Source organism: Paenibacillus mobilis, assembly GCF_058267595.1.
This window is the reverse complement of sequence record NZ_JBZCMS010000005.1, coordinates 287,463-345,133: the sequence shown is the minus strand read 5'-3', so window position 1 is coordinate 345,133 and position 57,671 is coordinate 287,463. Positions and strand designations below refer to the sequence as shown.

At 51.1% G+C, this 57,671-nt stretch carries 49 protein-coding genes and 1 CRISPR repeat array (2 of these 50 cut by a window edge); of the genes, 40 read left to right on the top strand and 9 right to left on the bottom strand.

The features are described 5' to 3' along the window. From AC3ZPD_RS12380 to AC3ZPD_RS12360, 5 genes are all read left to right on the top strand, one after another. Positions 1–208 carry the 3' end of a LacI family DNA-binding transcriptional regulator gene (locus AC3ZPD_RS12380; protein WP_490984601.1) on the top strand. Its footprint begins 803 nt before the window's first position, so 208 of the gene's 1,011 nt are visible here — the last part of the coding sequence; the start codon falls outside the window, past its left edge; its stop codon occupies positions 206–208. Between the two features lie 152 nt (positions 209–360). Beyond that, positions 361–1,341, top strand: a complete 981-nt coding sequence (locus AC3ZPD_RS12375; protein WP_490984600.1) for an ABC transporter permease — start codon at positions 361–363, stop codon at positions 1,339–1,341. A 14-nt stretch (positions 1,342–1,355) separates the two neighbouring features. Beyond that, positions 1,356–2,240 (top strand): carbohydrate ABC transporter permease, encoded by an 885-nt coding sequence (locus AC3ZPD_RS12370; protein WP_490984599.1) that lies wholly within the window; start codon positions 1,356–1,358, stop codon positions 2,238–2,240. Positions 2,241–2,317: 77 nt separating this feature from the next. Then, on the top strand, positions 2,318–3,958 hold the full coding sequence (locus AC3ZPD_RS12365; protein WP_490984598.1) for a type 2 periplasmic-binding domain-containing protein: 1,641 nt from the start codon (positions 2,318–2,320) through the stop codon (positions 3,956–3,958). Positions 3,959–4,026: 68 nt separating this feature from the next. Continuing rightward, a complete protein-coding gene (locus AC3ZPD_RS12360) occupies positions 4,027–5,382 on the top strand; it encodes a glycoside hydrolase family 30 protein (RefSeq protein ID WP_490984597.1) in 1,356 nt (451 codons plus the stop codon). A 102-nt stretch (positions 5,383–5,484) separates the two neighbouring features. On the opposite strand, the gene AC3ZPD_RS12355 is transcribed toward AC3ZPD_RS12360, so the two are convergent. Both AC3ZPD_RS12355 and AC3ZPD_RS12350 read right to left on the bottom strand, forming a co-directional pair. Continuing rightward, complete coding sequence (locus AC3ZPD_RS12355) at positions 5,485–7,056, bottom strand: hypothetical protein (RefSeq protein WP_490984596.1); 1,572 nt, start codon at positions 7,054–7,056, stop codon at positions 5,485–5,487. A 340-nt stretch (positions 7,057–7,396) separates the two neighbouring features. Continuing rightward, positions 7,397–7,960 (bottom strand): GbsR/MarR family transcriptional regulator, encoded by a 564-nt coding sequence (locus AC3ZPD_RS12350; RefSeq protein WP_490984617.1) that lies wholly within the window; start codon positions 7,958–7,960, stop codon positions 7,397–7,399. A 220-nt stretch (positions 7,961–8,180) separates the two neighbouring features. Between AC3ZPD_RS12350 and AC3ZPD_RS12345 the strand changes: the two genes are divergently transcribed. The 6 genes from AC3ZPD_RS12345 to AC3ZPD_RS12320 all read left to right on the top strand — a co-directional run bounded on the left by AC3ZPD_RS12345 (position 8,181) and on the right by AC3ZPD_RS12320 (position 13,469). Next, positions 8,181–9,062 carry a carbohydrate ABC transporter permease gene (locus AC3ZPD_RS12345; RefSeq protein ID WP_490984595.1) on the top strand — a complete coding sequence of 294 codons (882 nt, stop codon included), beginning with the start codon at positions 8,181–8,183 and terminating at the stop codon, positions 9,060–9,062. 27 nt (positions 9,063–9,089) lie between these two features. After that, positions 9,090–9,932, top strand: a complete 843-nt coding sequence (locus AC3ZPD_RS12340) for a carbohydrate ABC transporter permease (protein ID WP_490984594.1) — start codon at positions 9,090–9,092, stop codon at positions 9,930–9,932. Positions 9,933–10,036: 104 nt separating this feature from the next. Beyond that, complete coding sequence (locus tag AC3ZPD_RS12335) at positions 10,037–11,419, top strand: ABC transporter substrate-binding protein (RefSeq protein WP_490984593.1); 1,383 nt, start codon at positions 10,037–10,039, stop codon at positions 11,417–11,419. A gap of 28 nt (positions 11,420–11,447) precedes the next feature. Further along, the gene (locus AC3ZPD_RS12330; RefSeq protein WP_490984592.1) at positions 11,448–12,242 is read left to right on the top strand and encodes an HAD family hydrolase; all 795 of its coding nucleotides are present in this window, start codon (positions 11,448–11,450) and stop codon (positions 12,240–12,242) included. A 21-nt stretch (positions 12,243–12,263) separates the two neighbouring features. Further along, positions 12,264–12,587, top strand: a complete 324-nt coding sequence (locus AC3ZPD_RS12325) for a DMT family transporter (protein ID WP_490984591.1) — start codon at positions 12,264–12,266, stop codon at positions 12,585–12,587. Between the two features lie 6 nt (positions 12,588–12,593). Continuing rightward, positions 12,594–13,469, top strand: a complete 876-nt coding sequence (locus AC3ZPD_RS12320) for a metallophosphoesterase family protein (RefSeq protein ID WP_490984590.1) — start codon at positions 12,594–12,596, stop codon at positions 13,467–13,469. Positions 13,470–13,555: 86 nt separating this feature from the next. Here the strand turns inward: AC3ZPD_RS12320 and AC3ZPD_RS12315 are convergent, their stop codons facing one another. The 4 genes from AC3ZPD_RS12315 to AC3ZPD_RS12300 all read right to left on the bottom strand — a co-directional run bounded on the left by AC3ZPD_RS12315 (position 13,556) and on the right by AC3ZPD_RS12300 (position 16,241). Further along, positions 13,556–13,927, bottom strand: coding sequence for a hypothetical protein (locus tag AC3ZPD_RS12315; RefSeq protein WP_490984589.1), 372 nt, complete (start codon positions 13,925–13,927; stop codon positions 13,556–13,558). A gap of 85 nt (positions 13,928–14,012) precedes the next feature. Continuing rightward, entirely contained in the window at positions 14,013–15,251 is a 1,239-nt protein-coding gene (locus AC3ZPD_RS12310) for a cation:proton antiporter (RefSeq protein WP_490984588.1), read from the bottom strand. 1 nt (position 15,252) lies between these two features. Next, positions 15,253–15,747 carry a cation:proton antiporter regulatory subunit gene (locus tag AC3ZPD_RS12305; RefSeq protein WP_490984587.1) on the bottom strand — a complete coding sequence of 165 codons (495 nt, stop codon included), beginning with the start codon at positions 15,745–15,747 and terminating at the stop codon, positions 15,253–15,255. Positions 15,748–15,854: 107 nt separating this feature from the next. Further along, positions 15,855–16,241 carry a hypothetical protein gene (locus AC3ZPD_RS12300; RefSeq protein WP_490984586.1) on the bottom strand — a complete coding sequence of 129 codons (387 nt, stop codon included), beginning with the start codon at positions 16,239–16,241 and terminating at the stop codon, positions 15,855–15,857. Between the two features lie 128 nt (positions 16,242–16,369). Between AC3ZPD_RS12300 and AC3ZPD_RS12295 the strand changes: the two genes are divergently transcribed. Beyond that, positions 16,370–16,663: a MurR/RpiR family transcriptional regulator gene (locus tag AC3ZPD_RS12295; RefSeq protein ID WP_490984585.1), complete on the top strand. Its 294-nt coding sequence runs from the start codon at positions 16,370–16,372 to the stop codon at positions 16,661–16,663. Positions 16,664–16,784: 121 nt separating this feature from the next. Here the strand turns inward: AC3ZPD_RS12295 and AC3ZPD_RS12290 are convergent, their stop codons facing one another. Next, positions 16,785–18,062 (bottom strand): ArsB/NhaD family transporter, encoded by a 1,278-nt coding sequence (locus tag AC3ZPD_RS12290; RefSeq protein ID WP_490984584.1) that lies wholly within the window; start codon positions 18,060–18,062, stop codon positions 16,785–16,787. Positions 18,063–18,440: 378 nt separating this feature from the next. On the opposite strand from AC3ZPD_RS12290, the gene AC3ZPD_RS12285 reads away from it, so the two are divergent. From AC3ZPD_RS12285 to AC3ZPD_RS12195, 19 genes are all read left to right on the top strand, one after another. After that, positions 18,441–18,752: a hypothetical protein gene (locus AC3ZPD_RS12285; RefSeq protein WP_490984583.1), complete on the top strand. Its 312-nt coding sequence runs from the start codon at positions 18,441–18,443 to the stop codon at positions 18,750–18,752. A gap of 74 nt (positions 18,753–18,826) precedes the next feature. Then, a complete protein-coding gene (locus tag AC3ZPD_RS12280) occupies positions 18,827–19,501 on the top strand; it encodes a PspA/IM30 family protein (RefSeq protein WP_490984582.1) in 675 nt (224 codons plus the stop codon). A gap of 4 nt (positions 19,502–19,505) precedes the next feature. Next, a complete protein-coding gene (locus AC3ZPD_RS12275; RefSeq protein WP_490984581.1) occupies positions 19,506–20,060 on the top strand; it encodes a PspC domain-containing protein in 555 nt (184 codons plus the stop codon). A gap of 2 nt (positions 20,061–20,062) precedes the next feature. Then, entirely contained in the window at positions 20,063–20,776 is a 714-nt protein-coding gene (locus AC3ZPD_RS12270; protein WP_490984580.1) for a PspA/IM30 family protein, read from the top strand. A 174-nt stretch (positions 20,777–20,950) separates the two neighbouring features. Beyond that, a complete protein-coding gene (gene liaF / locus AC3ZPD_RS12265; protein WP_490984579.1) occupies positions 20,951–21,604 on the top strand; it encodes a cell wall-active antibiotics response protein LiaF in 654 nt (217 codons plus the stop codon). A 17-nt stretch (positions 21,605–21,621) separates the two neighbouring features. Next, a complete protein-coding gene (locus AC3ZPD_RS12260) occupies positions 21,622–22,695 on the top strand; it encodes a sensor histidine kinase (RefSeq protein WP_490984578.1) in 1,074 nt (357 codons plus the stop codon). Continuing rightward, on the top strand, positions 22,685–23,335 hold the full coding sequence (locus tag AC3ZPD_RS12255) for a response regulator (protein ID WP_490984577.1): 651 nt from the start codon (positions 22,685–22,687) through the stop codon (positions 23,333–23,335). The genes AC3ZPD_RS12260 and AC3ZPD_RS12255 overlap by 11 nt, the downstream gene beginning before the upstream one ends. 264 nt (positions 23,336–23,599) lie before the next feature. After that, a complete protein-coding gene (locus tag AC3ZPD_RS12250; protein ID WP_490984576.1) occupies positions 23,600–24,934 on the top strand; it encodes an ABC transporter substrate-binding protein in 1,335 nt (444 codons plus the stop codon). Between the two features lie 64 nt (positions 24,935–24,998). Next, complete coding sequence (locus AC3ZPD_RS12245) at positions 24,999–25,802, top strand: Nif3-like dinuclear metal center hexameric protein (protein WP_490984575.1); 804 nt, start codon at positions 24,999–25,001, stop codon at positions 25,800–25,802. Between the two features lie 28 nt (positions 25,803–25,830). Beyond that, positions 25,831–28,011: an alpha-glucuronidase family glycosyl hydrolase gene (locus AC3ZPD_RS12240; RefSeq protein WP_490984574.1), complete on the top strand. Its 2,181-nt coding sequence runs from the start codon at positions 25,831–25,833 to the stop codon at positions 28,009–28,011. Positions 28,012–28,168: 157 nt separating this feature from the next. Further along, positions 28,169–29,131 (top strand): carbohydrate ABC transporter permease, encoded by a 963-nt coding sequence (locus AC3ZPD_RS12235; RefSeq protein WP_490984573.1) that lies wholly within the window; start codon positions 28,169–28,171, stop codon positions 29,129–29,131. After that, the gene (locus AC3ZPD_RS12230; protein ID WP_490984572.1) at positions 29,128–29,970 is read left to right on the top strand and encodes a carbohydrate ABC transporter permease; all 843 of its coding nucleotides are present in this window, start codon (positions 29,128–29,130) and stop codon (positions 29,968–29,970) included. Before AC3ZPD_RS12235 ends, AC3ZPD_RS12230 begins: the two co-directional genes overlap by 4 nt. A 97-nt stretch (positions 29,971–30,067) precedes the next feature. Continuing rightward, entirely contained in the window at positions 30,068–31,840 is a 1,773-nt protein-coding gene (locus tag AC3ZPD_RS12225; RefSeq protein ID WP_490984571.1) for a cache domain-containing sensor histidine kinase, read from the top strand. Positions 31,841–31,953: 113 nt separating this feature from the next. After that, complete coding sequence (locus AC3ZPD_RS12220; RefSeq protein ID WP_490984570.1) at positions 31,954–33,582, top strand: response regulator transcription factor; 1,629 nt, start codon at positions 31,954–31,956, stop codon at positions 33,580–33,582. A gap of 23 nt (positions 33,583–33,605) precedes the next feature. Further along, on the top strand, positions 33,606–34,760 hold the full coding sequence (locus AC3ZPD_RS12215) for a Gfo/Idh/MocA family protein (RefSeq protein WP_490984569.1): 1,155 nt from the start codon (positions 33,606–33,608) through the stop codon (positions 34,758–34,760). A gap of 3 nt (positions 34,761–34,763) precedes the next feature. Continuing rightward, the gene (locus tag AC3ZPD_RS12210; protein ID WP_490984568.1) at positions 34,764–35,894 is read left to right on the top strand and encodes a Gfo/Idh/MocA family protein; all 1,131 of its coding nucleotides are present in this window, start codon (positions 34,764–34,766) and stop codon (positions 35,892–35,894) included. 160 nt (positions 35,895–36,054) lie between these two features. Next, complete coding sequence (locus AC3ZPD_RS12205; protein ID WP_490984567.1) at positions 36,055–36,909, top strand: hypothetical protein; 855 nt, start codon at positions 36,055–36,057, stop codon at positions 36,907–36,909. A 184-nt stretch (positions 36,910–37,093) separates the two neighbouring features. Then, entirely contained in the window at positions 37,094–38,644 is a 1,551-nt protein-coding gene (gene zwf / locus AC3ZPD_RS12200; RefSeq protein ID WP_490984566.1) for a glucose-6-phosphate dehydrogenase, read from the top strand. Positions 38,645–39,007: 363 nt separating this feature from the next. After that, positions 39,008–40,588, top strand: a complete 1,581-nt coding sequence (locus AC3ZPD_RS12195; protein WP_490984565.1) for a peptide chain release factor 3 — start codon at positions 39,008–39,010, stop codon at positions 40,586–40,588. A 56-nt stretch (positions 40,589–40,644) separates the two neighbouring features. Here the strand turns inward: AC3ZPD_RS12195 and sspI are convergent, their stop codons facing one another. Continuing rightward, complete coding sequence (gene sspI / locus AC3ZPD_RS12190; RefSeq protein WP_490984564.1) at positions 40,645–40,872, bottom strand: small acid-soluble spore protein SspI; 228 nt, start codon at positions 40,870–40,872, stop codon at positions 40,645–40,647. Between the two features lie 253 nt (positions 40,873–41,125). Between sspI and AC3ZPD_RS12185 the strand changes: the two genes are divergently transcribed. Both AC3ZPD_RS12185 and AC3ZPD_RS12180 read left to right on the top strand, forming a co-directional pair. After that, positions 41,126–41,800, top strand: coding sequence for a potassium channel family protein (locus tag AC3ZPD_RS12185; RefSeq protein ID WP_490984563.1), 675 nt, complete (start codon positions 41,126–41,128; stop codon positions 41,798–41,800). Positions 41,801–41,954: 154 nt separating this feature from the next. Beyond that, positions 41,955–42,758: a TrmH family RNA methyltransferase gene (locus tag AC3ZPD_RS12180; RefSeq protein WP_490984562.1), complete on the top strand. Its 804-nt coding sequence runs from the start codon at positions 41,955–41,957 to the stop codon at positions 42,756–42,758. A gap of 433 nt (positions 42,759–43,191) precedes the next feature. On the opposite strand, the gene AC3ZPD_RS12175 is transcribed toward AC3ZPD_RS12180, so the two are convergent. Then, complete coding sequence (locus AC3ZPD_RS12175; RefSeq protein ID WP_490984561.1) at positions 43,192–44,400, bottom strand: MFS transporter; 1,209 nt, start codon at positions 44,398–44,400, stop codon at positions 43,192–43,194. Between the two features lie 197 nt (positions 44,401–44,597). Here AC3ZPD_RS12175 and AC3ZPD_RS12170 point away from each other — a divergent pair, with 197 nt between their 5' ends. From AC3ZPD_RS12170 to cas4, 7 genes are all read left to right on the top strand, one after another. Then, positions 44,598–45,182 carry a TetR/AcrR family transcriptional regulator gene (locus AC3ZPD_RS12170; protein ID WP_490984560.1) on the top strand — a complete coding sequence of 195 codons (585 nt, stop codon included), beginning with the start codon at positions 44,598–44,600 and terminating at the stop codon, positions 45,180–45,182. 558 nt (positions 45,183–45,740) lie between these two features. Further along, positions 45,741–46,274, top strand: a complete 534-nt coding sequence (locus tag AC3ZPD_RS12165) for a GNAT family N-acetyltransferase (protein WP_490984559.1) — start codon at positions 45,741–45,743, stop codon at positions 46,272–46,274. 470 nt (positions 46,275–46,744) lie between these two features. Continuing rightward, a CRISPR array of direct repeats spans positions 46,745–50,372; the repeat unit is 32 nt; unit sequence GTCGCACTCCGTGTGAGTGCGTGGATTGAAAT. Positions 50,373–50,910: 538 nt separating this feature from the next. After that, positions 50,911–53,328, top strand: a complete 2,418-nt coding sequence (cas3, locus tag AC3ZPD_RS12160; RefSeq protein WP_490984558.1) for a CRISPR-associated helicase Cas3' — start codon at positions 50,911–50,913, stop codon at positions 53,326–53,328. Between the two features lie 408 nt (positions 53,329–53,736). Continuing rightward, positions 53,737–54,450, top strand: coding sequence for a type I-C CRISPR-associated protein Cas5c (cas5c, locus tag AC3ZPD_RS12155; RefSeq protein WP_490984557.1), 714 nt, complete (start codon positions 53,737–53,739; stop codon positions 54,448–54,450). 1 nt (position 54,451) lies between these two features. Next, entirely contained in the window at positions 54,452–56,335 is a 1,884-nt protein-coding gene (gene cas8c / locus AC3ZPD_RS12150) for a type I-C CRISPR-associated protein Cas8c/Csd1 (RefSeq protein ID WP_490984556.1), read from the top strand. Further along, positions 56,332–57,183, top strand: a complete 852-nt coding sequence (gene cas7c, locus AC3ZPD_RS12145) for a type I-C CRISPR-associated protein Cas7/Csd2 (RefSeq protein WP_490984555.1) — start codon at positions 56,332–56,334, stop codon at positions 57,181–57,183. Before cas8c ends, cas7c begins: the two co-directional genes overlap by 4 nt. Next, a protein-coding gene (gene cas4 / locus AC3ZPD_RS12140) for a CRISPR-associated protein Cas4 (protein WP_490984554.1) crosses the window boundary here: on the top strand, positions 57,173–57,671 show its 5' portion. The gene runs 161 nt beyond the window's last position; the window shows 499 of its 660 coding nt (coding positions 1–499); it begins with the start codon at positions 57,173–57,175; its stop codon lies off the right edge, out of view. Before cas7c ends, cas4 begins: the two co-directional genes overlap by 11 nt.

Below are 57,671 nucleotides of genomic sequence, written 5' to 3'. Positions count from 1 at the left end.
CAGCGTAGTGGGTTTTGACGATATTGATATAGCTCCTTATTTTTCGCCGCCCCTGACAACTGTGAGGAATCAGATTGCAAGGCAGGGGATTCTGGCGATTGAACACCTGATCCGAATGATCGAGAAAAAGGAGCAGGGGCAGAGTCAAAGGTTAAAAGGCGAACTTGTCGTCAGAGGAACAAGTCAGGTTAAGCTGGAGAAGAAATAAACGGCCGGGGATTCGTTAGAACCGGTTGGATTTGGCCGGATTCGGGTAGGGGGAGGGAGCTTAGGGGGTTTTTATGCTTTTTTATAAAAACGTTTTTATTAGCAAGCGAATTTCACTAATAACCTGGTGAGAGGCCGGAGGGGAGAAGAGATATGGCCAAATTGGCGGTAACGCAGCCGGTCAGCGGCAAATTGCCTGAGAAAAGGACTTTCGGGCAGAAAATCAAGGATTTTGCCGTTGATTTCTGGAGACAACGGGAATTGCAGTCCATGATCATTCCGGGCATTATTTTTATGATTATTTTTTGTTACATCCCTATCTATGGCCTTACGATCGCCTTTAAAAGCTACACGGTCATCGATACGCTGGATTCAGCCCCATGGGTGGGCTTGGATAATTTCAAAATTATTATGTCGGACCGGTATTTTTGGGACGCGGTAGTTAACACCTTGGGTATCAGCTTTTTGAAATTGGGGATCGGGTTTGTTATCCCTATTCTCCTGGCGATTATGATCTACGAACTAAGCTACACACGTTTGAAAAAAATGGTTCAGACAATCTCTTATTTGCCGCACTTTCTGTCCTGGATCGTGTTAGGCGGTATGATGATCAACTGGTTTTCGACGACAGGACTCTTTAATGAGATACTGCTTGACCTCGGCATCATCTCAAAGGGACAAAACATTTTGCTGGATCCGGGCAAATACTGGTGGATCGCTACTTTATCGGACATTTGGAAAGAAGCCGGCTGGGGAACGATTCTGTATCTGGCCATCATGGCTAAAATCGACCCGACTTATTATGAAGCCGCAAAGATCGATGGCGCAAGCCGACTGCGGCAAATCTGGAATATTACGCTCCCTAACATGAGATCGATCATCAGCTTAAATCTGATCTTAACTGTAAGCGGTTTATTGGGCTCCAATCTGGATCAAACCCTTGTGCTGATGAACTCGCAGAACCGGGAAAAAGCGGAGGTCATCAACTCTTACGTATACCGTATGGGTTTGACGCAAGGGGATTTCTCCTACGCAACCGCAGTAGGTTTGGGCGTTTCCATTGTTTCCGTCATTCTGCTTGTTACCGCCAATAAAGTGACCAGCAAGCTGAACGATAATCAATCCGTGCTCTAAGAGGAGGCATTTTCATGAATCGAAAGGCGATTAGGGAGGACTTAAACAGCCGCATCTTTAATGCCTTCAACACTACGCTGCTTATTATCATTACTCTGGTTATCATCATTCCTTTGTGGAATGTCATCATTTCCTCATTAAGTTCGGGGCGAGCATTGGCAGAAGGCGGTTTTATATTCTGGAGCCCCGAGTTTTCTATCGAAAACTATCGTGCCGTATTCCAGGACGACAGTATTTGGCAGGCGTTTTTTATTTCGATATCCAAGACCGTGCTTGGGGTAGTTACACACGTCTTTTTCTGTGCGATGATCGGTTACGCCCTCAGCAAAAAAAATCTGCGTGGACGCAGGCTGTACGTGGCCATGGGCGTCATTACGATGTTTTTCTCGGGCGGCATGATTCCGATCTACCTCCTGATTAAGTCCCTGGGACTGTTAAACACCTTCTGGGTGTACATTATTCCGGCTCTTTTCAGTTATTACGATGTGGTAATCCTGATGAATTTCTTCCGGAATGTGCCGGATGCGCTTGAGGAGTCGGCCAAAATCGACGGTGCAGGCGAATGGCGCATTTTCCTGAAGATTTTTATACCTCTTTCCATGCCGGCTATGGCAACAATCGCCTTATTTAACGGCGTCGGGCAGTGGAACGATTTCTTGACTACCAAGCTGTATATTACCGATCAGGCCTTATACCCGCTTCAGATGAAGCTGTATGAGATCATTGTGCAGTCCCAGACGCAGTCCATGCAAAATGCGAGCTCGGCCGTGATCGAAACTACCACCAAAGGGGTTCAGCTTGCGACAATCGTGATTACCACTCTGCCGATTGTTGTGATTTATCCATTGCTTCAAAGATACTTTATCTCTGGCATTATGATGGGGGCGGTGAAGGAATAGAAGCAAGCTGCACGCCAAAAAGAAACGAAAGCTCAAGCCAAATGGTAAGCGCTTTAAAAAAAGGGAGGTAAACAAGTATGATCAAAATGAGCAAATTGAGAAAAAAAGGAATTTCGATGGGAGCCGTCCTGCTGGCCGTTATGCTGACTATTACGGCCTGCGGATCCGGGGGCGGATCGTCTAAAAGCAGCGCACTCCCCGAGTTAGACGGACGTTATACGCCGGATCCATCGACGCCGGCCTGGAAGCTGGATACGAAAAAGGAAACGACTGATTTAACCTGGTACGTGAATGCGGATTGGTGGAATACAGACTTCGGCAAAGATACGGTCACCAAAAAAATTAAAGAAGATTTGAACATCAACATTAAATTCATTACCGGGGACGATACGAAGCTGAATACATTTTTTGCCGGCGGCGATATGCCTGACATAATTACGATCTTTGATTCCAACTCGCCGGTTGCGCAGAAAGCTTCCACCTGGGCGCTGCCGCTTAATGATCTGGCCGAAAAATATGATCCGTATTTCGACAAGGTAGCGGCCAAGGACACCATGAACTGGTTCCAGCAGAAAGACGGCAAAACTTATGGTTATCCGGACTACTCCAATACGCAAGCCGATTATGACAGCGGTACCATTCCGGCTAAAACCGCGTTTGTGATCCGCCAGGACGTGTATGACGCGATCGGCAAACCTAGCATGAAAACGCCGGAAGAGTTTGTCAGCGCGATGGAGAAAATCAAAAGCCAGTTCCCACAGCTGATTCCGTTTGGTTTCAACTCGATCGGAACAGGCACGGGTTCGCTGGGAGATGTGCTCCAGGATTACCTGGGCGTGCCGCTGGAAGACAAAGACGGCAAATTCTATAACCGCAACCTGGATCAGGATTACCTGACATGGCTCAAAACCTTAAATACGGTTTATCGCAACGGCGATATCAGCGATGACAGCTTTGCGGATGACGGAACGGGCTTTGAGGAAAAAGTTAAATCCGGCAAATATGCGACGATGCTTCTTGACGGTGTGCCGCAGCAGGGCGGAAACCTGCAGACATTTATGACCAACAATCCCGGCGATCAATACGTCGCTGTCGACGGACCGCAAAGCACGGTGGGCAATCAGCCGACGCTTAACCAATCGGGGATTACAGGCTGGATGATCAACTACATTACGAAAAAAGCCAAAGATCCGGCGAAAGCCATTCAAGTGTTTACTTATCTGCTGAGCGACGAAGGCCAGGCGTTGGTCAACTTCGGTATCGAAGGTGAAACGTACAAGAAAAATGCAGACGGAACAGTAGAATTCCTGCCGGAAGTGAAACAACTCCAATTGACCAACTCCGATAAGTTCAAAAAGGACTACCGGATGGGCGAGTTCATTTTCTTCGGACACGACCGTTATAAAGCGCTTAACAAAGACTCCTCCCCGGATGCGATCAAACAGATGCAGGATTGGGGCAAAGGCAAGCTGAAACCGCATTTCATCCTGGAAAATATCAATCCGGATCAAGGCACGCCGGAAGCCCGCGCGTTGTCCGCGATCGATACGAACTGGAATACTACGCTGGTTAGTCTGATCCGGGCCAAAACAGATGCTGATTTCGATAAAACCTTGGATGCCTACAAAAAGTTTCTGGATGAGAACAGCTGGAGCAAAATCGTAGATATTCGCAGTGAAAAAATGCAGAGCAACAGAGAGAAACTGGGAATCAAGTAATGAACAACGAAGAAGAGCCTTGAAAAGGGCTCTTCTTCCCCCTAATTTGTACATCAGGAGGCGACTCAATGTCCGAGCTTTTGATTTACCAGTCCAAAGGAGAGGGAGAACTGTTTATCCGGAAGTCCCCGGAGCAGCTGGCGAGCAGCACAAAGCCAGAAGGAGAGAACGTTATTGTAACGCTGGACGAGAAAGAAACCTTCCAGGAGATCGATGGATTCGGGGCCTCTTTTACGGATTCGGCCGCTTATTTGATCCACCAGATTCTCGATTCGGAGCAGCAGGCAGAGGTCATGACCCGGTTGTTCGATCCGGCGGAAGGCATTGGTTTGTCCGTGTTAAGAAATCCAATGGGGGCTTCGGACTACGCCAGATCCATTTACAGCTATAACGATCTGCCTGATGGCGAGACTGATCCGGGGCTGGAGCGGTTCTCCATTGCGCATGATGAAGAGGACATTATTCCTCTGGTGCAAAAGGCCAGGGAGCTGAACCCCGAAGTGAAGCTATTTGCCTCGCCGTGGAGCGCGCCCGGCTGGATGAAAACAAGCGGTTCAATGAAAACGGGGGAGCTGAAGAAAGAATATTACCCGGCTTTTGCCGAATATTTTGTACGGTATATTCAAGCTTACCAGGACCAGGGACTTGATATTTACGCGGTGACGCCGCAAAATGAACCGCTTTATGAGCCAAGCCATTATCCAAGCATGAAAATGCTGCCTGAAGCGCAGACGGAATTTGTTAAGGATTATTTGAAACCGGCATTCCTCAGCCATGGACTCCATACCAAAATTCTTTGTTACGATCATAACTGGGATCGTCCCGATTATCCGTCGTCCGTCTTGGAGCAGGCGAATGAACAGGTGGACGGCGTAGCCTGGCATTGGTATGGAGGGAAACCGTCGGCGCAAAGTGAAGTGTTTGAGAAATTCCCGGGCAAGGAAGTACATTTCACGGAAGGCTCCGGCGGGGAATGGATTCCGCCTTTCGAACAGGCTTTCAGCAACGTCATGCGGACGGGGATCGAAATTTTGCGTCATCACAGCAAATCCTTTATTTTGTGGAATATGGCGCTGGATGAATATAACGGGCCGACGGTGCCGGGTTTTGGTACCAGCACGTGCCGGGGGATTGTCCAAATCAACCAGCAGACGCGGGAGCTTGTGTATACTTTGGACTATTACGCTTTGGCCCATTTCAGCAAAATGATCCGTCCGGGCGCTTTGCGGATCGCCTCCGAATCGAGCGCGGAAGCGATTCATTCCGTTGCTTTTGTCAACAAGGATTCTTCTAAGGCGGTTGTCCTCTTCAATGACAGCGAGCAAGAGGAAACGGTCAGCTTAACACTTCAGGGATCCGACATCCTCACTTTCCCTATGCCGGCCAAAAGCGCTTTGTCCATTCAGATTCCGGGCAGTTACTGACGGATAGGCTGTTGAGGAGGACAGACTGCGGCCCCTATGAATAAAGAAGGCTGCATGGAACTTTAGGGTTCTATGCAGCCTTCTTTTTTGATAATCAGCTCCCTATTTATGGGCAATCACAACCGTATAACCGCCAAACCGTTTGAATGTGAGGCCCGGGTTTTCTTCGGGAAGGGGTTCGCCTTTGGCAAAGATATAGGCGGCCCGCTTGTCAGGAAGAAGGAAAGGAAGGCCAAACCGGTATCTGCCGAAAGAAGAGACTTGCTGAAAGTCTTCGCCGGGATTGGCGTAAACCACACTGTTCAAAAAGTCGCGTGGTTGGGTTTGTTCGTAAAACAACACGTAGATATAAGGCATGTTAATTCGGCCGCTCACATAAACCGTACCCGGGGTCGAGGCGGAGGCGTATTCGATGGCTTCGCCTAAATGATCGGCAAAGAGTGTGTCCAGTTCCTTTGGATAGTCCCCGAAATAGTCGGCTGCAAAAAAGGAAAAGTAAATGGCAAATGCCGCGACGGCAAGGACGCCCAACCCTTTTTTTAATCGGTAAAAATACAACACGCCTCCGCAGATCCAAAAAATAATCGGATAAAATAGAACATTAACCCGATTAATATTGACGTCCAAAATGAACACCATCAGGAGGGAAGCGCCCAGCCAGAGAAGCATAATGGCTTGAAGAGGCTCTTTCTTGCTGCGCAAAGCCCAAATGGAGGCGAATAGGCCAAGCACGGCAAACGGAAGCCCTATCGGGTAGGCGTATCCAAACCCGGGGATCGAGTTCCAGGGCAGGCCGTCGCTGCCGGTGAGCAAAAGGGAAATAAAGCTGTGAAAATGATCCTTCAGCGAAGTCCAAAAAGGTCCATCCCATAAATTGGTAACGGTTTCAACGCGAGGCACGGTCAACCTCGGAATGGAGAACAGCGGCGTGTTTATAGCGGGCAGCTTCAGCCAGTTGATCAGCAGGAATAAGAAGATAGGCAAGCCAAGCACCAAAAACCATAAAAAATTCAGCACCAGCAGGCGCCAGGTGATCCTTTTTCGTTGTAACAGCATGAGGGCCGTCAGAATTAGGAACACAGGGACAAAAAAATAGGCAGTTCCATACGCATACAATGAAACGGCCATAACCGCGGTAAAGGCATAAAACCAACGAGGCGATTGGAGTGCTTTGACCAGGCAATAAACGGCAAACAAAATAAGCGTAGGAAACAAATTGGACTCAAGCGCCCATCTGGACATCATGAATTGCCACGGATTGACGGCAATGAGCAGCATCGCGACAGGAGGAGCCGCTTTGGAACGGAAAATATGTTTGGCAAGCAAACAGAATACGGGCATGGCGGCAATGCCGGCCAAGGCGCCCAGCAGCCTTACCGAAAGCGGGGTGAGCCCCATTACGGCGATAAAAGGCATGGATAAATAAGCGTATAAAGCGTTCTGGCCGCTTCCCCACGCAATCAAATGAACGGGCAGATGCACGCCGTTGCGGTCGATGCCGTAATGAAGGATGGAAAAAGCGTCATATCCGATTGAAGCTTCATCCTGATTCAGCCCCGGAGGAACCGAACCTAACTGCAGCAGCCGCAGAAGGGCTCCAAGGGCAAACAACAAAAGCGTTAAGCGATATTTTTGGCAAAAAACGTAGGCTTGAGATAATCCGGACATCCTCATCTTCTGTCATCCCCCAATTGCAGCAGCCCTATGCAAGCACGATTTTATTTATTGTTTAGAGTATACAATTTACGAAACGTACAGTAAACAAAAATATAAAAACCCGGATTATTGGGGGTTGATTAGGAAAGATTCCATATTTTTATAGAAATGAGGTTAAAAAGAAATCGTTTCAAAGCCTATGCTCGGGGAATCTCTAATAATAATCATTCACTTTGTTTAGTAAACAAAAGCGGCACAACAAAAGCCTTCAAAACCGCGAACAGGCGATCTTGAAGGCTTTTGGTTTTTTGCCGCCGAGGGAGAAGAGGGGGCTCAGGAGATGGAACGGGCCCTGGGATTAAGAATCTTTTTGAGAATCGCCGGAGGCGTTTTGTTTTCTTAAATCCTCAAAATAGTTTCCGTTCTGCAGGCCGTCGACGAATTGCTGGAGCCATTCGTAGTAGTTGGCGGCGTGACGCAGCTTGTGCAGATCTTTTAAACCGTTTTGCCGCTCGGCTTCCGGCGTATCGATATCCAAAATGATCTCTGACAATTTCGGGGAGACCTCGGAAATGACATTTCGCATGACATCGATTTCCCGCTGCAGCTTGGTTGTAAAAAAGGACTGGAAAGCTTTGAAAAAGTCCGTCTCTGCCACATACAAATCTTTTCTTTCTTCTTTCTCGCCCAGCTTGGACACCATTTTCGATTCCATCAGGGAGCGAACCGCATAGCTCATGCTGCTTTTGCTCATGTTCATATACTCTTGCATTTCTTCGAGGGTCATAGGTCTGTCTTCAAAAAACATGATGGCATAAAGCTGGCCATAAGAATAGTTGGCGCCATACAAGTCCATCGTTTGGGCAATGGCGTCTATGACTTTTAATCGGAGCTCTTCAGAAGGACTGGAGGGCTCTTTCATTTTTCCGGAAAGATCTTTCTTCACAATTCCACCGCCTTGGGTAAAATGCAGTCGCCTGCTGTCATAAAATTTTACAAAAAACTGAAAGAACTTTCACGCTCGGATAACCCTTCTCCTTTAAATCGAACGTACAATATTTATTGAATGAATGAGTTTTTTAGGGGGAAAATGTCTTATTTGAGTTAAACATTCAAAAAATAATGAACAAAAAGGAGGAGAAATGAAAACAATTCGATGGGTAGAGGAGCTGAAGGCCCTGCTCTTTACCTTGCCGGCCATGATTCCTTTAGCGTTGTTCTGGTTTTTTCCTCTCGGGTACATTTTGTACCTAAGTTTTATGGAATGGGATTTCATGAGTCCTGTCAAGACTTTCGTTGGTCTCGATAATTTCAGGAGCCTGTTTACGGATCCGGCTTTTTACCAGTCGCTAAGGGTCACCTTGTTGTTCTGCGCAGGCAGCGTGGTGCCGATTGTCGTGCTGGGCTTGGCGCTGGCCCTTCTGCTGAACCGGAACCTCAAAGGCGGAGCATTTTACCGGGTGCTGCTGTTCTCCCCCTGGGTGACGCCGACGGTGGCGGTTTCGATTGTCTGGTCCTGGATTTTTGAACCGGATGTCGGGCTGGCCAATACGCTGCTTAAAGCGTTGGGTTTCTCGGGAGTCCGCTGGCTGGAAGACCCAACCTGGGCTTTGGTCGGCATTCTTTTGGTCACGGTATGGAAATCGGCCGGCTGGGCTATGGTTTTCTACCTTGTGGCCCTCCGCAATGTCCCTAAAGACCTGCTTGAAGCAGCCGAGCTCGATGGGGCAAACAGCGTGCGCAGATTTTTTAGCGTGACTCTGCCGCTAATTTCCCCGATTACGTTTTTCCTGGTAGTCATGCAGCTGATCCAATCCATTCAAGCTTATGACCAGATTAATGTGCTTACTCAAGGCGGCCCAGCAGGTTCTACCCGGACTTTGCTGTACCTCTATTATCAGGCTGCTTTTGAATCTTTTCAAATCGGACAGGCTTCCGCCGTGGCGATCACGTTGGTGTTCGGCTGCGTGGTGCTGTCGCTGCTTTCCTTCGGGGTGGGGCGCCGGACGGTCCATTATTCCTAAATCTGCAGAAAGGAGAGAAAACCAACTATGCCGGGATACAAATTCGTGGGAAAATCCCTTAATCATCTGCTGCTGGCCATTGCTTCGGCAGTTATGGCTTTCCCGTTTTACTGGATGGCTACCAGCGCGTTAAAAAACAACGATGAAATCTGGCAGTTTCCCCCGACGCTGTGGCCGCATCAGGCAAAGTGGGGACAGTTTGCCGAAGCCTGGAATGCAGCCGCTTTTGACCGGTATATCCTGAACAGCTTATTTGTGGCCGTCTCCATCGTGGTCCTTCAGGTCATCAATTCCGGGATGATGGCGTATGCGCTGACCCATATGAAGTTTAGACTGAAGGGATTTTTTACGGCCGTCGTGCTGCTCGGGTACATGGTGCCGAGTACGGCAGTCTACTTGCCGGGATACATTGTGCTGGGCAAGCTGGGGCTGCTTGATTCTTACGCCGGATTAATCCTGTCCAACTGCGTCAGCGTCTTTTCGATCTTTCTGATCCGGCAGGCCTTTCTGCAGGTATCGCATGAACTGATCGAAGCCGGTCAGGTGGACGGGGCTTCCCATTTCCGGATTTTGTGGATGATTTTATTCCCGCTCACGCGCGCCTCCTTTGCCGTGCTTGGGCTGATTACTTTCATAGAGCAGTACAATAACTATTTCTGGCCGATGCTGATCACCAAAAGCCAAAATCTTCAGCTGGTTTCCGCCGGCCTGCGCAGCTTTTTTGTGGAGGGGGGTGCTTACGGATTGAAGTGGCCGCTGATCATGGCCGCAAGCGCCTTTACGATTGTTCCTTTATTGCTGTTGTTTATCTTCACGCAGAACACCATCATGCGGAGCGTTAACCTCTCTGCCGGTGCAACGAAAGGATAAAGGGTTGTACACCCCTTCGTCCTTGAAACGAATGGATAAAGTCAGGGGTTCAATTCCAAATCGAATACGTCGTAATCAAACCTAATTTATGGAGGGAAATAAAAATGAAGTTGAAAAAGTCACTGCTCAGCTTGATGCTGCTGCTTTCGGTGTTCTCCCTGGCAGCCTGCGGTTCAAATTCGGGGGCGAGTGCAGGACAAGCAGGCGAAGCGAATGCGGCCACCAGTTCTGCGGATAGCTCTTCAGACAGTTCTGCAAACGGAGGAACTTCGACGGAGCCGGCGAAAGAGCCGGTTACGATCGAATTCTGGTATGGACTTGGCGGCAAGCTGGGTGACAACATGCAGACCTTAATCAACAAATTTAATGCTTCCCAGAAGGAAGTTATCGTAAAACCTGTAGTTCAGGCGGATTATGATGAAACGGAGAAAAAACTTCAGGCCGCGATTGCCTCGGGCAATGTTCCGGCTGCCGTTTTATCCTCCAACGTGGATTGGGCGCGCAAAGGATATTACGCTCCGCTGGACGATCTGCTGGCTGCCCAGCCTGACTTTAATGCAGATGATGTCGTGCAGACGTTCCTGCAGCAAGGCAAAGTGGACGGCAAACAATATTTCCTGCCGATGTACGGCACCACGCAGGTGATGTACTTCCGGAAGGATGCTTTGGAGAAAAACGGCATCAAACCGGAAGATCTGACAACTTGGGAGAAGCTGGGCGAAGCCGCGGCAAAAATGACTGTGAAAGAAGGGGGCAAAACGACCTTCTACGGCTGGGAACCGATGTGGGGCGCCGACAACCTGATTGATGCCGTATACAGCAAAGGCGGGAAAATTCTAAGCGACGACGGCAAAACGGTGCTGATCGACTCTCCGGAGTGGATCCAAACCTGGGATATGTTCCGCAAGTGGATTTTTGACGATAAAATCATGCGCATTCACTCCGGCGGCCAAGGCTGGGAATATTGGTACAAAACGATCGATGACGTGATGAAAGGCCAAGCTGCCGGATATACCGGTTCGAGCGGCGACCAAGGCGATCTTGACTTTAACCTCGTTTCGGCGATGGAGCAGCCTGGCTTTGAAGGAGTAGGAGCAGGCAAACCGGTAGCGCAGGCGATCTTAGCGGGGATTCCGGCCAAAGCCAGTCCGGAGCAGCAGCAGGCGGCGGTTAAGTGGTTTACGTTCTTTATGAGCGCTGAAAATACGGCTTTCTGGTCCATGAATACCGGATACATTGCCGTGCGCCAATCCGCGCTGGATAACCCGGATTTCGTCGCTTACAGCCAAAAAAATCCGCAGGCAACTATTCCGCTGAAACAAGCTACACACGCTTCCGAACCGTTCCAGGATCCAACCGGAGGAAAAATTACGGATGCCTTGAAGGTAGCGGCGGACAAAGTGGAAATCAGCAACGTGCCGGCCGAAAAAGCGCTCAAGGAAGCCAAAGAAACGGCACAGCGCGCGCTTGACGCAATGAACAAATAAACGGCTCCATCCATGAAAGGACGAATCCATGCCTAGATTAAGGATTGCCGGACAGGATTATGAGCTGCAGGCTGTTTTGCTCGATAAGGACGGCACCATACTTGATTTTGTTTATACCTGGGGACGCTGGGGCGAGCTTTTGCTCGCCCGTTTCTCCGAAGAGCTGGAAGCAAGACGGTTGGAGCCCTTGGAGGGCGGCATGCTGGCCCGATGGGGAATTCTCTATGACCCGCAAGGTTCCATCACCGGTTATGACCGCAACGGCCCGCTTTCCATGGGTACCCTTGAGGAGCTGCTGACGCTGCTGGCGTGGGAAGGTTTTCGGCGGGGATTGTCCTGGGCCGAAGCCAAAAAGCTGGCCGTTCAATGCAGGCTGGATGCGGATTTTGCGCTTGAACAGGAAAAAGCCGTCCGGCTGCTGCCGGGGGCGCTAGCCTTTCTGGAGTCCTGCCGGGAAGCCGGAGTTCCAGTCGGGCTGGTTACTTCCGATGAAACGGCTGCTGCCGTGAAACATCTGGAATGGCTGGGCGCCGAATCTTATTTCTCCGTTTGCTTAGGCGCGGACCAGGTATCCAAAAGCAAGCCGTTTCCGGATATGGTAGAGGAGGCCTGCCGCAGATTGGGAATTTCCCCCCGGGAGGCTGCCGTGATCGGGGATACAAACGGCGACATGATGATGGCCAAGGCGGCGGGGGCTTTGGCGGTTGGACTTGATATACGGAACGACGGCGCCATGGATGTAACGGAAGACGGTTTTCCGGAAGCGGACCGGGTAATCCGATCTTATTTGGAATTGGGATGGATGAAAGAAGAAGCCAGATAATGCTGGAAGGTGGAAAAAGGTATGGGGTGGTTATTCTTACTTTTGGCTATCGTGCTGGAGTTCTCCGGCACGTTATCCATGAAGCTGTCGAATGGCTTTGCCCGGTGGGTTCCTTCCATGCTGATGTTTATTTTCTATGGAGCGAGTTTTACGTTTTTGAATTATGCGCTGAAATACATGAAGATCAGCATCGTATACGCAACATGGTCGGGCATCGGAATTGTTTTGATCTCCATTGCGGGAGGTTTGGTGTTTCAAGAAAAATTGCCGCTATCCGCGATGTTATGGATGGTGATCATCGTCGTTGGGGTAGTGGGTTTAAATATGAGCATTAAAGGAGGCTGATCCGGCATGGCGGAGAATGAAACGGCGAACAATGATTTGTTATTATCCTTTCAGGTGATCACGGATACCCATGTTACGGAAGATCCGGAACATACCTATAATAAAAATTTGGAACGGGCGCTGCTGGATATCGCCGCGAATGCGCCGGACACGGACGGCATTTTGCATGTCGGTGACGTGACCGATCATGGTTTTTCCCGTGAATACGAGGAATGGCGGCGCCTTTGGAGCGGTCATGCCGGGACGCTGCCTCTGCCGATAGCTGCAACGGGCAACCATGATGTGGGGCTGGGCTTGGGTGTTTGGCCGGACCGTCTGGAGAAGTTTCTCGCCGCGACGGACATGCCGGGGGCTTACCATGATCACTGGATCAAGGGGTATCATTTTATTTTTCTGGGGACGGAAAAAGGTTTGACAGCCTTTTGTTCTTTATCGGGCGCACAGCTTGAATGGCTGGACCGGAAGCTGGGCGAGAACGTCGATGAGGGGAAACCGGTATTCGTATTTCTGCATCAGCCGCTGTTGAATACCGTTTCGGGTTCCTATGAAGCGCAGGAGTGGTACGGGGTGACCGAAGACGCAGAATTGAAGGCCGTGCTGGCCAAACATCCGCAGGTTATTCTTTTTAATGGGCATACCCATTGGGAGATGGAGGCGCCGAACTGCCATTTCGATGGACACGGGCAGCTGCCTCATATATTTAATGCGGCTTCCGTAGCTTATTTGTGGACGGATGAAGATCAACATAAAGAAGGAAGCCAGGGCTTTTACGTCGAGGTTTATCCGGATCATGTGCGGGTTAAAGGACGGGACTTCGCTCAGGGCGAATGGATAGAAGCGGCGGATTTTCGCATTAACCTGCCGGTTTCGGCGGTTAAATAGATAAGCCGTTCTCCGTTCTTAAACAGAAACAGCCAGCCGCGGGTCGCGCCCTGCGGCTGGCTGTTTCTGTTTTTAAAGCTTTTGGTTTAATAATCGGAAACCTCAATATCGCATGCGGGGTCCGCCAGCCTGGCAATGGCTGCAAGCCTGGTGATTTCGAGCCGGTTGGTATCGCAGCTGAGCAGGGCTTTGGAGCCAGCCTGCGACGGCGGGGAAATTAACCGGGTCTCGCGGTTTAATCTTTGCTTGATGGCCAGAGCAACCTCGGCATGCCGGCTGCAGTAAATGCGTGCGATTTTGGGGGCGGCAAAGCCCACCTTTTTGATCATGCAAATATAAACGAACAGCAGAACGGCGATTACGAAGATAAAACTCACAATTTGTTCACTACCTGATGCCTCCACAACCACAACTTCCATAGAGGCAATCTCATTCGGATTTGGGAATATGTCGTCCATAATAAGCCTCCCAAGTGGCGGAGACGAAAGCAGGACCCAAAAGTCATAAAAGCTTGATATTTGTAGACTGAAAGGATACTTTACATCAGCCGGCCGGGTCATCGCCTAAGGCTGCTTTCTCATCCGTCTGATTTCGTTTCTCAAATTTGAAAATCCGGTTGAGCAGCTTATAAATATGTTTGCTTTCTTTGGTCAGAAGCGGCCCGAGAATGGCCAGGATCAGCACATAGAGAGCCGCAAAGGGCTGAATCAGCGGCAGAAGTCCGCCAGCCTTGCCCAAGTTGGCGACAATGATGGAGAATTCCCCCCGCGATACGATCGTCAAGCCAATATTGGAGGAGGCTTTAGGAGATAATCCGGCACTCCGGCCGGCAAACATGCCCGCCGCAAAGTTGCCGATCAAGGTCACGACTACCGCTCCAAGCGAATACCACAAGGCTCCTCCTAGGGCGAGAGGGTCGATGGTCAGGCCGAAGCTGAAGAAGAAGATGGCCCCAAAGAAATCCCGAAACGGAATAATCAGGCGTTCTATCCGGTGGACATGCTCCGTTTCGGCGAGAATCAGGCCGACCAGCAGCGCACCGATCGCTTCGGCTACGTGGATGGTCTCCGAGAACCCGGCTATGATAAACAGCAAGGCGAAGATGATTAAGGCAAACAGTTCATTGCTGGATACATTCAGCCACTTATTCAGCAGGGGTACGGCTTTGCGGCCGACAATCAGGAGAACCAGCATAAAGCCGAGCGATAGCAGGGCAGATAGCAGCACGCCTCCAAGAGTGGATGATCCGCTGAGGACGAGGCCGGACAAGATGGAGATATAAACAGCGAGAAAAACATCCTCGAACATGATGATTCCCAGAATCATTTCCGTTTCAGGATTGGCCGTGCGCTTGAGATCGACCAATACCTTGGCGACAATCGCACTTGAAGAGATGGTGGTAATCCCGGCGACAATCAACGTTTCCTGAAGCGGAAACCCGGCCCCCCAGCCGAATAAAAGCCCTAATGTGAAGTTAATGGCTATATAGATGGTTCCGCCAACGGCAATCGATTTGCCCGATTTGATCAACCTTCCCACGGAGAACTCCAGTCCTAAATAGAACAGAAGGAACAATACGCCGATCCGGCCCATAAATTCAATCAAAGGCGCGCTTTCAATAAAACGAAAGTCCAGATGCCAGATTTGTCCAGCGTGCGGGCCTACGGCCATGCCGATGAGAATGTAGAAGGGGATCACGGAGAATCTCAGCTTAGCGGAAATAAATCCGCCTGCGGCGATCAAAGCCACAGCCAAACCAATCTCAAATATCAGATGGTCCAAATTAACCGCCCCCGTTCAAGAGGACTTGCCGGAGCTGCTTCTGGTGCTGGCGTTCGCCAAGGGCGACCAGCATCGAATTGGCCGTGATGACTACATCCGGACCAGGATTAATTGTCTTCCCGTGTTTAGGGTCGATAAGAGCAATGATGGTTGCGCCGCTTTGCTGTCTTACATTTAACTCTCCGATTGAAAGCCCTACACACTTAAATCCACTCTCAATGCGGTACCATTCGATGATCAGATCATCGAGGGCGACTTCGATGGTTTCGAGCGCTTTGGGTTTATAATTGATCCCGCCTACAATAGCGGAGATATGTCTGGCTTCATCATCGTCTAGCGTGACCATGGAGATGCTTTCCTCTTCATCGTCATGCTTGAAATGGTACAGCTCGCGTCTTCCGTCATCGTGAACGATAATAACCAGCTTGTCGCCGCTGCGGGTGGTAACCACAAATTTTTTGCCAATGCCCGGCAGATCGGTTTCTTTCAAATTCATCGCTTAAATTCCTCCAGTTGAACTTTTTTTTCGCAAAATGGCAGCACGAAAATAAACCCGATGGTTAGGTTTGAAAAAAACGAAAACCATGAGTGAATCGGAGGAATTTAAGCCACAAATCTGGAGGTGAATTTGACAGGATAAAGCAGGATTTGTTTGAGGCGCCTTGAGATAATAGGGCGGACAGCCATAAAGGATAAGGCCAAGTAAGCGGAGCACAGTAACGACAGAATAAAGAGCAGCATAGGGGAGAAGCGCAGGTTGTCTTTGAAGACCTGCTGAAGGGAGGCGCGAACGACAGGACGGAACTGGACGGTGTTTTCCATTTCCTCCGTTTCTGCCGCATCACTGGTTTCTGCAGCTGTCTGAACCCAGGTGAAAGAAGTGGCGGCTGCAGCCGCGGTGCTGTGGGGAGGCGTCAGAAAAAGAATCAAGGAGAGCGCAAACAGACAAATCAGCTTCAAACCGCTTAAATCGAATCGGCGTATTGTCATAGGCGCTCTCCTCCTTAGCTTTAAATAGCCCGTGCTAAAAGGATAGCATAGATGAACTTGGCTCTTCAAATAGAGGGGAGACTTTGGGCGCAGCCGGGTTCTTTTATACCTCTGACCGAGCCATTCGAATGGCCTCTTCGACGAATCCGCCGGTTGTGGATTGTCTTAAACATGCAAAAGAGCGGGGGGCCGCGGTCATTTCGATTACCCGTTACGGAAACAACCCGGTTAGCGAGCTAGCGGATATTCCGCTGTCTATCTCTTCAACGGAAATGGAAATCCGCAGTGGGGCCACCTCTTCCCGGATTACTCAGCTTAACCTTATTGATATTCTGTATCTGGCGGTATCCAGCCGGAATTATGAGCAATCTGTCCGGTATCTGGAGTTGACGCGGAAAGTGGTCAAGAGAAACCACAAATAACTTTAAAGAAATAAAATACCGGTTAGCGATATTCATACATAAGCATACCAAACCAACCCCAAACAAGCGCCTCTACCCGGTTCATCCTTTCGAGAACTGGAGTAAAGGCGCTTGTTTAAATTCAAAAATATCTCAAATATATGTACACGGCCGATAACAGGACGGTAACGATCATCAGCGGGAAGCCGTATTTGGTAAACTTCAGAAAGCTGATCGGCTCGTCTTCCTTGGCCGAAAGGCCGGCCGCTACGAGGTTGGCGCTCGCCCCGATCAAAGTGCCGTTGCCCCCCAGACAGGCTCCAAGGGACAAGCTCCACCAAAGCGGTTCAATCGGCTGAACGCCCATTTGGTTCATGTCCTGAATTAAAGGGATCATGGTGGCGACAAACGGGATATTGTCCAGAAAAGCGGATGCGACCGCGCTCAGCCAAAGGATCAGCATGCTCCCGGCCAGCGCATCGCCTCCGGTAAGCGAAATGGCCCGGTCCGCCAGCAGCGAGATGACGCCGGTATCCACAAGGCCTCCGACCAGAACAAATAACCCGATAAAGAAAAATAAAGTAGGCCATTCCACGGAACGAAAGGCGCGCTCCATAATTTTTTCCCCGGTAAGGAAAAGCAGGAGGAAAGCCCCCGCCAAGGCGACCGTGGCCGACTCCAAATGCAGGGCTTGATGCAGGAAAAAGCCGATCAGGACCAGGCCGAGCACAATTAGGCTTTTAATCAGGAGCGGCCGGTCGTGGATAATGCCGTTCAAATTGTAGCCCATCAGCAGCTTCCGGTTCTCTTGTGAGGTAACCAGCTGCTTGCGGAAAATTAGTAGGAACAGCCCGATGCTTACTGCCATGATGATTACGACGATCGGAGCCAGATTCAGCAGAAAAGCGTTAAAAGTCATTTCCTTGACGCTGCTGCCGATCATAATGTTCGGCGGATCGCCAATCAGCGTAGCCGTGCCTCCGATATTGGAGGCCACGACCTGCGTGAAAATAAACGGAAACACCGGGACCTTGAGCTGCCGGGTGATGCTGAAGGTGACCGGAACCATGAGCATGATCGTGGTGACGTTATCCAGAAAAGCGGAAGCTACCGCTGTAATGACGGCCAGCATCCAAAGGATGCGGACCGGATGTCCGCCGGCTTTTTTGGCCGCCCAGAGGCCGATAAATTTAAACAGTCCTGTTTCGGCCGTCGTATTGACGATAACCATCATGCCGAGAAGCAGGCCCAGCGTATTAAAATCGATATGCTCCAGGGCCGAATCCTGGCTCAGGATGCCTGCGGCGATCAATATTAGGCCGCCTAACATGGCGACGATGGTCCGGTGGACTTTTTCACTGATGATAAGGGCGTAGGTTACAAAAAAAATAGCAACCGCCCACCAGGCTTGAGCGTGCATAACTACCTCCTTTAATAGGTTGAACTCTTCATGATGTGAGCTGTGAATGACGAAAATAAAAGCGGAGGGAGAGCGAATCTCTTTGAAAAAGACAAAAGGAACCCGTCGGTGACAGGCTCCTCCCAAGTAAAACGATTTGATTTTCCGCTAAACACGCTCGCGAAAGATATTTATAAGTATAAATTTTAATGGAGTTGATGTAAACCATTAATCGGATAAAGGACAAATCCGCAAAAGGCTGGCGTCCCGTAATCTCCAGGTCTGAAACGATCCTCGACTTTGGTCTAGGTTCAAAAACCGCCCCCGGTCTGTTTTGAGAAAAGGCGCCGAAGCTTAGAATAGAGTCATAAGGTAGTTAAAGGAGAGGCGGTGAACAATATGAGAAACAGCGGATCTAAAGGACTTGCGGTTATACTTATTGTAATTGGGGTGCTCATCATTTTTGGTAAATTCACCCCGCTGCTCGGTCATTTGTTCGGATTTTTCTTCGGGCTGATTTTTGCGGCGGCAATGATTGCACTTGGTTATTACGGCATTCGCAGAGGCAACGCCTTTTTCGGCTGGATCGTTTTGGCCATCGGCGTATTGGTGCTGCTTGCCAAGCTGGCCTGGCTGCTCATTCCGTTGATTGGCATCGGAGTGGTACTGTACGGGATTTCGTTTTTTAGAAATGGCAGAAGGCACGGATAACCGGGAGAAGAACTCGGTATTTACCAGACCATAATAAGCACAACATCCGAAAGGGTTAGGAGGGACAGCTCAGCATGGGCGTATTTCGACGGGTTAGAGACATCACATTGGCTACACTAAACGAACGGCTGGAACAGGCGCAGGATCCGGTGCAAATGATTGACCGGTTTCTGTACGAAACCCGGCAGGAGATTGCAGAAGTAGAAAAGCTGTACCAGCAATGCTCCAGCCATACCCGCAATTTAAAAGGGCAGGTTGAGCAGGCTAAGGCCATGCGCTCCAAAAGGGAAGAACAGGCGCTGCTGGCTTTGAAAGCCGGCGAAGAAAACCTGGCCAAACTGGCTTTACAGGAAAAAATGCTGTACGAGGAAAAACTCGAGCAGTATGAAGAGCTCTACAATCAAAGCTTTGATTCCCTGCAGGAGCTTGAGCTTCAGCTTGGGGAGCTGAAGACCGAATATCAGACGGTGTACAGCAAACGCCAATATTATTATGCGCGGATGGAGACGCTGCGATTGCAGCAGCGCATGAACCAGCGTATGGGCACCGACCGTGACGTGCCGAAAATGTTCGGCCGGCTGGAGGACCGCGTATCCGATATGGAGTGGGAGCAGCGCAGCCTGCGCGAGCTCCGGCGCGGTGAAACCGCCGGGCAAGGCGGCAGCTTCGGCGCCGCAAGCGTGCAGTCGACGCTGGAGCGCGAGCTGGAGCGTCTCAGACAAAAGCTGAACAAACAGGAAGGAGTGTAAGCGTGTGAGCAGAGTATATCGATCCCGCAGAGACCGGTGGATCACCGGCTTATGCGGCGGACTTGCGGAAAGCTTCGGCATCAGTACGGGCATTCTGCGTCTGCTTCTCGTCATCGCCATTCCTTTTACAAGCGGTGCGGTGATCCTGATTTATCTGATCGCCTCGCTGGTGGTATCGAAGGAGCCTTATCAGCCGCATGATCCTTTTTACGGCGGAGGCTGGAATTCCGATTATAATCCCGGCCCCGGGCCGGGACCTGGACCAGGCCCTGGAGGCTTCGGACCGGACCGCCGGTTCTCCCACCAGGACTTCAAGCGGGACTTCGAGGAGCGTTTCTCCGGACGGCGCGGGCCTTTTACACCGCCGACGCCGCCAAGATCCCCGCAGTTCGGGAATGATAACCGCAGAGGTCCGGAGGGCTACGGCCGGATGGATGAATCCAATCTCGATTACATGATGGGCGACATTGAGAAGAAAGCTATGCAGAAGGAATTGGATGAGCTTCGCCAGAAGCTGGCTAAATACGAAAACGGAAAGCAAACGAAAGGAGACGAATAACAATGGGAGTATTTAAAAGAATTAAGGATATTACAAAAGCGTCCGTCAATGAACTGCTGGACAAAGTGGAAGATCCGATCGTAATGCTGAACCAGTATCTGCGCGACATGGAGGCTGAAATCCGCGAGGCGGAGGTAACCGTAGCCAAACAGATGGCGAACGAACGCCGCATGAAGCAGCGTCTGGATGAAGCGGTCCGCATCTCCGCACAGCGCGAAAGCCAGGCCGCAGCAGCTCTGACCAACGGTCAGGAGGAGATCGCCCGCAAGCTGCTGGAGGAAAAAATCTACTACGACCAGAAGCAGGCCGAGTTCTATGATCTTCATACGCAGGCCGAACTGCATGCTCAGGACCTGAAGCAGCAGCTGCATGACATGAAGGACGAATTCTACAAGCTGCGCAACAAACGCAACGAATTGGTATCCCGGGCGCAGATGGCGAAAGCGAAGAAACAGCTGTCCTCCATCAGCAGCCTGCATACGATCGAAAGCGGCAGCGCTTCGCTCGGCTTCCAGCGGATGGAGGAGAAAATCATGCAGCTGGAGGCCGAAGCGGACGTCATGCGTACGCCATACGGCGGTTCCGGCAGCAGCCTTTACAACCAAAGCCCTGTTGACGCCGAAAAACAGCTGAAGGTAGAAGAACAGCTGAACGCGCTGAAATCGAAGCTGAACGGCGGAAGTGAAAGCAAACCGGCTTCAAAATCCGAGGAATAAGTGATTCAGGAACCTTCATAAATATGTTATGCTGTACAGGCATGGACGGTCCGTCTGCTGCCGCTGTAAACCGGCGGGCGGACCGGGATTCTGTACGGACAGGGGAGCCATACGGCACGAAGGCGTGCTGTTATGGCTTTTCTACAGTTCAATTACAGCCAGAGGAGGTGCGGCATGAGAGACAGAACCCGGATGTGGGCGATAACGCTGATGATGATCGGCATCGCTCTGATTGCTTTTAAATGGATGGGCTTCTTTACGATTGTCGCACTTGTTTTGCTGGTATACGGCGTATATAAGATCCGGCAAGGGGAAGACGTCAAAACAGGCTACGTCCTGCTGGCGGTGGGCAGCGGCATTATTTTGCTCGATCACCTGCTGCTTGTGATTACCATTCTGGTTATTTCGCTTGCGGTGTTTTATGCCAAAGCCAGAAAGGCCCGGCCGGGCAAAGATTATATGCAGAAACACAACTTTGTGCAAAGCATTCATTGGGACCGGGATCCCTGGGTGCTGCGCAATATCGGCATGATGCATGTGCTGGGCGAGCTGGACGTCGACCTGACGCTGGCCATCGTGGAGGAAGGGGACAATATTTTGATGTTCCAGGGCATCGTCGGCGATCTCGACCTTGTGTTGTCCGAGGATTACGGGATTGAAATCGATGCGTTTGTATTTTTCGGCAGGATCGGTTTGGGCAGGGAATCGGACACGGGGCTTATGAACCGGATTCACTGGCGTTCCCCGAACTATGAGCAAAGCGGACAAAAAGTGAAAATTATCGTCTCTTATCTGGTGGGGGACGTAGATATACGGATTAATAACTGACAGGAGGACTTGGCCCGATGAAGAGGAAAAAGCCGGTGAACATCGTTTCACGCAGCATGCGGGACGGGATTCTCCTGTCCATCTTTTTGCTGGCCGTGATTTTGTATGTTCTGAATACATATGGCTATCTGAATTTGAGCGGCTCCTGGCAGCAGGCTTTATTTGCGGGATTAACGCTGGCGGCGGTTCTGATCGCCGTGGGGGCTGCGTATGGTTTCTATGACGTTTACCGCATCAAACGCAGGCTGGATCTGCTGCGGAGCTCGCTGCTGCAATGGGAGAAAGGCAATTTGTCCCGTACGGTGCCGAAGCTGGGGGAAGACGAGGTCGGGCAGCTGGGCGAGCAGATCGAGCGGCTCGGCAAACGCTGGGAGGAGCAGGTGACGTCGCTGCAGCGGCTGTCCACGAACAACGCCCAGCTTGCCGAGCAGGCCAGGGTGTCGGCGATTGTGGAAGAGCGCCAGCGGCTGGCCCGGGAGCTGCACGATGCGGTGTCCCAGCAGCTGTTCGCGATTTCGATGACGGCGACGGCGGTCAGGCGGACGCTGGAAAAAGATTTCGACAAAGCCGAGCGGCAGGTGGAGCTGATCGAGGAGATGGCTTCGGTCGCGCAGTCGGAAATGCGCGCGCTGCTGCTGCACCTGCGCCCGGTTTACCTGGAGGGCAAGGAGCTGACGCAGGGCGTCGAGGAGCTTGTCCGGGAGCTTAAAACGAAAGTGCCGATGGATATCGTGCTGGAGATGGACCGGGACCTCAGACTGGTGAAAGGCATCGAAAACCATTTGTTCCGCATCATCCAGGAGGCCATGTCCAATACGCTGCGGCATGCGAAAGCCGAACGGATGGAAATCCGGATTTTCAGACGGGGCGATTCGGTGCGGGTGATTTTGCGGGATAACGGGGTGGGCTTTGAATTGGACGAAGCGAAGCAGGCTTCCTACGGCCTGTCCAATATGCAGGAGCGCGTCCGGGAAATCGGCGGTTCCATTCAGTTTATTACCGCGCCGGGCAAAGGGACAAGGATTGAAATCACGGTCCCGCTGCTGACGGGAATCGAAGAAAGAAAGGATGACGTGCAGAATGGAGCTTGAGACGCCGATTAAGGTTTTGCTGGTGGATGACCATGAGATGGTAAGGATCGGTTTGGCCGCGGTGCTGGGCACAGAAGACGGCATCGAGGTTGTCGGGGAAGCCAGCAGCGGGGAAGAAGGCATCAGGCTGGCGACGGAATATAAACCGGATGTGGTGCTGATGGACCTAGTGATGGAAGGCATGGACGGCATTGAAACGACCCGGCAGCTGCTGAAGCTGTATCCGGACTGCAAAGTTATTGTGCTGACCAGCTATCTGGATGATGAAAAAATGTACCCGGTCATCGAAGCCGGCGCTTTTAGCTACCTGCTGAAAACGTCGCGGGCGACGGAAATCGCCGATGCGATTCGCGCCGCTGCCCGGGGCCAGTCCGTGCTGGAATCCCAGGTGGCTTCCAAAATGATGAACCGTTTCCGCCAGCCCAAGCCAGCGGCACCGGCCCATGAGGAGCTGACCGAACGCGAAATGGACGTGCTGCGACTGCTCGCCCAAGGAAAATCCAACCAGGATATCGCGGATGATCTGATCATCGGGGTCAAAACGGTCAAGTTCCACGTCACGAACATTTTGGCGAAGCTTGGGGTGGAGGACCGGACGCAGGCGGCAATTTACGCCTATAAAAACGGGCTTGCCGAATAATCCTTTTCTCATAATATTAGATTAATAATGAAGAATGTAACCGGTCATAAGCCGCTCGGGTCCCCGGGCGGCTGTCTTTTTTTGCTTAGATATTCGCTCGGGGTTTGCACGGATAAATAGGGACTAAAGGGAGATGGGCGGCCCGGCGCCGAACAAATAAATCGGACGATTTTATAATAAATCGTGCATTGCTCTTATACCAACCAAAGCCGGCAGTTGTTATGCTGTTACTGTAAAAAGATCATTTACGGAGGGGTTAAACGAATGATGAAATGGAAGCGTTCTCTTATGATTCTGTTCATGGTTACCCTGATAGGCGCCTTGACGGCCTGCGGTTCCAATAATGCCGGAAACAGCGGAGCATCCGCAAACTCCGGTACCGGAAGCCAGACGGATTCGTCTTCCGGGGACACCGGAAGCTCGCCGGTTAAGCTGCGTATCATGTGGTGGGGTTCTCAGGACCGGCACGAAGCCACTTTGGCCGCGCTGGACTTGTATACGAAAAATAACCCGAACGTCACTTTTGAGCCTGAATATTCCGGCATGGAAGGTTATCTGGACAAATTATCGACACAGGCTGCCGCCAAAAACGCGCCCGATATCATCCAGCTGGATCCGGGCTGGGTACCGGACTGGGCCGGCCGCAATCAGCTGGCTGAATTGTCCTCGACCGATGTCGACGTCAGCAAATTCGATCCGAATCTGCTGGTCGGCGGCCAGGCTAACGGCAAACAATATGCGATTCCGATGGGCTCGGTTGCCTTTGGCATGATCTATGACAAAGCCGCCATGGATAAACTGGGCATTCAAAGCCCGGCGGACGGCTGGACCTGGGACGATTTCTTCGCGCTGGCCAAGGAGTCCAAGTCCAAGCTGCCTAGCGGCCAATATTTTACGCTCGACTATGCCGGCAATTACTTTATGTATTCGGCGTTCCAGTACAGCAAGGGCAAAGGACCTGTCGTTACGGACGACGGACATTTCAACATCGACCAAGGCACATTCCTGGAATGGACCAAACAATTTGAAGAGCTTCGCAACGAAGGGCTGGTTCCTCCGGCGGACGTAAACGCCTCTGATAAGGAATTCGACCCGCAAATGGACCTCATGGTCGGCGGCAAAATTTTGATGCGCTACGGTTTCTCCAACAATCTGGTTTCCTGGGACAGCCTGAAGCCGGGCGCCTATGCGCTGGTTACAATGCCGCGCTCTACGGAAGCCGGAGGATGGATCAAACCTTCCATGTTCCTGGCCGTTTCTGCTGACTCCAAGCAGCAGGCGGAAGCCAAGAAGTTCGTGAACTGGCTGCTGAACGATCCCGAAGCCGCAAAAGTGCTGAAAACCTCGCGGGGTCTGCCGGTAAACAAAGACAACGCCGCGCTGCTGGAATCGACGATGAGCGATCTCGATAAGGCCGGTCTTGCACTGCTGCGCGCCACGGAACCGGACGGTCAAACCTGGACAGCCGGCGCGGGCGGCTGGACGAATTTCATCGACAAGGACTGGGCGCTGGTACGCGACGAGCTCAGCTTCAAGAAGGTAACGCCTGAGCAAGCCTTCGATGAGCTGAAAGCCGCTTCGACGGCCTACGAAAAATAAGATAAGCACGGGAAGCCCGGAACCGCTATGGTTCCGGGCCTTGCCTTGCAAGCGGGGTGAGGATTTGGGCATACCCATGGACGAAATCATAGCCTGGCTCACGGAACCGGCCGGCAGGCTGGAGAATACGGTGGACGGCTTCCTGGCAGGGGGCGAGCCCGCGGCGAGGGAGGTCACCGGAATCGCCGTCGCTTTTATTGCGACTCACGCCGTTATCGACCGTGCCGTTTCTCTGGGAGCCAATTTATTAATCACGCATGAAGGCCTGTTCTACAGCCACCATCCGGCCGTCGGGGAGGACGTGCTCCGGGACCCGGTGTTTGCCGGAAAACGGAAGTTGATTGAAGCGTCCGGACTTGCCGTTTACCGGCTGCATGACCATATTCATCGCTACCGGCCCGACGGAATAACGGCTGGACTGATCCGGGAATTAGGCTGGGAGAGCTGCATTGCCGATCAACAGCCGGCTTGGGCCGTTGCCGAAATTCCGCCCGCCTCCTTAAGGGAGGTGGCCGAACATGCGAAGCACAGTCTCGGCATTCCGTTTCTGCGTGCCGTCGGAAACTTGTCCATGACTTGCAGGCGCGTCGGCCTGCTGGTCGGATACCGCGGCGGCGGTTCCCTGGCGATTCCGCTGTTCGAGCAGGAACGCCTGGATTTGATCATCGCCGGGGAAGGGCCGGAATGGGAAACCCCGGAGTATGTGCGCGATGCCTGCTTTCAGGGCAGGCCCAAAGCTTTGCTGCTGCTGGGACACGCCCAAAGCGAGGAGCCGGGCATGAGGCTGCTGGCGGGCAGGCTTCGCATTCAATTTCCGGAGATTCCGGTTCATTTTATTTCCGGGCATCATGAGTTTCACTGGATTTAGCAGAATAAGCCATTAAGGGGGATTGACCATGAGCACGCCGCAACAGAATCCATTGGAAAGCGGTTATCAAGCTTGGCTTTCATACCGCAGAACGGAACAGCAGAAGCAGCCGGACCTTTCGCCGGACAGCCGCTCTGAATCAAGCGAGACTTTGAACGGGAATTTTCGGTATATCATAGTAACCGGACCCGATCCTGGCAGCGGCGGGAGCGGTGTCATTCGTTCGGCCGCCGAGGAGCTGAAGAGAGGATTAGAGGGGCTGACAGGGCGTTCCGTAACGATTGTTCAGGAAAGTGAAGTTTCCAATGCGCCGGAATCTTCGGAAACGAAATCGACTTTTCGCATCGTCCTAGGCCTTTTGGGCGAAAACGGCAGGCTGGACCGGATTTTTACGGAGGCAACGCCGGAAATCCAGGCCGGGCTTGGCGGACTTGGAGCCGAAGGATATGCCCTCAAGTCGGATGTCCGGTCCGGCGAAATCTTTATCGCCGCGCCTTCGCCGGCCGGCATTTTATACGGCGCGTTTCATCTGCTGCGCCTGCTTGGAACCGGGCAGTCGGTCGAGAATCTGGACATCCGGGAGCAGCCTGTGAATCCGCTCCGTATGATTAACCAATGGGACAATATGGATGGCTCCATCGAGCGTGGATATGCGGGGAAATCGATCTTTTTCGAAAATAACCGGATCACGTCCGAGACGGCCCGCATCCGCGATTATGCGAGGCTGCTGTCTTCTACCGGGATTAACGGTATCGTAATCAATAACGTCAATGTCCATAAGCAGGAAACTTTGCTGATCACGCCTGCGTTGTTGAAAGAAGTGGCCGGTCTTGCCGCTATCTTCCGGGATTACGCGATCAAGCTGTTCCTGAGCGTAAATTATGCGGCCCCGCTGGAGATGGGCGAGCTGTCCACGGCCGATCCGCTGGACCCGGAGGTCCGCGATTGGTGGCGCGGCCGGACGGAAGAGGTTTACGCCGCGATTCCGGATTTCGGCGGTTATCTGGTCAAGGCCGATTCCGAGAACCGGCCCGGCCCGTTCACTTACGGCCGCGATCATGCCGACGGGGCCAATATGCTGGCCGAAGCGCTGAAGCCGCACGGAGGCATCGTGATTTGGCGCTGCTTCGTCTACAACTGCAAGCAGGACTGGCGCGACCGGATGACTGACCGGGCGAGAGCGGCTTACGATCATTTCAAACCGCTGGACGGAAGGTTCATGGACAACGTCATCCTGCAGGTTAAGAACGGCCCGATCGATTTTCAAGTCCGCGAGCCGGTATCGCCGCTGCTTGGGGCCATGCCGTCCACCAACCAGACGCTGGAGCTGCAAATTACTCAGGAATACACCGGCCAGCAGCGTCATGTCTGTTATCTCGTTCCGCAGTGGAAGGAAATCCTGGATTTCGATACCCACATCCATGGAGAGGGTTCCACCGTCCGGCGGATCGCCAGCGGGGAGCTGCACGGCCGCAATCTGGCCGGGTTTGCCGCCGTTTCGAACATCGGCAGCGACGCCAATTGGACCGGCCATTTGCTGGCCCAGGCCAATCTCTACGGCTACGGCCGGCTGGCCTGGAATCCCGGGTTAACCGCCGATGAAATTGCCGGGGAATGGCTCAAGCTGACATTTGGCAACGGCAGCGCCAAGCTGATCGAAACCGCAAAAACGCTGCTGCTGGATTCCTGGAGCATTTACGAGTCTTATACCGCTCCGCTGGGCGTAGGTTTTATGGTGAATCCCGACCATCACTACGGTCCTAATGTGGAGGGCTACGAATATTCGATGTGGGGCACCTATCATTTTGCGGACTGGCAGGGCATTGGCGTAGACCGGACGAAAGCCACGGGCACCGGCTATACGACGCAGTATGAGGAACCCAATTTCCGAATATATGAATCGCTTGCAGACTGCCCTGATGAGCTGCTGCTGTTTTTTCACCATGTTCCTTATACCCATAAACTTCATTCCGGAAAAACGGTGATCCAGCATATTTACGACACGCATTTTGAAGGCGCGGAACGGGCCGCCGGCCTGGTGGAAACCTGGGGCTCCCTGGAAGGTTCCATGGAGGAAGGGCTGCACCGGCAGGTTGCGGACCGGCTGGAAGAGCAGGCCGAGCATGCCAAGGAGTGGCGTGACCGGATCAATACGTATTTCTACCGGAGAAGCGGCATTCCCGACGAACGGGGCAGAAAGATTTTTTAACCGGCAGGAGTGGATTTGCAAGCAGGGAGCGGCCCCACGTTGTGGGGCTGTTTTTTTTCGTTATATTTTGAAAGAATTCAAACATTCCCCTCATTTAACGCGGCCCGGCAACCCTATATAGTTAAATTATAAAATTGACTACAGGAAGTGATTCTGCATGAACCGTACCGCAGCCGCCTTGCCCCAAGCGGCACCGCAAGCGAAAACGCGCCGCTCTTCCCGCAGCAAATGGAAAACAGCCTTAACCGGGTACCTGTTCATATCGCCCTGGCTGCTCGGGTTCTTTTTGCTGACGGCCTACCCGCTGTTTTTGTCCCTGTATTATTCTTTTACCGACTATACGCTGCTGGAACCGATTAACTGGGTAGGAACCCGCAACTATGAACGCATCTTTTCGAATGACCCGAAATTTACGCAGTCGGTGGGCGTCACGTTCAAATATGTAATCGCTTCCGTACCGATAAAGCTGATCGCCGCTTTGCTGGTGGCCATGGTGCTCAACAAAGCCGTCAGAGGCATTACCGCTTACCGGACGGCGATTTATTTCCCGTCGCTGATCGGCGGCAGTATTGCCGTGTCTCTGCTGTGGCGGAATATTTTTGGCGTGGACGGCATCTTTAACAAACTGCTCGGCTTTTTCGGCATTGAGGGGAAAGGGTGGATCACCAGTCCCGATTCGGCGCTGTGGACGCTGATTTTGCTGGCCGCCTGGCAGTTCGGCTCAACGATGGTTATTTTTCTGGCCGGGCTTAAGCAGATTCCAGGCGATCTTTACGAAGCCTCTTCGGTGGACGGCGCAAACAAGTTTGTCCAGTTTTTCCGGATCACGCTGCCGATGCTGTCGCCAATCATGTATTTCAACCTGATTATGGCGGTAATCAACTCCTTTCAAATGTTTACTTCGGCTTTCGTCATTACAAAAGGCGGTCCGATGAACGCCACTTACGTTTATGCGATATATTTGTACGAACGGGCGTTCAGCCAGTATCAGCTCGGTTATTCTTCGGCGCTGGCCTGGGTCATGCTGCTGATCATCGTGGCCGCGGCACTCCTGATTGCCGGCACTTCGCGGTACTGGGTGTTCTATGAAACCGAACCTGAAGGGAGGAACCGGAAATGACCCAAACCTGGAAGCCGTTTGTGCGCCATCTTTTTATGATCGTGTTCAGCATTGTCATGGTTTATCCGGTTGTCTGGTGGATTAGCGCCACCTTCAAAAGCAGCAAGGAGCTCAGCTCGCCGAGCATTTTCCCGAAAGCGCCGACGTGGAGCAATTTTACGGAAGGCTGGAAGGCGATTCCCGGCCATACGTTCACCGATTTCTACCTGAACACCTTTAAGCTTGAAGCCGCGGTATTGATCGTAACGCTGATTTCCTGCACGCTGGTGGCATTCGGGTTCGCAAGATTGGATTTTCCGCTGAAAAAATTCTGGTTTTCCCTGCTGATGCTGACGCTGATGATGCCGGGACAGGTCCTGATCATTCCGCAATATGCTTTGTTCCATCAGCTTGGCTGGGTGAACAGCTATCTTCCGTTTATCGTGCCGCATTTGCTGGCGAGCGGGGCGGGAGGCACCTTTTTCGTCTTCCTGCTGATCCAGTTTGTCCGGGGAATTCCAAAGGAGCTGGATGAATCGGCCAAGATTGACGGCTGCTCCTGGTTCGGCATTTATTGGCGGGTAGTTATGCCTTTGGCCAAACCGGCCATCGTCACCGTGACGATCTTTTGTTTCCTGTGGAATTGGGACGATTTCCTGGGCCATCTGCTGTATATCAACTCGGTGGATAAATATACGGTAGGCCTGGCGCTGCGGATGATCAATGATTCCCAATCCGGCGAGGAATGGGGCCAGCTGCTGGCGATGTCGCTGGTTTCCATTGTTCCGGCCACGCTGGTATTTATGTTCCTGCAAAAGTATTTTGTCGAAGGGATTGCCACTACGGGAATTAAGGGATAAAGTGAATTCAAAACCTGCAGGGGACGGTAAAGCGGAGGAATGTATGCGCTTTACCGTTTGCTGCGTTTGAATTGTCCGGAAGGAAGTGAAGCGGCCCTTGATTAATCCCTTTAAGAAATTCCGCATAGACCGCTTGTTTTTCCAAAGCTACGGTCTGCTGATTATCGTCATCATTGCGCTGGTTGCCTGGACGGGTTACAATTTGTCGTCCAAAGCGCTGGTCCGCACCACCTCGCACTACCAGCAGGAGCTGCTGGACGAGCTGAACAACGAAATCACTACCCGGCTGGTCACGATCGAACAAATTTCGTTGTCCACTTCACGGGACAATGAGCTGATTACTTTTCTAAGGGACAACGGGAAAGGGGACGAATACGACCGTTACCGGAGATATCAGGGCGTACAGCATGCGCTGGCCAATCTCACCTATTCGATTCCGCTGATCCAGGGCATCGACCTCTATATGAGAGATCCGTTTCAGGGTGACGATAAAAGCTACATCCAATTTCACGATTTGCCTGAGCTGAGCAAGTGGGATTTGTCGAAATATTTGGAGAAAAACGATTTCGCCTGGTCGGAAGAACACGAGGTGCCCAGCTTTCAGGGGAACGTTCCGGTGCTCAGCTTCGGCCGGAAAATCATGTATGAAAACACTTATTTGGGCGTGCTTGTCATCCACGTAAAAGCCAAGGAAATCCAGTCCATTCTGGCCGGCCATTCCGAAGCCATGAACCGGATGATGACGGACGGCGAGGGGCGGCAGCTGCTCAAAATCGGCAGCGTTCCGGAGCAGGACGAGCTGAACGGGTGGATTGACACCGCCAGGGAGGAGTCCGGTTACGTCCATATCCCCAAAAGCAAAAATGTCGGCGACTCCCTGCTCGTGTATTCCAAGCTGCCGAATTCCAACTGGACGCTGATCGAGGTCAGCTCCTGGAACCAGATTACGGCCAGCAGCTTCCGGCTGGCGGAGGTGATCGGCCTGATCGGCCTGGCGTCCGTGCTGTTCGTGCTGCTGCTTAACCACTTCCTGAGCCGGCAGTTTACGAAACCGATCAAAAAGCTGGTCACCGCCATGCGGATGTATTCCGTCGGCGGCCAGCAAACGGACCTGCCGACCGATTACGAGAACGAATTCGGTTACTTATTCGCCGGCTACCGCAAGCAGAACGAGCGGATCGAAGAGCTGTACCTTTCCCTGCAGCGCCGCTATGAGCAGCAGCGGAAAGCGGAGATTGAGGCGCTGCAGGCCAACATCAATCCCCATTTTCTGTACAATATGCTCGACCAGCTCAACTGGATGGCGATCGAAGCCGGACAGGACGAGCTGAGCCGGATTCTGGAGCTGACGGGGCGGATGTTCCGGATCGGCTTGTCCAACGGAGACAGCTTTATCCCGGTCAGCGAAGAGCTGGTCCATATCGAAAGCTACCTGGAAATCCAGCAACTGCGACGTAGCGGCGGTCTGGACTATACGGTTGAAGTGCCAGAGGAGCTGGGCGTGTATTACATGCCCAAGCTTACCCTGCAGCCGTTTGTGGAGAATTCGATCGTTCACGGCTTCAACAAGCAGTCCCACGGCCATATTTGGATTAGGATGGAGGCCGCCGAAGAAATTTTGCGGGTCACCATTGAAGACAACGGCTCGGGACTTAAACGGTCTGTTCCGGACAGCGCCAAACGCCGTACCGGCGGGTACGGCATCCGTAACGTGAAGGAACGGATCGACGGTTATTTCGGGCAGCGGTACGGCGTAACGCTCACGGAACGGGAGGAAGGGGGAACAAGGGTCGAGATCACCCTGCCGGTTTTGACCGGCCCGCCGGACAAGGAAGGGGCGCCCGACCTTTCCAAACCCGTATTATTCTGAAACAGATCGTGCATTTTTCGTCTTTTAACGGCGTGAGATCGTTGATATGATGAAGTCGAAAGGCACCCCCGTATACTTGGTCAAGTCTGACGAATTTAAGGGAGGGAAGCTTCGTGTGGAAAATTGCCATCGTGGACGATGAACGCCACGTGCTGCAGGGGATGAAACGGGTAATTCCGTGGGATGAGCTCCAGGCGGAGTGGGCCTGGGAAGCCCTGAACGGTCTGGACGGGCTGGAGATGACCCGCATTTCCCAGCCGGATGTTATCATTACCGATATTTATATGCCCGAGATGAACGGGCTCGACATGATAGAGAAGATCAGGAAAGAAGGATATAACGGCAAAATCATTATTTTAAGCGGTTATTCGGATTTCGAGCATGCCAGACAGGCGCTCAGATACCAGGTCAGCGATTATGTCTCCAAACCGATCAGCGTGCCGACCTTAAAGGCGATTTTGACCAAAGTGATCGACGAGCTGACGGAAGAAGAAGAGAACCGGCTGAAGCGGCTGGAGATGGAGCAGACCGTCGTGCAGTACAAACCTTTTATCGAAAAAGAATGGGTCAGATCCGCGGCGATCGGCACGCTGGAAAAGGCCCGGAGCAGCGGCGTTTATCTGCCCGCACCTTATGCCTATTGGACCGAGGTCGACCACGTCACGATCGGCATCGATCTGGTGAGAAACGAGTGGACGCGGAAGCTGTCCGTCTCCGACTGGAATCTGTTCCGCTTTGCAATCGGCAACATCGCCTGCGAGGTGGTGCGGAAGGTTTTTCCGGACCTTGAATATACGGAGCTTCACAGCACCCGGGCGCTGCTGATCGTGCATCCCCGCATCGGGGCCGCCGAGCCGGCCAATGTCGGACAAAACCTGCGGGAGGTCGGCATGCTGCTGATCGACAGCATCAAAACCTGCCTGAAGCTGGACGTTCGCGTGGGCGTCGGCAAAATCAAAGAGAGCTGGTCCGAAATCCCCGATTCGACGGACGAAGCGTTCCAGGCGATTGAGCTGAAGCAGGAGCGGTTAAGCGCCGGTTACGATTTATACCGGTATCCTGCCGAAATCCGGAAGCCGGAGCAGGAATCGGTTCCGCTGTTCCCGGCCAAATTCCTGTACAAATTGGCTGGCGCGTTAAAAGCTTCCCAAGAGGCGGAGGCGATCCAGCTGGTGGCCGAATATATCGCCGAGCTGAAAGCGAGCAGGGAGCAGATTACCCGGGATTACGTGCAGCTGCTGGGCAGCGAGCTATGGGGGATCCTGACTTATTCCCTGTACGAGTCGGGCCTGGCGCTGGAGGAGCTTTTTTCGAGCGACCAAACGGCCAAAGAGCTGACGGATCTTGCCGATCCGGATCAATTGAAGGAATGGCTGTCCGGCAAAATTACCGGCATTTTTCAGGACCGGCAATGGAAAGGCAGCAGCAAGCACAGACAAATCGTGGACTTCATGACCCGTTATATTCATGAGCATTACGCGGAGGACGTCACGCTGGCCGATCTTTCGGATATGGTGTATATCTCGCGGAATCATCTGTCTATTATTTTTAAAAATATTACGGGCGAGACGTTTAATACCTATCTGACCCGGGTCAGAATCGAAAAAGCGCGGGAGCTGCTCCTGGAACGGAATATGCTGGTTTATGAGGTAGCCGAGCGGGTGGGCTACAAAAACATTCCTTATTTCAGCACCTTGTTCAAGAAAATTACGGGACAAAACCCTACGGACTTAATCAAGTAGCGATGTTTCAAGGAGGGGAAAAGATGATCAGGGTAGGAATCATCGGCACCGGCGTTATTGCGGAGGCCCATTTGAAAGCGTATGCAGCCTTCGGCGGCCGCTGCAGCGTGGTTGCGCTCGCCAATCCCCGCATCCGGAAAGCTGCCGCTTTCATGGAGAAATTCGGGCTCGACTGCCGGCTGGCCGAGGATTACCGGGAGCTGCTGAAGGATGGCGGGCTCGATCTGGTTTCGATCTGCACGCCGCCGCATACCCATGCGGAGATAGCGGCTCACTGCCTGGAAGCCGGCGTCCATGTGCTCGTCGAGAAGCCGATGGCGATGTCGCTGGAGGAATGCGACCGGATGCTGGAGGCCCAGGCCCGTTCCGGTTGTGTCCTGTCGGTCATCGGGCAGGAGCGGTTCCGTGAACCGAATATTCAGCTGAAGGCTGTGCTGGATTCCGGCCTGCCCGGCCGGATCGTGCATGCCCAGGTCGAATCCTTCTGGTGGAGAGGCCAAAACTATTATGACGTCTGGTGGAGGGGCACCTGGGAAAGGGAAGGCGGCGGCTGCACGCTGAATCATGGCGTCCATCACATGGATTTGCTGCAGTGGATGCTGGGCATGCCCCGTTCCGTTCAGGCGGTCATCAGCAACACTTCCCATGCCAATTCGGAGGTGGAGGACCTTTCCGTTGCCATTCTTGCTTATGATGGAGGCACTCTCGCCCAGATTACGAGTTCAGTGGTGCATCACGGGGAAGAGAGGCAGATGGTTTTTCAGGGGGAGCGGGCCAGGGTTTCGTCCCCCTGGAAGGTTTACGCTTCCCTTGCGGGCGAGGACGGGTTTCCGGTCCGCAACCCGCTGCTGGAGGAAGAGATCGGGCAGTTTATGGACCGGATGGAGAAACCGCAATTTGACGGCCTTGCCGGACAAGTGGACAACGTGCTGGAAGCGATCGAAGGCGGGACGAATAAGGTGCTGATCGACGGCCGGGAAGGCCGGAAAACGCTGGAATTGATAACGGCAATCTATGAAGCGGCCATAACCGGCAAAACAGTAGATTTGCCTTTAAGCGTGGCCAGTCCTTTTTATACGCGGAACGGATTTTTGGCCGCCGCGTCGGCTTATTCGCTGCCGGGGCGGAAAAATACGGTTCCCGTTCAAAGCGGGGACGGGGCCGGAGGAGGAGTATAAACAGTGGACAATCAAACCGGAAAGATAGACGGAAAACCCGGCAGTGCAGAACGGCAGATCCGGCCCGTCAAATTCAGCCTGATAGGCGGAGCGGGCTTCAGGGCGCAATATTTTTTGCGGATTGCTGCGGCTTTGCCGGATCGCTTCCAGGTCAGCGGCATGGTCGTTCGGGACGAGACCAAAGGCAAACAAATGGAGGCGCTTTGGGGAACCGCCGCTTACCGGACTTTGGAGGCGCTGTTAGCGAAGGAAACGCCGGATTTTGTGGTCGTGTCCGTAGGCGGCAGCGGCACCGACTATTTACTGAAGCTGGCCGAGCTGGGGATTCCGGTGCTGGCGGAAACGCCGCCGGCTTCGGGATTGGCCGAGCTTGAGGATTTGCTGGCGCGTGCATCCGCCCTGAACGCCCGGATTCAGGTGGCCGAACAATACCAGTTCCACCCCGTTCAGCAGGCGCGCCTGGAGCTAATCCGTTCCGGCAAGCTGGGGAAAATAACGGAAACTACCGTTTCCATTTCCCATCTGTACCATGCCGCCAGCCTGATCCGCAGGATGCTGGGAAAGTCGTTTGAAGAAGTCCGGATCAAAGGAATGCGCTTCGATTCGCGGTGGGTTCAGGGACCGACGCGCAGCGGCCCGCCGCAGGAGGACAAAATCGTGCCCATGCAGCGGGATTTGGCCTGGCTTGATTTCGGGGATGCGCTGGGCATCTATGATTTTACGAAAGACCAGCACCGGTCCTGGATCCGTTCGAACCATCTGTCCGTGAGAGGCGAGCGGGGCGAAATATTTGACCAGCGCGTGCTTGTCCAGCCGGAAGACCGAATTCAGCAGCAGCTTGAGCTTAAGCGGGTCAACAAAGGCGAATACGAAAATGCGGAAGGTTATTTCCTGCAGGGCATCCTATGCGGGGAGCAGTGGCTTTATACGAACCCGTTTGCACCGGCCCGGCTGTACGATGATGAAATCGCGATTACGGCCTGCCTGCAAAAAATGTCCGACTATATTGCCGGCGGCCCGGCCTTTTACGGGCTGGAAGAAGCGGCCCAGGACTGTTATCTGGGCTGGATGATCGAACAGGCCATTCAGACGGGCGAGACGGTCACGGCAGTCAAACAAAGCTGGGCCCGCTAAAAGCGGCAGGGATGAACAAGGAGAGGGCCACGCGGCTCTCTCTTTTTTTCTGTATCCTTTTTCCGCAGCCTATGAATACAATCTCTTAATCCGGTCAATGCTAGTCTCATAGATTACTATACGCGGCTGGGCAGGACCCGGCCGGACCGGAGGTAGAAGGATGAAAACGCGGCATTCCGTCATGATTATGATTCTTATGGTTAGTCTGGTAATGGTCCTTATGTTTGTTGTCGGATTTGGTCCTATGGAAGGGAAAAATAACGCTGCGGCCAGCGAAGCGGCTTTAGCCGCTCAATCTGGCCTGGATGAACAGCAGCTCGATCAGGCTGACGGGCAGCTTCGGCAGCTGCTGAAGCTGGGCCGGGGACAGGTTGCCGGCAAGCTGGATACGGTTGTGAAGTGGCAGGGGAACTGGAACACGGACTTGCAGGCCGAGACGGCCGCGCAGCAGCTCGCAGGCCTCCTGGGACTGTCCTCGCCGAAAGCGGAAAACGTGCAGGGACACCAGGTATATGCGGCAGAGGAGTTAAAGGGCGGCATAATGGGTAAACTTTCCTTGATGGAAGTAAACGGCGCTCTCTATGTGGTTTACCGGATGGAGGCGGAGGCATCGGCGGCTGAAGCGCTTGTTCAGCAGCAGCATGAGGCTGGATCCGTTTTACTGCAAAACGGCGTGGACGCCAAATGGAACGCTTCCGTTCAGGGGCTGGCCCCTGCCGCCAAGGAAGACGCCTCAACCCCTTCGCACGAAGACGAAGGCCAGGCTTCCGCTTCCGAAGACGCTTCTATCATGCTGAGCCAAATGGAGAAGGGGGCGGAGGGACTTCGGGCAGACACCATCGACTCTTTTGAAGACGGAACGACGGTTTCCCGCACTTATGAAGTGCCTTCCTTCGGCATTACGACGCTGATTGACGGCCGCAAAGCCGGTCTGCAAATGGCGTCACACACCGATACGGTAACGGGCCGGCAGGAGGTTTCGTGGGGTTCGCCGATGCTGACGATCGAGTATTAAGGCGGGATCTTTTTAGGGACAGGAAGAAGTTGGAGTCGGGATTTGGGATATGCTAAAATACATCACGTAAATATTTGGATGGGCATATCCATGTTTTTGCAGGGCAGCGAATCTATTTCAGAATTGGAGATGGATTCAGGCATCAATTCATTATTCTAATCCACTATAGAAAGAATGAGGAGCCATGGCTGATAATCAAAATGTTGAAACGCTGCAAACGCCGGGAACGGCCTTTTTTATCTTTGGGGCTACCGGGGATTTGGCGCACCGCAAGCTTTATCCTGCAATTTACTCGCTGTACCGCGAAGGGAAAATAGCCGAGGATTTCGCCGTGATTGGCGTAGCCCGCCGGCCGCGCACCCCTGAAGAGTTCAGAAACGATTTGCGGGAGTCCATCACGGAGTTCTGCCGGTACAAAATCAAAGATGAAGAAGAATGGAACCGTTTTGCCGAGCATTTTGAGTACAAGTCGCTGGACATCAACAATCTGGACGGTTATGTGGAGCTTAAGCAGCATACGGAAACGCTGGAGCGGAAATTTAACATCCCCGGCAACCGGTTGTTCTATCTCGCCTTGGCGCCGGAATTGTTCAGCAGCGTGTCGCTGAATTTGAAGAAAGGCGGCATGCTGGACAGCGCGGGCTGGCACCGTCTGGTCATTGAAAAGCCGTTTGGCTACGACCTCCCTTCAGCCGAAAAGCTGAACGAGGAGCTAAACGAAGTCTTTAAGGAAGAAGAAATTTACCGCATCGACCACTATCTTGGCAAAGAGATGGTTCAGAATATTGAAGTGATCCGTTTTGCGAATGCGTTTTTTGAGCCGCTCTGGAACAACAAGCATATCTCGAACGTTCAGATCACGCTTAGCGAAACGGTAGGCGTCGAGGAACGGGGCGGTTATTACGACCATGCGGGGGCGCTGCGCGACATGGGGCAAAACCATATGCTGCAGATGCTTACGATGATTGCGATGGAACCGCCAAGCCGGCTGCTGCCGGAAGATATCCGCGACGAAAAGGTGAAGGTGCTGCGTTCGCTGCGCCACTACAACACCAACGAGGAAGTCGGCGCAAACGTGGTGCGCGGTCAATACATCGCGGGAGAAAGGGACGGCAAACCGCTTCCGGGCTACCGGGAAGAGGAGAAGGTCGACCCGAACTCCGATACGGAAACGTATTTTGCAGCGCGGCTGTTCGTCGATAACTTCCGCTGGGCCGGCGTGCCGTTTTATATCCGGACGGGCAAACGCCTGCCGGTGAAGACGACCGAGGTTGTCGTCGAGTTCAAAAACATGCCGAACAACGTGTACCTCGGGCAAAAACATTCGCTGGAGCCGAACCTGCTGGTGATTCGGGTTAACCCGATGGAAGGCATTTATATTAAAATCAATGCCAAAAATCCGGGCACGGAGTCCGAGATCAAACCGACGGCGATGGAGTTCTGCCAAAGCTGCCTGGTCGGCATCAACTCTCCGGAAGCCTACGAGCGTTTGATACATGACGCGGCGAACGGCGACTCGACGTATTTTACCCGTTGGGATGAAGTGGCTACGGCCTGGTCGTTTATCGATAAAATCGCGAAGTCCTGGAAAGAGGGCACGCCGAAGCTGGAAACCTATCCGGCCGGTGCCTGGGGACCGCAGGCCACCCACGATCTGCTCGCCAAAGACGGCTTCAAATGGTGGCCGGTCAACGGTCAGGAGGAAGACAACGTCATCTGGGAGCCGGCGGATTGAGCGCCGTTTAGGCAAAGCGGTCTGCAGGCTAAAAAGGAATATGAACCTGTGCGCAAACATCCTCATACGCTTAACGTATGGGGATGTTTTTCGCCTAAAAGGTTCATCCTGATACGGAATAAGAGATAGGAGCGGTGCGGGAGATGTAAGCAGAAACAGCGCAAAGCTTAAGCGGATGCAGGAGCGAAGCAGCCGGACAACGAAAAGCCGGCCTGAAATCACGACGGGCAATATGATGGAGCGCATAGGCATGTTCCGCCGGGATGGGCAGCAAATCCTTTCCTGCCCGGACCCGCAAATTATGATACAATATGTTTACATGTGCGTTCGCAATACTTGAGGAATGAAGGGAACCGTGAAGAAATGAACAAAGCTTTGGATGTGCTGCAGCAAGAGGTGGACAAACGCCGTACGTTTGCCATCATCTCCCACCCGGACGCGGGTAAAACCACCCTTACGGAAAAACTGCTGCTGTTCGGCGGAGCCATCCGTCTGGCAGGTTCGGTTAAAGCAAGAAAAGCCAGCAAACACGCAACAAGCGACTGGATGGAAATCGAGAAGCAGCGGGGGATCTCCGTTACGTCATCGGTGATGCAGTTTGATTATAAAGGACACCGGATCAACATTTTGGATACACCGGGTCACCAGGATTTCAGTGAGGACACTTACCGCACTTTGACGGCCGCGGACAGCGCGGTCATGCTGATCGACGTGGCCAAAGGCGTCGAGCCGCAGACGATCAAGCTGTTCCAGGTCTGCGCGAAACGCGGCATTCCGATCTTTACGTTTATCAACAAGCTAGACCGGGAAGGCCGCAACCCGTTTGAGCTGATGGAAGAGCTGGAGAACGTGCTGGGCATCCGCTCCGTGCCGATGAACTGGCCGATCGGCATGGGCCGCGAGCTTTCCGGCGTGTATGACCGGATGAAAAACCAGGTCGAATTGTTCCAGGGCGATGACCACTCCACCATTCAGGTCCGGAAAGTCGACGGTTACGAGGATGCGGTGATCGGGGAAATCGCGGGGGAATACCTGCACAATCAGCTATGCCAGGATTTGGAGCTGCTGGACGTGGCAGGCGATCCGTTTGATTACGACAAAGTCATGAAAGGCGAATTGACGCCTGTTTTCTTTGGCAGTGCGGTTAACAACTTCGGCGTGCAGACGTTCCTGGAGAACTTCCTGGAGCTGGCGCCCAAACCGGAGCCTCGCAGAAGTACGGCCGGCGTTGTGGAGCCGACAGACGAAAAGTTCAGCGGCTATGTCTTTAAAATTCAGGCGAATATGAACCCGGCGCACCGCGATCGGATTGCGTTCCTGCGGATCGTATCCGGCAAGTTCGAACGGGGCATGACGGTCAAACATGTCCGCGCGGGCAAGGACATCAAGCTGGCTCAGCCGCAGCAGTTCCTGGCGCAGGATCGGGATATCGTCAATGAAGCCTATCCGGGCGACATCATCGGTCTGTTTGATCCGGGCATTTTCCGGATCGGCGATTCCCTGAGCGAAAAAAGCGACATCGTCTTCGACGAGCTGCCGACGTTTTCGCCGGAGATTTTTGCCAAGGTCAGCATCAAAAACGCGCTTAAATCGAAGCAGTTCCAGAAAGGCATCGACCAGTTGACCGAAGAGGGCATGATTCAGGTGTTCCGGACGGTCAATTTCGACGATATTTTGCTCGGCGTAGTCGGCCAGCTCCAGTTCGAGGTCTTCGAATACCGGATGAAAGGCGAATACGGCGTAGACGTGCTGCTTCAGCGCATGCCTTACCAATTCGCCCGCTGGATCGTGATGGATAAAGTGGACCCTTCGAAGTTCCGGATCAATTCCGTACTGGTGAAGGACAAAAAAGAAAACTATGTGGTTCTGTTCGAAAACGAATACGCCATGCGCACGGCGATGGAGAAACTTCCGGAAGCGAAGTTCCTGGAAACCGCGCCTTGATGATAAACAACAAAATCCCTCGTTCCGGTTTAAGGCCGGAAGAGGGATTTGTTGTTTTACTTCGATGCGGAAGAAGCTTTTAATGCGCTGTCCAAAACGGCGACAAGTTCGTCTTTTTTGGCCGGGTCGATTTTTTTCCAGATCAGCTCGAAAGCTACGCCAAGGCCGGGCAGGGCCGCCTCCTGGGCGTCAACGGATCCTTCAATCATCGAACGAAGGCCTTTAAGATCGTTGCCGTGCATTTTGTGCATGACCGCTTCTCTCAAGCTCATCATAATAGCCATGATGACGTCCTCCTCATGGTTCGAAGTAATGCTTTTCAGCGGTAGCTTTATGGGGAAAGCCAGGCTTAAAGCGGTGCTGCATCTCAAGCTGTCCCAACGGCGCAAGGCGGGGGTGTTCGCTTTGTTTCTTGCGCATCAGGCAGCGATTTTAATTTACCCTCAAATTGCGGCGGAAATACAAGTAACGTTTGGATTATGTTATACTTAGCTGAATGTCATAATAAGGTCATTAAGAACTGCAGGTGAAGAGAATATGCCCAAAAAACAGTTTGCCGTCATCGGTATGGGACGGTTTGGACTAAGCGTGGCCAGGTCGTTAAGCGAAATGGGATTTGACGTTCTGGCCATTGATTCGGACGAAAACAGAACTCAGGCAGTAGCCAATATAGTTACGCACGCGGTATCGGCGGATTCAACGGATGAAGAAGCGCTGCGGGCGCTCGGGATTCGTAATTTTGACGTAGTGGTCGTGGCGATCGGCCAGGATATTCAGGCCAGCATTTTGACTACGCTGATCTTGAAAGACCTCGGCGGTCCCGTCATTGTAGCCAAAGCGCAAAACGAGCTGCACGGCAAGGTGCTGCGCAAGATCGGTGCGGACAAGGTCATCCATCCGGAACGGGATATGGGGCTGCGCGTGGCGCATCATTTGACCTCGCCGAACATCATCGATTACATCGAAATTTCCGACGAATACAGCATTTTGGAGCTGAAGGCAACCCCTTCCATGGTCGGCAAAAACCTGATCGAGCTCAACGTGCGGGCCAAATACCGCTGTAATGTCATGGCCATCAAAAAAGAAGGCGGCAAACAGATGAATATTTCCCCGGATGCCAATGATCGTTTGAACAGCGACGATATTTTGGTGGTTGTCGGGCAAAAGGATGATCTGGTGAAGCTGGAACTGGCGATGACCCAGGGGAAATAATGGGGAATGGCAAGAACTGCACAGGAACCGTACAAGAACCGTACAAGAACCGTACAAGAACCGTTCAGGAATCGTTAACGAAAAAAACGATTTTGCCTGCATGAATGCGGGCGGACAGCTAATAATATCAGAAACAGGAGTCGTGAACTGAACGATGCAAATTGAATCGACCCAGAACAGCCGGGTAAAAGAATGGAGTTCGCTGCTGGAGAAAAAACACCGCGATAAACACCGTAAATTTATCGTCGAAGGCATTCATTTGGTGCAGGAGGCGCTTAAAGCGCACGCTGCTATTGAATGCGTGGCTTTTTCTTTGGAGCGCGGGATTCCGTCCGAGCTGGCGCGGGCGGCGGCCGATTCGCTGGGCGTCGAATGGATCGGCGTGTCGGAGGCGGTCATCGCCAAATGCACGGATACCAAAACGCCGCAGCCCGTCTTTGCCGTGATCCGCAAGGAGAACGTATCGCCTGGCCGGCTGTTTGAACGGCCGGACAGTCTGGTGGTAGTGCTGGACGGCGTGCAGGACCCCGGCAACGTCGGGACGATTATCCGCAGCGCGGACGCCGTCGGCGCTGCCGGCGTGGTCATCGGCCGTGGCAGCGCCGATGTGTACGGCCCCAAAGTCATCCGCTCAACGATGGGCTCGCTTTTTCACCTTCCGATTGTGGAAGGGGATTTAAAAGAGCTGCTTCCGCAGGCGAAGGAGCGGGGCGTCCGCATTGCCGGGACAAGCCTGCAGTCGGCTAAAAGCTGCTATGAATATGATTTCACCGGCGCGCGTTGGCTTGTGTTCGGCAGCGAAGGCGGGGGACTTTCCAAGGACACGCTGGCCCTGCTGGATGATGCGGTCATCATCCCGATGAAAGGCCGGGCCGAATCGCTGAACGTGGCGATGGCGGCGTCAGTGCTGCTGTTTGAGGCTTCGCGGCAGCGGGATTTTTCGGGGAAGAGTACTTAATGGAAATAGATAATAACTGCAAAATTAGATAACGAAATGGCGGCAAATCCTTTGACAAAAGGATCTTGCTGCCTTTTTTCTTTTGCAGGGTTCAGAGCGATGGAAGAAGTGGATTGCAAAAAAAGTAGCTCGAAGCCTAGATCGGTGCTTGACCTGAGGGGCAGAGGTTGGAGTAGAGGAAGAGGAAAGAGGTTAAGGTCGAGTGTGTAATAAGCAGCGAAGGATCTCTGGGTTGTGAGCGACGCCGTTTAGAATTAGAAACCTCCGTTTTTGGACCGATTAAGTGCTAAGACAATCGTTAGCCAGCTATGTTCCAAACGGGTTGTCGTTCTAGGCTGATCCTTTATTTCCTGTTCAATCATCTAAGCGAAAAAACAGGAGGAACCTTCAGGCTCCTCCTTCCTTATGCTCCTAAATTCTATTTCCGCTGTAGTCAGCTCTCCCCCACCCTGCTGCCCACCGGTTTTCTTTCCGTCAAGTAGTACAGGAAGGCCAGAACCGGCAGGATTAGGCCGATGGCTGCGGCGAATTTCCAGCCGCTGTGGGCATAAGCCCATCCGCCAAGCGAAGAGCCGATCGCTCCGCCGATGAAAAAGATCGACATGAACAAGCCGTTCAAACGGCCTCGTGCTTCACTGCCGATCGAGAAAATGGCGCGTTGTCCGAGCACAAGGTTGCCGGAGACAGCCATATCCAGCGCAATGGCGGCGATGACCAGCAGCAGCAGAGCGATAAAGGAGTGGCCTTCGATCAGAAGGGCAAGCAAAAAGGATAGAGCGGCCACAATTAACGCGCTGCCGGTCAGCATGCGCGTCCAGCCTTTGTCTGCCAGGCGGCCGCAGATCGGCGCGGCAACCGCGCCCCCTACGCCGGCCAGGGCAAACCAGGCGATTCCCTGCTGGGAAATGCCAAAATCATCGGCCAGATGCAGCGGCACGGCTGTCCAGAAGAGACTGAAAGCGCCAAACAGGCTGGCCTGATATAAAGCGCGGCGGCGCAAAATCGGCGTGTTTTTGAAGATTCCTCCCAGGGAGGCGATCAGCTGCCCGTAATTCAAGGAAGGCGCAGTGAGCCGTTTCGGAAGGATCAACGCCAGCAGAATGGCGAGCAGAGCGACCAAAACGGCCGATATCGCGAATATTGCCTGCCAGCCCCACAAGCTGGCTACAAAGCTGGCGACCGGACGGGCAAACATGATGCCGAGCAGGAGGCCGCTCATCACGTTGCCGACGACCCGGCCTCTTTGTTCCTCCGAAGACATATAAGTGGCATACGGAACAAGAATTTGCGCCACCACCGAACCTAAACCGATAATAAGCGAGGCGGCAAGGAATAATCCGGCGTGCCGGCTGAAAGTTGTGGCGATCAGCGCCAGGACAACCACGGCCAGGGAAACGACAGAAAGAATACGGTTCTCTAAAATATCGCTGAGGGGGACAATAAACAAAAGTCCCAACACATAGCCGATTTGCGTCACCGTAACGATCAGCCCCGCTGCCGAAGAGGAAAGCCCTGTTGCTTCACTGATCGGCCCAACCAAAGTCTGGGCATAATAAAGATTGGCTACGATAATGCCGCAAGAGACGGCCAATAAAAAAGTCAGCCAGCCTGGGATATTTTTGTGCGTATTTAAAGCATTCATTCGAGCATTCCTCCTTATAAATTTGTGACTGTACGATAAGCGCAAAAATGTTCACTAAATAATGAACGTACAGTTTATTAATTCGTGGTTTCATGATATACTGAACGCAGCGTATTGTAAATAGTTTTTTTGTGGGACAAAGGTGGGACAAAGGTGGGACAAAAATTCCGCTTATTAAAGAAAAGGGGGAAACCGTTTTGACAGCCAAGAGAGGCCGGCCGCGCAGTATGGAAACCCAGAAATCGATTTTGCGCGCCTCCTATGAACTGCTGCTGGAGGTTGGATTTGCTGCGGTGACGATTGAGAAAGTAGCGGAACGCGCAGGGGTGAGCAAAGCCACAATCTACAAATGGTGGCCAAATAAAGCCGCGGTTGTGATGGACGGATTTTTTTCAGGGGTGACGGAAAGGCTGCCGCTTCCTGATACGGGATCAGTTTTTGAAGATGTGCTGAAGCATGCCTCCTTTGTTGTTCAGTTTTTGACCAGCATCGAAGGAAAGGTCTTGTCCGAAATCATCGGGGAAGGTCAATCCGACGCCGGGCTGGCTGAAGCTTATCAAACCCGTTATTTTGCTCCGCGGCGCGCGGATGCCAAACAGATTATCGCCCGGGGCATAGAGCGCGGTGAACTGAAACCGGACTTGAATTTGGATCTCTGCATCGATCTGATTTATGGACCCATTTTCTACAGATTAATCATGACCGGCGGCGAGCTGAATGAGGAATATGTCCGTCAAATCGTCACGTTAGCTTTTGAAGGCCTCCAGACAAACACACGTTAAAAAGCAGACCCGACAAAAAATGTCTTATTCCGAGTGAAATCTAACTTAAAAAAGCAGAAATCCATCTGAATGGCCCTCTATTCCCCAGACTCGGCCAACGGCAGTAGGGCAGTTCAAGTCCGGACAAATGGATCTCTGTTTTTTTATTTTTTGACAGTGCTGACAGGTTTCATTACTAATTATCTTGTTACTAGTTCCTGAGGTTTATTCATGAGCTTTTGTCCTTCTTGCCGCTGTATCCTTAATTTCCGTGATTAGCGTTGGGAGGGTGGTTTTGAACTGAGAAAACGTAAGCAAGTTAAAGATTATATAGAACGAACTTTTACATAATTGAAAAGGGTTTGGAAGGAATAGGATATCCCGAGGAGAACTTATCTTAGAGAATTTATTAAGAAAAATTACATTAGAAAACAGGCGTGCCATTTTTAATCTGGAGGTCTCAGAAGATCAGGGCCGCTTTGTTGCATCCAATTTGTCTAGTATGGCTTGGCTTCGTGTTATGTTCTTTCGACAAATGGGCGAGATCCACGTAGTGAATCGGGGAAGTTAGGCGGAAGCATGCGCAATTATTCAAGACTTTTAGGGAGGAAACTATGTTTAAGTCATATATTGATCAAGAGTCGGGAAACAATCAGAGAATGGCTTGAGTTTCCGGATTTTACGCGAGAAGTAGAGGATACTAAGGATTTTATCGAAAGATCACTAAATAGATTCGCATCAAATAACGGGTTCTGGGCGGGAATTTGGCATAAGGGCAATATTGCCGGATGTATAGGGTTTTGGTATCTAAATTGGCAAAGTAAAAAGACGGAAGTCGGATACTGGTTATCCAAAGATTATGAGGGTTTGGGATTAGTAACTAGAGCTTGTTCATTATTTATTAAGCATGCTTTTGAAGAACTAAAATTAAATAAAGTAGAAATATGCGTTGCAACCGAGAATATTCGAAGCAGAGCAATTCCAGAAAGGTTAGGGTTTAAAGAAGAAGGAACAATTCGCAGCTTTGAATATCTTCATGGTAGATACTTAGATCGAGTAGTTTATGGAAGGCTTGCAGATGAGTCGAAAAAGGTACATGACTTCACCGGCTAACCGCATCGCGGCCGTTCCCATCGGTCATATAAGGTCGTGAGGGTTCGTGAATGCCAGAACTTCAGCGGAAATCCATGAGAGCGTAAAACCATTCGGTTCAAAAAATCGAGAGGAGAAACAAATGAAATGGAATGGATAAACGACAGTTACAAAGAAGCTAATAGAATATTTGATTCGTCGTTTGAGGTTTATGAATGGGCAGATTTACTCTACTTACCTAGTTGTACATTTACAGCGCTACTCGAAGAGCCTTTTATCAACCTCTGGAAGATAAAAGGCTCTTGTTCATTTACTTTACTGGTGCGAACCCCAAGCGCACATGAAATCCCTAGGAGGTTCGCACCTCGCGTCCCGCAAGGGGTTCAGCCGTTATGGTAGAAAATAGGGGGCGATTCAAGTATGCTGAAAGGGAGGTTCGCACTTTTGATCTTATGAAGCCTTGTGCAACAAGGGGGTATAAGGTGTGCTGTGTCGCACTCCGTGTGAGTGCGTGGATTGAAATTGAACTTAAAGAGTTCCAATATCCAGCTGTGATAAAGTGTCGCACTCCGTGTGAGTGCGTGGATTGAAATCATCCGAACGAACAGGTTACGCGGGCCCAATTCGCGTGTCGCACTCCGTGTGAGTGCGTGGATTGAAATCGGCTTTGACCGTTTCCCGATCTATTACCTGTATTGTGTCGCACTCCGTGTGAGTGCGTGGATTGAAATTCGGCGCTGGGTTGCTCCTTGCTGTAATAATCGCGTGTCGCACTCCGTGTGAGTGCGTGGATTGAAATATTTGTGAACTCGACAAAGACGACGATATTTGGGAGTCGCACTCCGTGTGAGTGCGTGGATTGAAATACCGATTCATTGACTTCATAGCCAAAGGCATCCCGGTGTCGCACTCCGTGTGAGTGCGTGGATTGAAATAGGTATTTCTATTTTTGTTTTGAACAGTCCTGCGGTGTCGCACTCCGTGTGAGTGCGTGGATTGAAATATCAAAGACGCTGTAAAGGACGCAAATACATTTGGTGTCGCACTCCGTGTGAGTGCGTGGATTGAAATGCCACATTGTGGGCAAACAAATTCACAGTTTTCCGTGTCGCACTCCGTGTGAGTGCGTGGATTGAAATCCAATACCTTGCTGATTCGCAGATGCTGCAGGTGGTCGTGTCGCACTCCGTGTGAGTGCGTGGATTGAAATGTATGTCCCAAGTCGATTAAATCAGTGCGTGTTATGGTGTCGCACTCCGTGTGAGTGCGTGGATTGAAATGTGGACGAAGGTAAGCACATGGGTAAACCGATGCGGCGTGTCGCACTCCGTGTGAGTGCGTGGATTGAAATTTCCAAGTCACCGGGAATAATTTCATGGATAGTGGTGTCGCACTCCGTGTGAGTGCGTGGATTGAAATTGAATATTACAATAAAGTCATTATTAAGACTCTGGTGTCGCACTCCGTGTGAGTGCGTGGATTGAAATGTGATCAAGGTAAATCACAAATACGACCAGTTCCGGGTGTCGCACTCCGTGTGAGTGCGTGGATTGAAATAGAGCATCATCAATGGAGACGTTGCAGCCGCAAGTGTCGCACTCCGTGTGAGTGCGTGGATTGAAATTAAACAACTACTGCTTGGCCAAACGAATGATGCCGTGTCGCACTCCGTGTGAGTGCGTGGATTGAAATCAAAGAGGTAGCTAACTTCCGGTTGATGTGGAATGGTGTCGCACTCCGTGTGAGTGCGTGGATTGAAATTAAATCACGATAATCGCCACCGGCATAAGAAGAGTGTCGCACTCCGTGTGAGTGCGTGGATTGAAATCACTGAGGTATCTCTGTGCATTTAATACATAGAGGTCGCACTCCGTGTGAGTGCGTGGATTGAAATTTAAACTTGCGTTTACACCAGTTTTCAACGGCCGTAGTCGCACTCCGTGTGAGTGCGTGGATTGAAATCTTAGCAGCCTGAACGTCTCCGTTAATGATGCTCGTCGCACTCCGTGTGAGTGCGTGGATTGAAATGTCGCAGTTTAGTTTATAGGTCTGGCCACACTCGGGTCGCACTCCGTGTGAGTGCGTGGATTGAAATCCCTCCGATCGATACCCGGAGACTGCACAGCACATGTCGCACTCCGTGTGAGTGCGTGGATTGAAATATAAATGTGAATTCTACAGCACCAAATTCTGGGGGTGTCGCACTCCGTGTGAGTGCGTGGATTGAAATATGATCATACTTTTAATAATGTCGCTGTCTGACGTCGCACTCCGTGTGAGTGCGTGGATTGAAATCACAATCTGTTCCTGCATACTAAGACCGAAGGGCTGCGTCGCACTCCGTGTGAGTGCGTGGATTGAAATAAACCAAAGAATTTAATTGCATGATTGATAAGAACGTCGCACTCCGTGTGAGTGCGTGGATTGAAATTCACTCACTTACGTTTACACTAGTAGATTAATCAGTCGCACTCCGTGTGAGTGCGTGGATTGAAATAAACCGTGCGTTAATGGAGGATGTAAAGTTTGTTTGGTCGCACTCCGTGTGAGTGCGTGGATTGAAATATAAAGTTCAGCATTTGCAGTTCGCGTCCCGATACAGTCGCACTCCGTGTGAGTGCGTGGATTGAAATAAGCTGGTCTTGCAAGTTTGTTACTGTGGATTGGAATCGTCGCACTCCGTGTGAGTGCGTGGATTGAAATTCAAATTTTATTATCTGCCTTGCAGGGCCTTGAGTCGCACTCCGTGTGAGTGCGTGGATTGAAATATCGCGTCTACCTCCCGTAAACGTTGGTATACAGGTCGCACTCCGTGTGAGTGCGTGGATTGAAATCCAAATTTATCGTTTGAGGGGAGTTGGCATCAATGGTCGCACTCCGTGTGAGTGCGTGGATTGAAATTCCCCGGTATTGTTTCGTAATTTAACCGACGAAAGTCGCACTCCGTGTGAGTGCGTGGATTGAAATGATGCTGAGAAGTCCGTAACGGCTCAGCGCTTGATCGTCGCACTCCGTGTGAGTGCGTGGATTGAAATGTCAAAAAGGTATGGATACCGGTGAAAAACGATTGTGTCGCACTCCGTGTGAGTGCGTGGATTGAAATCTGGATAGCACACGTAAAAACTATGGTGGAAATAAGTCGCACTCCGTGTGAGTGCGTGGATTGAAATTTGGAAAGTAATCGAGAGCAGCAAAGCAGCACGTCAAGTCGCACTCCGTGTGAGTGCGTGGATTGAAATCGCAGTTGGTCTTCCAGCGCCTCGGTACGGCCCTGAGCGTCGCACTCCGTGTGAGTGCGTGGATTGAAATCTGCTAAACCTACGTAGGCCAATACGGCGGCTACGATCGTCGCACTCCGTGTGAGTGCGTGGATTGAAATCTTCGGAGGGCTGTACAGGAGGGCTGGACGCCCGACAGTCGCACTCCGTGTGAGTGCGTGGATTGAAATGACGGCGTGCAGGCTGACATGGATGCCAATAAAGGTCGCACTCCGTGTGAGTGCGTGGATTGAAATCGCTCGATCGCGATATACGGCGAAGAGGGAAACTTGTCGCACTCCGTGTGAGTGCGTGGATTGAAATTGAATATAATCCTTACGTTTTTTGGGTATATTCCCGGTCGCACTCCGTGTGAGTGCGTGGATTGAAATAATATCGACGGATAAATGCTGCATACTTCCTCCTGTCGCACTCCGTGTGAGTGCGTGGATTGAAATTATAACAGCAAAGCATGGAAAGAATGCCGAGCATCATAGTCGCACTCCGTGTGAGTGCGTGGATTGAAATATTTTTTAGGTAATGAATTTTATTGCTCACCAATCGTCGCACTCCGTGTGAGTGCGTGGATTGAAATATGGACATCCGCCACATACGATTCAATGTTTTCCGTGTCGCACTCCGTGTGAGTGCGTGGATTGAAATGAAAAGACGCTGCAGTTTACCGGTGCCCACAAGGTCGCACTCCGTGTGAGTGCGTGGATTGAAATGATCAGCTGTAGCGCTTTCGGATGAAGCATTTCACCGTCGCACTCCGTGTGAGTGCGTGGATTGAAATTCTTGGGCAAAGCTTTCCCTCTCTTCGGCCGGAAGTCGCACTCCGTGTGAGTGTGTGGATTGAAATGCTACGGTAGTCAAGAAAGCGACGGGTGTAGGTATTGTCGCACTCGGAGTTAATCGTGGATTAGGATAATCACGGTGCCGTAGCTTAAGTATTGCTCGAATAATCCGGGCGCTTTATAGATGAATACGTGTTTCTTCGGGCTGCTTATTGCTATCTTGCAACCTGTAAGGTTGCTTTTTTTACATCATAACAGATTTAAGCTTCTATAATAGTGTGCATGGTTAGGAGTGCCTACCTGCATTCAACTCACCCCAAGAACACAGCTTCAACAGCGAACGTTAGCCCATGTGAACCCGCTTCAGACCACCACGGTAACTGTTTCCACAGAATAAGTTTTTCTTAGTGAGTAATTTTCATAGGACGACAATCAGTAACAATCAGTAGGGGTGTTTGTGTTCCTGTTTTGTAGAAAAATAATGATGATATAGCGGAATCAGAGGAATAAATCTATCTTTTTACCTATTTATTGGTGGAATCTGGCGAATTACATGGTAAAATGTAACTAATTGTATATGACATTTCGCGAGGAGATGTGCTTGTGTATATTGCCCATGTACGAGAACGAGATAAAGAAATTCAATCGATAAACACGCACTTGCTTGGCGTACAACGGTTGGCGGAACAATTCGGAGAAAAGCTGGGTCTGAAACATGTCGCAGGGTTAGCCGGGGTACTGCATGATTTGGGGAAATATAGCGATGAGTTCCAGCGATATATAGACATCGTTGCCTTTCACCCTGAATGGCCACAGCCGAAGCGCGGTGATGTTGATCATTCTACTGCTGGAGGCAGATTACTGTTTTCGCTGCTCCATCATAAGGAAAGTACCTTCTGTGAAAAGCTTTTGGCCGAAATCGTCGGCAACGCTATCATCTCTCATCACTCCAACCTCCAAGATTACCTCTCACCTGAGATCAAATCCGATTATTTAAGACGAGTACAAGATACGAATCTTCCTGAATACGAATTGGCTGTTGAACGTTTTTTTGAGGACACGATGTCTAAGGAAGAACTTATCCATTATATCCATGTTGCTATAGATGAACTGGAGCAATTTACTAATCGCACCTCTGAACAAAGTTTTTTTGTGACCAAATATATCTTCAGCTGCTTAATTGATGCGGATCGCACCGACACACGATGTTTCGAAGAACAAATTGAAGCGGGAGAGCTCACCGAGCATCTTCTATTGTTTGACACCTACTATCGTCGTTTAATGGATCATCTTTCCACGTTAAAAGAAAAAAGTAATGCAAGCGAACCAATCAATGTGTTAAGAGCCCAAATGTCGGAACAATGCGATGTGTTCGCTGCCGAACGCCCATCCGGCATTTATACGTTATCCATCCCCACGGGGGGAGGCAAGACTCTTGCCAGTCTTCGATATGCGCTCAGACATGCCTGCAAGTACAAAAAGCAGCGGATCATTTATGTCGTCCCTTATACCACAATCATCGAGCAAAATGCGGACGAGGTCAGAAAGATTTTAAAGGGTAACGAACATATTTTAGAGCACCATTCCAATATTATTGAGAACGAATCGAATGGATTGGAAGATGGTGACGAAGCAGATGACGGGCTTATCACGAACAAGGAGAAACTTAAGCTTGCTCGCGACAATTGGGACAGCCCGATTATTTTTACTACCCTTGTCCAATTCCTCAATGTTTTTTATGCCAAAGGAAACCGCAACACCCGTCGTATGCATAATCTGAGTCATTCGGTGATTGTCTTTGACGAAGTGCAAAAGGTTCCTATTCACTGTATTTCTCTGTTTAACGAGGCGTTGAATTTCTTGAAACAAGAGGCCCATTGCAGTATTCTTCTCTGCACGGCTACTCAACCTACACTGGAAGGAGTAAAGCATAGCCTTTTGAAGGATCGGGATGGAGAGATTGTGCCGAACCTTTCTGAAGTTGCGAAGGCTTTTAAACGGGTAGAGCTTATTGACCATACGAAAGTTCCAATGACGAATGAGACATTGGCTGACTGGATTCATGCAGAGGTTCATGGATGGGGGAGCACTCTTGTCATTCTAAATACAAAAAGCGTTGTTAAAGATTTATATAAAAGGCTGAAGGATGGACCTCTGCCTGTCTATCATCTAAGTACATCCATGTGTGCCGCACATCGAAAGCAGAAGCTCGAAGAGATCCGAAATATGCTGGGTCAACAAACTCCCTTTATCTGCGTAACCACCCAATTGATAGAAGCCGGTGTCGATGTCAGCTTTAAATGTGTTATTCGCTCGTTAGCCGGACTGGACTCGGTTGCCCAGGCAGCCGGGCGATGCAATCGGCACGCAGAAGACGTATCGCAGAACGTATACATTATTAATCATGCGGAGGAAGCTATATCGAGGCTCGAGGAGATAAAGGTCGGGAAGGATGTATCTAGCCACGTACTAGCCAGGTTTAAGAAGAAAGCTGATCAATATGAAGGCAACCTGCTTTTACCGAAGGCGATGAGTGAATATTTCCGCTATTACTACAATAGAATGGAGGCCAACTTAAACTATTACGTTAAGGAAATAGATAAAGAAATGACCAAACTTTTGATGTCTCTTTCTCTGGAAAATGATTATGTGACCCACTACCAAAAGAAAAATGGGACAAGATTTCCTTTAATTTTAAATGGCAGCTACAAAACGGCAGCAGAGCACTTTAAGGTCATTGATCAAAACACGACGTCCGTTCTCGTACCTTATGGACGAGGGAGAGAACTCATTGCTCAATTGAATAGCGGAGCTTGGCTTGAAGATGTAAGCAAGTTTTTGAAACAAGCCCAGCAATATACGGTGAACCTGTATTCGCAAGAGCTGGAGCAATTAAGACGGGATAACGCCATTGTAATGCACTTGGACGGCATGATTTATGAGTTGAAAGAGAACTGGTACAGCGATAAGTACGGTGTGGATTTGAAGGGGGAGGGGGGAATGGACTTTATGGGTTGGTAAGTCCATTCCTAGTCAGGCTTCTGACATACTTGTTATTTTTTCAATCCGCGCAATATGCGAAAGACACTACTCTACAGTATGCTTATGAATCATTGTTAGAACTAAAAAAAGACAAGCACATCATTAATGCTGCTGAATATATAAAACAAGGGGGCAAAAAGACGAACGTTTAATAAGAAGTAAGTCAGTAAGCCTCCTCTAGAGAACGGAATTACGGAGGTGAGAAATGTGCTTCACAACAAGCCAAAGTCCATGGTGAACGAGAAAGTCGAATTGGTTTATGCTGAAATTTTAAAGCAAATTGTTGAAGTAATTAAAAAAAGAACCAGCTAGATGATAAGTGCTGCAGCCTGAGAGGAATAGAACCTTTTTCAGGCTGCTTTCACTGTAAAGGAGGTGATCCAAACCATGAAAAATGAAGTCCAGTTCGAAGTTTTAGGCGACTACGCTTTATTCACCGATCCTCTAACCAGGATTGGAGGTGAGAAGCTATCTTACAGTGTGCCTACCTACCAGGCAATTAAAGGCATACTAGAGTCCATCTACTGGAAGCCCACCATCATGTATATCATCGACGAACTTCGTGTGATGAATCCGATTCAGATGGAATCGAAAGGAGTGCGGCCGATTGATTACGGGGGAGGGAACACGCTGGCTAATTATACGTACCTTAAGGATGTCCGTTATCAAGTAAAGGCCCACTTTGTCTTTAACGAACACCGGCCTGACCTCGTCTTTGACCGTAATGAAGGGAAGCATCACAGCATCCTTCAACGTTCGTTGAAAGCGGGTGGACGCAGAGATATTTTCCTGGGTACTAGAGAATGCCAGGGGTATGTACAGCCTTGTGAATTTGGCAGCGGAGAAGGCTTTTATGATAAGGAAGAAAGAACGCAGTATTTAGGAACGATGGTCCATGGGTTCAATTATCCCGATGAAACAGGAGCGAATGAGCTTTCAGTAAGGCTATGGACTGTTGAGATGAACCAAGGGTATATCCGGTTTCAAAAGCCGGAGGAGTGTACGGTTGTCCGTTCTATTAGAGAGATGGAGCCAAAATCGTTCAATTCGGAAAACATCGAGTCAGCGGAACAACTGCTCCGTGATTTAGGAGGTGAATAAGATGAGTTGGCTGCTCCACCTGTATAAAACTTATGAAGCTAATTTGAATCAAGTTGGGAAAACGGTGAAAAAACGGGGCGACCGTGAATACACACTCCTCCCCGTGTCACATACAACCCAGAATGCACATATAGAGGTCACAATCGATGAAGATGGTGACTTTCTTGAGGCAAAGGTGCTGGATAAAGAGAGCACTTTAATTCCCTGCACAGAGGAATCAGCGAGTCGATCGGGCTCCAAAGTTGCTCCGTACCCATTACACGACAAGCTCAGTTATGTCGCTGGCGACTTCGTGAAGTATGGAGGTCAGATTAAAAATCCGGATGAGGTGCCTTTTGATAAGTACATCCGCAATTTGGAGGAATGGGCTAATTCGCCATACGCCACAGAGAAATTGAAATGTATTTATACGTATTTGCGCAAGGGCCGGTTAATCGAGGACTTGGTTACCGAAGAAATCATCAAGCTGGACGAGAACGGTCGATTGATAGAGAAATGGGATGATAAATACAAGGCAAAGCTTGGGGAAAAGCCACCTATTTTCTTAAGCGGGGCCGCAGATACATCCAGTGCTTTTATCAGATTTAATGTGATCACTCCTGATTCACCGGAGGAAGTTTGGAAAGACAAGACCATGTTTGACTCGTTTATTGCCTTTTACAATCAGAAGCTGGGGGAACAGGATGTTTGTTTCGTTACCGGAGAAACACGTCCGAGTACGGAACGGCATGCAAACAAAATTCGTCATGCGGCAGACAAAGCAAAGTTAATTTCTGCGAATGACAATTCTGGTTTCACCTTTCGCGGACGCTTCAAAACAAGTAAGGAAGCGGTATCGATCAGTTATGAGGTATCGCAGAAAGCACACAATGCCTTGAAATGGCTGATTCACCGCCAAGGGAAAACGATTGATGAACGCGTCTTTCTGGTGTGGGGTAACGATAATGGTCCTGTTCCGAATACCGATGATGATATTGTAGAGATGATGCGGCATTCAGGCCGTGAAGTCGAACGAGAACCGGATACGGACAAGCCTTATGCCGACCAGGTAACAAGAGCAATTGATGGCTACCGGAATGATCTTACATACCAGGCAGAAGTGAATATTCTCGTTCTGGACTCGGCAACGACGGGCCGGATGGCGGTGCTTTATTATCGCCATCTGAATAAAGAACTGTATTTAAACCGTTTGGAAGAGTGGCATAAGTCTTGTGCTTGGGAGCATCGGTACCGCAGGGACGAAGAGAAGTTTATTTCATTTTATGGAGCGCCAGCAACCAAGGATATTGCTTTTGCAGCTTACGGCCCAAGGGCGAGCGAAAAGGTCGTCAAAGGGTTGATGGAACGGATTATTCCTTGCATTGTTGATAAACGCGCGTTTCCCCGAGACATTGTAAGAAGTGCCTTCCATCGGGCTTCCAACCCCGTTTCGATGGAGCGATGGGAATGGGAGAAGACGCTGAGTATTGCATGCGCTTTGATCCGAAAAAAGCTATTGGAACAAAAGGAGGAATGGAATGTGCCGCTAAATACCGAATCCAAGGATCGGAGCTATCTGTTTGGCCGTTTGCTGGCTGTGGCGGATGTGCTGGAGCGAGGGGCGCTTGGCAAAGACGAGACGAGGTCTACTAACGCGATTCGTTATATGAACTCTTTTTCCCAGAATCCTAGTCGAACCTGGAAAACAATTCAAGCCAGTCTGCAGCCTTATCAAGCCAAACTGGGAACGAAAGTTACCTATTTATCCAAAATGATTGATGAAATCGCGGATCAATTTAAGGAAGGCGACTTTAATAATGCTCCTTTAACAGAGCAATATTTGCTGGGATTCTACAGTCAGCGTCGTGAACTTTATAAGAAAAAAGAGGAGGATACAAACGAATGAGCACTCTTGATCATAAAATCGATTTTGCTGTTGTTTTATCTGTAACAAAAGCCAATCCGAACGGAGATCCCCTGAACGGTAATCGCCCTCGTCAAAACTATGACGGCCATGGAGAAATCTCCGATGTCGCCATCAAACGCAAAATTCGCAACCGCCTGCTGGACATGGGAGAGAAGGTGTTTGTGCAATCCGATGATAGAAAAGCGGATGAATTCAAAAGTTTGCGCGAACGTGCGGATGCCCATCCGGAGCTGGCGAAGATGCTGAAGGGCAAAAATGCATCCGCTGATGAATTTGCCAAACTCGCTTGTCAGGAATGGATCGATGTGCGTAGTTTTGGACAAGTATTTGCTTTTAAAGGTTCCGAGCTGTCTGTAGGCGTCCGCGGTCCTGTGTCCATTCATACCGCAACAAGCATTGATCCAATCGATATTGTCAGCACCCAGATTACCAAAAGCGTTAACTCTGTAACGGGAGACAAGCGCAGCTCCGATACGATGGGCATGAAGCATCGCGTGGATTTTGGCGTGTATGTGTTCAAAGGCAGCATTAACACTCAACTTGCGGAGAAGACCGGCTTTACAGAAGAAGATGCAGAGAAAATGAAGCAGGCGCTGATCACGCTTTTTGAGAATGACAGTTCCTCTGCCCGTCCGGACGGGAGTATGGAAGTCCACAAAGTGTACTGGTGGAATCATTCTTCCAAGCTGGGGCAATATTCGTCGGCCAAAGTGCATCGTTCCTTAACGGTCCGTTCGGAAACTATGGACCCCAAAAGCTTTGACGATTATACAATTGAACTTGAGGAACTCGATGGCTTGAATGTCGAGGTTATTAATGGCCGTTAATGATGAGGATCGTTATTTGATGTTGTCAGGGCTCCAGCATTTCCAATTTTGTAAACGTCAGTGGGCCCTGATTCATATCGAACAGCAGTGGGAAGAAAATGTTAGAACGATCGAAGGTCAGCATCTGCATCATAAAGCGGATCAGCCGTTTATCAAGGAAAAGCGTAGAGACAAATTGATCGTTCGCGCAATGCCGATTCAGTCTCAGGAACTGCAGCTCAGCGGAATCTGTGATGTGGTTGAATTTATCCAGGACCCCGATGGAGTAGAATTGGCGGGAGTGGAAGGTACTTATAAGGTCCACCCGGTTGAGTATAAGCGGGGGAAACCGAAAAAAGGCGACGAAGATGTCATTCAGCTAGCAGCCCAAGCGATGTGTCTGGAAGAGATGATGCTGTGCCGTGTGGACACAGGTTACATATTCTACAACGAGATCAAGCATCGCATCGAAGTTCCGATTAGTGACATGCTGCGGGACCAAGTAAAAC

Bases quoted from the DNA above. Each gene is read 5' to 3' on its own strand.
- AC3ZPD_RS12375 (WP_490984600.1), top strand. From the start codon at position 361: ATGGCCAAATTGGCGGTAACGCAGCCGGTCAGCGGCAAATTGCCTGAG.
- AC3ZPD_RS12370 (WP_490984599.1), top strand. From the start codon at position 1,356: ATGAATCGAAAGGCGATTAGGGAGGACTTAAACAGCCGCATCTTTAAT.
- AC3ZPD_RS12365 (WP_490984598.1), top strand. From the start codon at position 2,318: ATGATCAAAATGAGCAAATTGAGAAAAAAAGGAATTTCGATGGGAGCC.
- AC3ZPD_RS12360 (WP_490984597.1), top strand. From the start codon at position 4,027: ATGTCCGAGCTTTTGATTTACCAGTCCAAAGGAGAGGGAGAACTGTTT.
- AC3ZPD_RS12355 (WP_490984596.1), bottom strand. From the start codon at position 7,056: ATGAGGATGTCCGGATTATCTCAAGCCTACGTTTTTTGCCAAAAATAT.
- AC3ZPD_RS12350 (WP_490984617.1), bottom strand. From the start codon at position 7,960: ATGAAAGAGCCCTCCAGTCCTTCTGAAGAGCTCCGATTAAAAGTCATA.
- AC3ZPD_RS12345 (WP_490984595.1), top strand. From the start codon at position 8,181: ATGAAAACAATTCGATGGGTAGAGGAGCTGAAGGCCCTGCTCTTTACC.
- AC3ZPD_RS12340 (WP_490984594.1), top strand. From the start codon at position 9,090: ATGCCGGGATACAAATTCGTGGGAAAATCCCTTAATCATCTGCTGCTG.
- AC3ZPD_RS12335 (WP_490984593.1), top strand. From the start codon at position 10,037: ATGAAGTTGAAAAAGTCACTGCTCAGCTTGATGCTGCTGCTTTCGGTG.
- AC3ZPD_RS12330 (WP_490984592.1), top strand. From the start codon at position 11,448: ATGCCTAGATTAAGGATTGCCGGACAGGATTATGAGCTGCAGGCTGTT.
- AC3ZPD_RS12325 (WP_490984591.1), top strand. From the start codon at position 12,264: ATGGGGTGGTTATTCTTACTTTTGGCTATCGTGCTGGAGTTCTCCGGC.
- AC3ZPD_RS12320 (WP_490984590.1), top strand. From the start codon at position 12,594: ATGGCGGAGAATGAAACGGCGAACAATGATTTGTTATTATCCTTTCAG.
- AC3ZPD_RS12315 (WP_490984589.1), bottom strand. From the start codon at position 13,927: ATGGACGACATATTCCCAAATCCGAATGAGATTGCCTCTATGGAAGTT.
- AC3ZPD_RS12305 (WP_490984587.1), bottom strand. From the start codon at position 15,747: ATGAATTTGAAAGAAACCGATCTGCCGGGCATTGGCAAAAAATTTGTG.
- AC3ZPD_RS12300 (WP_490984586.1), bottom strand. From the start codon at position 16,241: ATGACAATACGCCGATTCGATTTAAGCGGTTTGAAGCTGATTTGTCTG.
- AC3ZPD_RS12295 (WP_490984585.1), top strand. From the start codon at position 16,370: ATGGCCTCTTCGACGAATCCGCCGGTTGTGGATTGTCTTAAACATGCA.
- AC3ZPD_RS12290 (WP_490984584.1), bottom strand. From the start codon at position 18,062: ATGCACGCTCAAGCCTGGTGGGCGGTTGCTATTTTTTTTGTAACCTAC.
- AC3ZPD_RS12285 (WP_490984583.1), top strand. From the start codon at position 18,441: ATGAGAAACAGCGGATCTAAAGGACTTGCGGTTATACTTATTGTAATT.
- AC3ZPD_RS12280 (WP_490984582.1), top strand. From the start codon at position 18,827: ATGGGCGTATTTCGACGGGTTAGAGACATCACATTGGCTACACTAAAC.
- AC3ZPD_RS12270 (WP_490984580.1), top strand. From the start codon at position 20,063: ATGGGAGTATTTAAAAGAATTAAGGATATTACAAAAGCGTCCGTCAAT.
- liaF (WP_490984579.1), top strand. From the start codon at position 20,951: ATGAGAGACAGAACCCGGATGTGGGCGATAACGCTGATGATGATCGGC.
- AC3ZPD_RS12260 (WP_490984578.1), top strand. From the start codon at position 21,622: ATGAAGAGGAAAAAGCCGGTGAACATCGTTTCACGCAGCATGCGGGAC.
- AC3ZPD_RS12255 (WP_490984577.1), top strand. From the start codon at position 22,685: ATGGAGCTTGAGACGCCGATTAAGGTTTTGCTGGTGGATGACCATGAG.
- AC3ZPD_RS12250 (WP_490984576.1), top strand. From the start codon at position 23,600: ATGATGAAATGGAAGCGTTCTCTTATGATTCTGTTCATGGTTACCCTG.
- AC3ZPD_RS12240 (WP_490984574.1), top strand. From the start codon at position 25,831: ATGAGCACGCCGCAACAGAATCCATTGGAAAGCGGTTATCAAGCTTGG.
- AC3ZPD_RS12235 (WP_490984573.1), top strand. From the start codon at position 28,169: ATGAACCGTACCGCAGCCGCCTTGCCCCAAGCGGCACCGCAAGCGAAA.
- AC3ZPD_RS12230 (WP_490984572.1), top strand. From the start codon at position 29,128: ATGACCCAAACCTGGAAGCCGTTTGTGCGCCATCTTTTTATGATCGTG.
- AC3ZPD_RS12215 (WP_490984569.1), top strand. From the start codon at position 33,606: ATGATCAGGGTAGGAATCATCGGCACCGGCGTTATTGCGGAGGCCCAT.
- AC3ZPD_RS12205 (WP_490984567.1), top strand. From the start codon at position 36,055: ATGAAAACGCGGCATTCCGTCATGATTATGATTCTTATGGTTAGTCTG.
- zwf (WP_490984566.1), top strand. From the start codon at position 37,094: ATGGCTGATAATCAAAATGTTGAAACGCTGCAAACGCCGGGAACGGCC.
- AC3ZPD_RS12195 (WP_490984565.1), top strand. From the start codon at position 39,008: ATGAACAAAGCTTTGGATGTGCTGCAGCAAGAGGTGGACAAACGCCGT.
- sspI (WP_490984564.1), bottom strand. From the start codon at position 40,872: ATGGCTATTATGATGAGCTTGAGAGAAGCGGTCATGCACAAAATGCAC.
- AC3ZPD_RS12185 (WP_490984563.1), top strand. From the start codon at position 41,126: ATGCCCAAAAAACAGTTTGCCGTCATCGGTATGGGACGGTTTGGACTA.
- AC3ZPD_RS12180 (WP_490984562.1), top strand. From the start codon at position 41,955: ATGCAAATTGAATCGACCCAGAACAGCCGGGTAAAAGAATGGAGTTCG.
- AC3ZPD_RS12175 (WP_490984561.1), bottom strand. From the start codon at position 44,400: ATGAATGCTTTAAATACGCACAAAAATATCCCAGGCTGGCTGACTTTT.
- AC3ZPD_RS12165 (WP_490984559.1), top strand. From the start codon at position 45,741: ATGCGCAATTATTCAAGACTTTTAGGGAGGAAACTATGTTTAAGTCAT.
- cas5c (WP_490984557.1), top strand. From the start codon at position 53,737: ATGAAAAATGAAGTCCAGTTCGAAGTTTTAGGCGACTACGCTTTATTC.
- cas8c (WP_490984556.1), top strand. From the start codon at position 54,452: ATGAGTTGGCTGCTCCACCTGTATAAAACTTATGAAGCTAATTTGAAT.
- cas7c (WP_490984555.1), top strand. From the start codon at position 56,332: ATGAGCACTCTTGATCATAAAATCGATTTTGCTGTTGTTTTATCTGTA.